Here is a 57,113-nt window from a genome sequence, read left to right as displayed (position 1 = left end):
TCTTTATTCCGGAGGGGTTTGAGGGCGACCTCGTTGCAGCCGCCCGCGCGGGGGAGTCCCTGCCCAAGCTCGATGTGACCTACGGTGCCGGCACCATGGCGGCGGCACTTTCGTCTGCCGAGGCCTCGCGCTGGATCTCGCTCGCGGGCGCTGCGGCGGCGCTTGAGCCCGCTGCTTCTAACGGCGACGTTGCCAAGGCCGCCGAGCATGCCGCTGCAAAGCGCGCGGAGGTCCAGATCGAGCAGGTCAAGGTCGACTCGACTGCTGCCGCCACGCTCGAGTCGTACTTCAACTTTGGCGCGTACGCGATTATCTCGTCGGTCATCGTGTCGGTGGGACTGGTGTTCTCGGGCATGAACGAGCCCGAGCGCGTGCGCCGCATGGATGCCAGCCCGGTCTCCGAGCGTCGGCGTTCGCTTGCCGTGTTTGCGGCCGCCGCCGTGCTCACCGTCTGCATTTGGCTCGTGTCGAGTATGATGGGCGTCGTGGGCTTTGCCGGCGCGGTTGCCGAGGTCGGCGCGGGTCGTGTGTGTCTGGCGCTGGCGGCGACGTTTGCCCTGGCGTGCACGCCGCTGGCCGTTGGCTTTGCGTTGTCGAGCCTGGGTGCGCGCGAGGAGCTGCTCAACGGTGTGGGCAACTTACTCGGCATGCTCATGACGTTTTTGGGCGGTGCCTGGATGCCGCTGTCGCTCATGGGCTCGGCCGTGCAGACCGTGGCGCACTTTGTGCCGACATATTGGGTGAACGATGCGATCAGCAAGGCACTTGCCTCGGATCTGACGTCTGCCGTGCTGAGCGACATCGCCTGCGATCTGGGCGTCACCGTGCTCTTCGCCGCCGCCATCGCCGCCGTAGGCCTGGCCCTCTCACGCGCCAAATCCCGCGCCTAGTCTGAAATAAATCCTAGGCCTCGCCCCAAAATAGTTCACCAAGGTTTACTATTACGTTCATAAAGTAGTACGAGGCTAACAATGGGGGATACCATGGCAACGCAGGAAGCCTACGTCCAGGTTAAGGATCTCAAAAAGCACTACGGCGACGGTGATGCGCGCCTGACGGTACTCGATGGCATCGACGCGTCCATCAACCGCGGCGAGATCTGCGTCATGCTGGGGCCCTCGGGCTCGGGCAAGTCGACCTTTCTCAACCTGATCGGCGGCCTGGAGGATGCCGACGGCGGTTCCATCATGGTGGACGGCTGCGACCTCACGGTGCTCAAGCCTACCGACCTTGGCGAGTATCGACGCCGTGAGCTGGGTTTTGTCTTCCAGTTCTACAACCTGGTGCCCGATCTCACCATCAAGGAGAACATCGAGGTCACGGCGCACCTGTCCAAAAACCCGCTCAATGTCGACGACCTGCTGCGTTCGCTGGGCCTCTACGAGCACCGCAACAAATTTCCGCGTCAGGTTTCGGGCGGCCAGCAGCAGCGCTGTGCCATCGGCCGTGCGCTCGTCAAAAACCCGGGCCTGCTGCTGTGCGACGAGCCCACGGGCGCGCTCGACTACAAGACGTCCAAGGAAATCTTGCAGCTCATGGAGGACGTCAACCGCACCTACGGCTGCACCATCATCATTGTCACCCACAATGCCGCCATCGCGCGCATGGCAAATCGCGTGCTGCGCCTGCGTGACGGGCGCATCGTCGAGGACGAGCTCAACGAGTCGCCCGTCGCGGCCGCCGAGCTCGATTGGTAGGCGGCGCCATGACACCTCTCGCAAAACGTCTCCCGCGCGAGCTGCGCCGCAATATCGGCAAGTACCTAGGCATCTTTCTTCTTATGTGCGGAAGCATTGCCCTCACCTCGGGCTTTTTGCTCGCGGCACATTCCATCGGCTGCCTTATCGACGACATGCGCGATGCGTACACGATTGAGGACGGCCGCGTGACCACCTCCTTCGAGGCTACCGACGATCAACTCAAGGCCGCCGAGGATGCGGCCGGCGACGTCGGCGGCGTCACGCTCTACAAGAATTTCTCCATCGACGCCATCATCAAAAAGACCGCCGGCGACGATGGCACCAAGCGCACGCTGCGCACCTATGCGCACCGCACTGAGGTCGATATCGCGTCCTACTGCGAAGGCAAACAGCCCAAGGCAGACGACGAGGTGGCCATCGACCGCGTCTTTGCCGCCAATAACAACCTGTCCGTGGGCGATAAGGTTGAGCTTGAGGGCCGCACCTACACCATCTGCGGCATCATGACCCAGCCCGATAGCCAGGCGCTGTTCCTCAACAATTCGGACTTTACGGTGAACACCATCACCTATGGCGTGGCCGAGGTCACCGACGCCGGCTTTGCCGCGCTCGAGGATGCCGGCGGCGCGCCTGCCTACACCTACTCCTTTACCTTTACCGATCGCGACCTCCCCACCGCGGATCGCATCGATGCGGAGCAGGATATGGTCGAGGCGCTGACCGATGCCGATGCGCGCGTGGACGATCTGGTCGATGCCGATTCCAATCAGGGCATTGGCTATGCGCGCGACGACGTGGACGGCGACTCCATGATGTGGATGACGCTACTCGACATCATCATCGTGATCATGGCGTTTGTCTTTGTGGTCCTTACCGACGCCACCATCGAGGAGGAGAGCGCCATCATCGGCACGCTGCTCGCCAGCGGCTATCGTCGTCGCGAGATTGTGCTGCACTACCTGGCGCTTCCCGCCATCGTAGGCGTGGTCGCGGCGCTGCTGGGCACCGCGCTCGGCATTGCGTTCTTTACCGAGCCTATGCGTAGCCTGTATTACGGTTCGTACAGCCTGCCGCCCTTCCAGGTGTACTGGAGCTGGGAGATCTTTGTGAAGTGCGCCGTGGTTCCCGCCGTCGCGCTCATCCTCATCACGCTGGTGGGTCTGCTTCGCAAAATGGGCAAGACGCCGTTGCAGTTTCTTCGTCACGAGGCGAGCGGCAAATCGGGCACCAAGCGCGGTATGCAACTGCCGGAGCGCATGGGCTTTGTCTCGCGCTTCCGCCTGCGTATCTTCCTGCGCAATCTGGGCAACTTCGCCACGCTCTTCGTGGGCATCGCGTTTGCCTCGCTGCTGCTGCTCTTTGGCCTGGCGATTCTGCCCACGATGACGCACTACGCCGACAACCTCGAGACAAGCCTGGTCGCCGAGCACCAGTACACGCTCAAGGCTCCGCTGGAGCTCGAGGGCACTGCCGAGGAGCGTGAGCAGTGGTCAGCACTCGAGCGCTTGCAGTCGGTTGACGGCGCGCTGCTTTCTGCCGCTCAGGATGCCGATGATGAGCTCGACGAAGCGGCCGATGCGGCGCAGACGGCAGCCGATGCCGCGACCGCATCTCCGTCTGCCGAGAGCCTGGCCGCGGCGCAGGACGCGCTTGCGGCGGTCCAGGACAAGAAAGATGCGCTTTACGCGCGTCTCGACGACCTTGCCGATGCCCTCGGCTGCGACCGCGACGAGGCTATCGACCTGATCGACAAGGCCTCTAAGATCGACACTGACAACGACGATATCCACCCGGTCAATACGACCGATAACGGCGCGGGCGCAATCGCACAGGCCGAGAAATACGCCGTCTACCAGCTGCAATACGACCGCGGCGACGGAAATGGCGAGGAGACGATTTCCGTCTACGGCATCTCGCCCGATTCGCGCTACTGGAAAGGGCTGGACGTCGGCGATGGGCGCGTCGTCTTTGGCGGTGGCCTGCTCGATAAGTTTGGCTGGAGCGAGGGCCAGAAGGTTAAGCTTCGCGACAAGTACGAGGGCAAGAATTATTCCCTTGAGTATGTGGGCAAGGACTGCGCCTGGGGTTCCAAGTCGGACATGAATATCTATATGAGTATCGACGACTTTAACGAGCTGTTCGACAACGACGCCTCCTACTTTAACGGCTATGTGAGCGACGAGAAACTCGACCTCGACTCGCGCTACTTTGCCGGCGACACCACGCCCGACGACATGCGCGCCGTGGGCGACCAGTTCATCGGCATGATGAGCAAAATGATCGGCATGATGGTTGGGCTTGCGGTGTTCATCTTCTTGCTGTTTATGTACCTGCTGACCAAGGCTGTGATCGACCACAGCGCCCGTTCGATTAGCTACATGAAAGTCTTTGGCTATCGCGACAGCGAGATCTCGCATCTGTACATCCGCTCGATCACGCTGTGCGTGGCGGCGTCGCTCGTGCTGAGCCTGCCGGTCATTATTGGCTCACTAACGGCCATCTTCCGCTCGATGCTGCTCGCCTACAACGGCAATATCGAGATCTACGTGCCCGCTTGGTCCATGGCGGCGTGCGCAGGAATCGGCTTTGCAACCTACCTGGTCGTGGCGCTGCTGCACACGCGCTCCATCAAGCGCGTGAGCCTCTCCGAGGCGCTGAAGGTCCAGGAATAGAGAACCGCCCGCACGCGGGGGCACGAACCGAAGGAAGGGTGCCCCCGCGTTATTTGCCCGCCAGGCCCGACGTGGGCAAACGCGCGCAACGTCAGACTTCCCCGAACAGAAGGAGACCCATGGCAAGATCGGCAGAGGAGCTCAAGCAGCTCTCCATCAAGGAGTTCACCGAGGCGGCAAAGGTCTACGAATCCGGCCATGCCGGCATTTACGAGATGTGCAAGGACGACTATCCACAAATGCTCGAGGAGCTTGAGCTCGAACCGTTCGAGGACGCGCTCGACGTGGGCTGTGGAACCGGGGCCGTCCTAGAACTGCTCCACGCCCAGTACCCCAACAAGCACTTGACTGGACTCGACCTCACACCCGGGATGATCGACGTCGCCCGGGCAAAGCAGCTCGATAACGTCAGCTTTGTCGTCGGAGACGCGGAGGCACTGCCCTTCGAGCCCCGGAGCTTCGACGTCGTGCTCTGCTCCAACAGCTTCCACCACTACCCGCATCCGGAGAGGTTCTTCGCCGAGGTGGCACGCGTCCTTCGGCCCGGCGGGCGACTGGTCCTCCGCGACTACACCTCGAACGATGTCGCGGTCTGGCTCATGAACAACATCGAGCTACCGCTGGCACGCCTCTTGGGCCATGGCGACGTGCGTATCCTCAAGCTGTCCGAGCTGCGTGCACTCGTCGAGGAATCCGGGTTCACCCCGCTCAAGCTCGAGGCACAGAAGGGATTCCGCGCGCATCTGGTCGCGCGAAAGGGCTAGCGGTCCGCGCCAGAACGTGCCGCCAAACCAAGGCGCGCCGCCACAAACGTGACGGCGCGTCCCTCTTACCAGATGCCGATGATTCGCCGGTCTGCCGGTCGGGTTGGCAAGGACTGTCCCTAACTGCCGGCAGATAAGGAACGTCCCCAAGTGCCGGGTGGCGAAAGAGTGTCCCTGGCGACTAGTCGTTTAAGAACGTCCCCAACGACTAGGTGTTTCCGCTTCTGCGCTTGACATTAACCCTACTTCAGCGGGTACCATCCTCTATGTCTGTAACGCCATATAGACAGAGGGGATAGATCTATGACCGCAACTGCACCCGCAGCACCCGCTAAGGTGTACTTCACCAACCTGCGCACGCATGCTCGCGAGAGCCAGCTCGACAAGCTCAAGCGCCTCATACGTCACGCCGGTATTGAGCAGATCGACTTTGAGAACAAGTTCGTCGCCATCAAGATTCACTTTGGCGAGCTGGGCAACCTGAGCTTTTTGCGCCCCAACTACGCCCGCGCCGTCGCGGACGTGGTGAAGGAGCTGGGCGGCAAGCCCTTCCTCACCGACTGCAACACACTCTACGTCGGTAGCCGCAAAAACGCGCTCGAGCACATCGATACCGCTTATCAGAACGGCTTTACCCCGTATGCCACGGGTTGCCAGATCATCATTGCCGACGGCCTCAAGGGTACCGACGAGGCGCTCGTCCCGGTCGAGGGTGGCGAGTACGTGCGCGAGGCCAAGATTGGTCAGGCGCTCATGGACGCCGATATCGTGATCAGCCTCACCCACTTTAAGGGCCACGAGCAGGCCGGTTTTGGCGGCGCCATGAAGAACCTGGGCATGGGAGGCGGCAGCCGTGCCGGCAAGATGGAACAGCATGCCGCTGGCAAGCCGAACGTCGCGACCGAGCACTGCGTTGGCTGCCGTGCCTGCGAAAAGATCTGCGCGCACAACGCCATCTCGTTTGACGACATCCGCGAGCGCGAGCTTGCCAACGGCAACACCCGCACGGTTCACGTCGCTGCTATCGACCACGATCGCTGCGTGGGCTGCGGACGCTGCATTGCGGCATGCAACCAGGACTGCATCAAGCCCGGCTATGACGCCGCGGCCGATGTGCTCAACTGCAAGATCGCCGAGTACACGAAGGCTGTCGTCGACGGCCGCCCGAGCTTCCATATCTCGCTTGCTATGGACATCAGCCCCAACTGCGATTGCCATCCCGAAAACGATACGCCTATCGTCAACGACATCGGCATGTTCGCGAGCTTCGACCCGGTCGCCATCGATCAGGCCTGCGCCGACGCCGTCATGGCGTCCGAGCCACTGCCCAACACCGAGCTCACCGATAGCGCGGCCAAGATGGAGCATAGCCACGAGCATCTGGAGGGCGAGCAGGCCAAGGACCCCTTCTGCATCACGCATCCCGACACCGACTGGCGCGCGTGCATTGCGCACGCCGAGAAGATCGGCCTGGGCACGAGCGAGTACGAGCTCATCGAGGTCAAGTAGCACCTGTCTATTGGACATATCAAGCGCTTTTGTAGCGCAACGTTAGCAAAAGCCGCCCGTGAGCACAGCGCCCACGGGCGGCTTTCCGGAAGTGCGGTGAAAAATCGAATACCGCCGACCACAAACCGTTTTTTGGCAACAAAACCCCTGATAAATTGTTGGTAAAACTGTGGTCTGGTTGAGCTTCCCGCGATTTTCCCCGCACTTCCGAAAACAGGGGGTCAGATAAAGCCCCAGACGTTGCTTTTTGCCTAAAAATACTCGTCGAGGAAGTTGTTGACTGTGCTCCAGTAGAGCTCGGGGTCAACTTGCGCACTCTTGGCGTGGGTGGCGCCATGGATGGTGAGCTTTTGCTTGGCCTTGCTGGCGCACGCCTCGTAGTTTTGGTCGAGCATGTCGTACGGCACAAAGGTGTCCTGGTCGCCGTGGATAAACAGCATGGGAACCGTCGCGTGTTTGAGTTGCTCCACACTGCTCGCCTTATGAAAGTCGTAGCCCGCGCGCACGTTGCACACCAAATTTGCTACATCGAGCAAGGGAAAGCTGGGCAGGCCGAATACGTCCTTGAGCTGCAGAGAAAACTCGTCCCAAACACTCGTATACCCGCAGTCCTCGATAATGCATTTCACGTTTGCGGGCAGAGATTCCCCCGCGACGTTCATGGCGGCTGCCGCACCCATCGACTCGCCAAAGACCAGGATACGCGCCTCGGGGTCAGCCTGAACGATTCGCTCGATCCATGCGACGATGTCGAGGCGCTCGGGCCAGCCCATGCCGATATAGTCGCCGCCGGAGCGCTCGTGGGCGCGGGCGGCGGGTGCGAGTACGTTCATGCCGCGGTCATGGAATCGTTTGGCGTATCGGGCCATACCAATGGGCTCATCGGTGTATCCGTGTAGGCAGACGGCGTAGTCGTGCGTGCTCTCCGACGCAGCAAAATACCAAGCGGCAAGCTCGGTTCCGTCATCTGCGGTGAGGCTGCTGCTCTCGCGATTCTCTTTAAACCACGCCCGCGCCTCGGTGTCCTCGGCATCCGGCTGCTCACCTTCTTTTTCGTTCTTGCTATCCTGCATCATCTTCATGGTGTACGGCGCTTGGGGGTTCAGGGCAAAGTCAAACAAAAAGTTGCCGGCAAACCCGAGCAGCGCAACGACAACCACCAGCGCAACGATGCCGGCTATCTTGAGCTTTCGATGGGAACGTGCGTTTTGAGCCATGCGGTATTCTCCTATAAGATGTTAATACATCAACATTCAATGCAAGCGCATTATGGATGTTCGCCGTTGATGCGTCAACAAACAAAGAATGGGTAAACAAAGGGTCACGTAAGGTGCAAATTTCGCACGTATCCAGACGCTTTGATATAGTGTTGAGAACTCTTTACTATTGGAGGATGTAACCGGCATGTCCGATTCGAGCGACAGTTCTAAGCCGCGACCCAAGACCGCGGCCGTTCCACACTACACGGTGGGCGAGGAGATCATGAACTCCGTCACCCATGGTGTCGGCTGCCTGCTGGGTATCGCGGGCCTGGTGCTCCTGATCGTATTCGCCGCCCTGCGCGGCGGAGGCCCAGCCCACATGGCCGCGGCAATTGTCTATGGCGTCAGCATTATCCTCGAATACCTAGCCTCCACGCTCTACCACGCGATTCAGCCCGCGCGCGCCAAGCGCGTGTTTCGCATCATCGACCACAGCTGCATCTACCTGCTCATTGCGGGCAGCTATACGCCGTTTTGCCTTATCACGCTCGCAAATGACGGCGGCCCCGCGCTGTTCTTTGCCGTATGGGCCATCGCCATTATCGGCATCGCCCTCGAGTGCTTTATGCGCGAGCGTCAACCGCACTGGGTAAGCGGCCTGGTCTACCTGCTGATGGGCTGGCTCGTCGTCTTTAAGCTGCCCGAGCTCGTGGCGCTGCTCAACCCCGTGGCACTTGCCCTGCTCGCCGTCGGCGGCGTGTGCTACACCGCGGGCGTGCCGTTCTATATCGCCAAAAACGTGCGCTACCTGCACAGCGTGTTCCACCTGTGGGTGCTCGCCGGCAGTATCTTCCAGTTCATGGCGGTGATCCTCTTCGTAATCTAGCGGCCACGCCCACGGCCCCGCTCGCACGGGCGACCGGCGCAATTGCCGTATCCGCCATCAACGTTTTACCCTAACGTCCCGAATCTTGGAGGTTCGAGAAACTCCCGATGGACATAACCATCTCCCTTATTACCACGCTCGTCCTTACGCTTATCAACGGCTACTTCTCCATGTCCGAGATGGCTCTCACCACGGCCAAGCGCGCCGTGTTGGAGCACGATGCCGAGGAGGGCGATAAGCGTGCCGAGCGTGCCGTCCAGCTCGCCGCCGACTCCGATCAGCTGTTGGCCACCATCCAGGTCGCCATCACGCTCGTGGGCTTCGCCTCGTCTGCCGTCGCCTCGACGAGCCTGTCCGACCCGCTTGCCACGTGGCTCATGAGCTTTGGCATCGCGCCGCTTTCCGCCATCGCGCGCGGCCTGGCGCCGGTCATCATCACCGTCGCCGTCGCCTTTGTGTCCATTGTGATCGGCGAGCTCGTGCCCAAGCGCATCGGCCTCGCTAACGCCGAGGGCGTATCCAAGCAGGTCGTGGGACCGCTCTCCGTGTTCCAAAAGATCGCCCGCCCGCTCGTGTGGCTGACTGGCGCCTGCTCTGACGGCCTGGCCCGCATCCTGCGCATCAAGAGCGCCGATGACCGCCAGAACGTCTCGGAGGAAGAGATCAAGTACATGGTCTCGGAGCAGGACGATCTGCTCGACGAGGAAAAGCGCATGATCCACGAGATCTTCGACCTGGGCGACACCGTGGCTCGCGAGGTCATGGTGCCGCGCGTGGACACCACCATGTGCGAGGACGACGAGACGGTCGCCGACGTGCTGTCCACCATGCGCCAGACCGGCTTCAGCCGCATCCCCGTCTACCACGAGGATCCCGACAACGTCGCGGGCATCGCGCACATCAAGGACCTGATCCAGCCCGCGCTCGACGGCAAGGGCGACCAGCCCATCGCCGATTATCTGCGCGACGCCACCTTTGTGCCCGACACCAAGGACATCCTGCCGTTGCTGTCCGAGATGCAGACCTCGCACGACCAGATCGTGGTCGTCGTGGACGAGTACGGCGGCACGGCCGGCATCATCACCATCGAAGATATCGTCGAGGAGATCGTCGGCGAGATCGAGGACGAGTTCGATCCCGACAACAAGTACCTCACGCGCCTTTCGCGCCGTGAGTGGCTTGTCGATGGGCGTTTTTCGTGCGATGACGCGATTGAGCTTGGTTGGCCGCTCGAGGAAAGCGATGATTATGAGACCATCGCCGGCTGGATTTTGGAGCTTTGCGACTCGGTGCCCGATATCGGAGAGGTGTTTGAGGTCGCGGGGTACAAGTTCAAGGTACAGTCGATGCGTGGCCAGCGCATCTCGCTCATTCGCGTGATCGCTCCGGCCGAAACCGATAAGAAGGATTCCGAGTCCTCGGCAGAGAAGCCGGCGTCGGGTGCGGGCTCTGCGGATCCGCACGATGGCGACGAGTAGGGCAAGGAAGAGTAGGGGAGAGTTATGGCAGGCCTGTTCAACATCCTTAAGGTCACCGTCAGCGAGGACAAGATTTGCGCGCACGTGCTGGTGAACCCCGGCATGCCGCTCATGACCTCGGAGGATATCGAGGCCACGGCGCGCGTGTACTACCTGGTGCCCGCGATTGCCAAGCATCTGTGCCTGGGCGATTCGGGTCGCGAATTCCAGGACTGCATGGGCCAGACCGAGCTTTGCCACCTGCTGGAGCACGTGACGGTCGAGCTCATGAACGAGACCGGGCTTGCCGGCAGCATCTCGTGCGGTCGCACGCGCGTGAGCGAGCATGACGAGCGTGTCTTTGAGGTTGAGCTTTCGTGTCCCGACGATGCGCTGGCCATTGGCGCGCTGTCTTCGGCCACCTTTATGATGGACTGGGCGTACCTGCATGCCGATCAGCCGGCCCCCGACGTGGAGGGCACGGTCGCAGGCCTGCGTAACCTGGTGCTGGGCATGCGTGCCGAGGCCGAGGGCAAGGACCCGCACGAGGCCGTTGCCGCTGCGAACGGCGAGGACGTGGCCGAGGATGCGCCCGAGGGCGACGCTCCTGCCGACGCCGACACTGAACCTGTTGCCGAGGCGCCTGCCGAGCCCGAGTCTGCGGAGCCCCAAGGCGTCCCGAGCTTTGACGACGAGCCGCAGATGCCAATCGATACCGAGGGTGCGGTCGCCGAGAACCACGAGGCCCCCGCGGCCGTCTTTGGCGGTGCGGCAACGGCCCCGTCCGGCTCGGCGCACGAGGGCAACCTGCCGCTCGTCGATGGCGCCGGCGAGAACCCGGCCGCCACGGTCGCCATGCCGGCTATGCCGCAGGAGTAGGCTCACTCGCTTATCACCATCATGTACCTGCGCTTTTACCGTATGCAGATGAGCGCGACGGCAAGTGTTGCGCTGCGGGTATAATGGACAGCATTCAAACGGTGGGCATCGAGGTGCCCGCAGGAGAGGAATGATCATGGGAAAGACTTTCAGCTTTGTCTCCGGTGCGCTCTTTGGTGCTGCCGCCGGCGCTATCATCGGCGTTGCTCTGGCCCCGCGCTCGGGTGCCGAGACCCGCGCCATGGCCGCCGATATCGCCAATGACGCCTGGGACAACATGCGTGACACCTACGAGCACAGTGCCGAGGAGGCTCGTGCCGCGGTCAGCGACTTTGGTCCGATGGTCGATGCCAAGACCGATGACCTGCGCGCCAAGGTCGACCTGGCCCGCGAGCGCATGGATCAGCTTCGCGAACAGCTCAACGACGCCATCTCGGGCGGCAACGTGACGCCCGCTGCCGACGTCGTAGTCGAGAACGCCGCCGAGGCCGACACCGAGGCCACGGAGCCCTCGACCGAGGCATAATGCGCGCAGGGGATTTTGTCGGCGTCAAGGTTTACCGTAAGCCTGCCGAAGACAAGCGCACCAAAAAGGATGGCACGCCGCGCAGCCCTAAAAAGCTCGGCAAGATTCACTTTCCCGTCTTTACCCCGGGCGGCACGCGCGTGGTGGGCTTTATGGTCCGCCAGTCCGATATCGCAGGCATGATCGAGCGCCCCGACCGATTTGTGGCGCTCGATGCCATCGGCGTCTATGAGGGCGCCGTCGCGGTCGACGACGTCAAGGGCACCTACGATGCCGCCGCGGCCAAGCGCCTCGATATCAACCTGGACGATTGCATCATCTGGGTTGGCATGGACGTGCGCACGGAATCGGGCGATGTCGTGGGCTACTGTTCGGACGTTGAGTTCAAGCCGCGCTCGGGTATTGTGCAAATGTTCTACGTGACCGCCGGTGCCGCTTCGAGCGTGCTGGTGGGCGACACGCAGGTGCCGCCGACGATGCTGCGCGGCTACGAGAACGGCGCGATGATTGTCTCGGACGAGGTCAAGGCGCTCGGGTATTCGGGCGGAGCGGCCGCCAAGGCAGCCGAGGCCAGTGTCGTGGTGGGCGATAAGGTCAAGAAGGGCGCCAAGGTGCTCGATGACAAGGGGTCGGTCGCCGTGGACAAGGGCAGTCGCGCATTGGGCAAGCAGCTCGGCAAGACGCGCGGTATGTTCAAGGCCTTTAAGGACGAATATCAAAAGGCGAGCGGGGGCTCGTCAAAAGCTAGCAAATAGCGACGTACCAAATGATGGGAGGCGAGCCGGAGACATGTTGCTCCGGCTCGCTGTGTTTATGGGGGAGGGCACATGCGCCAAAACGAATCTAACTTAAACGGGCGCTCGGGTGCGCGTCCGACGGCGCGCCGCGACCTGGGGCAGCTGCCCAGCGGTCAGCGTCGACGTCGCCGTAAGCCCGGCGCGATGTACCTCAACCATAGCCGTGGGTTTAGCGATCGCAGCGCGCGCATCGGCAACGGGCGCTCGCCGCGCCGACCGTCCCGCCTGCCCTATGCGCTCATCGCCGTGGGTTGTGCGCTCGTGCTGTTTATCGCTGCCGTCGTGGGCTACGTCAACCGCAGCGTGGACGTGGAGCTCAACGGGCAAAAGACCGCGGTGCGCGTGGGCTCTACGTTGCAGAATCTTATCGACGATCAAAGCCTGACCGAAACATACGACGCCGGCGACCTGCTGGCCGTCGACGACAGCGTGCTCAAGCGCCATGGCGGCGAAAAGCTGTCGGTGAAGGTCGACGGCAAGCGCGTGAAGCAAGGCAAATGGGATAGCCGCGAGCTTGCGGGTGGCGAGAAGGTGACGGTCAAGGACGGCCGCAACGCGTACGAAAAGCACGAGGTCCAGGCCACGACTATCGAGCCAAAGCTAAAGGTCGAGGGCACGGGTGCCATTGAGTATGTCAAAACCTGGGGCGTTCAGGGCCGCTCCGAGGTATGGGTCGGCGAGCAGTCGGGCAAGACGCAGGATCGCGGCGAGGTCGTGCCCGCCACCGACTGCGTAGTCGAGTGCGCAAGCGTAGCGCCCAAGGGCAACGAAAAGTACGTGGCCCTGACATTTGACGAGGGTCCGAGCGGCGCGACCAAGCAGATCTTGCAGGTGCTCAAGGAAAAGGGCGTCACAGCGACGTTCTTCCTTTCGGGCGATGCCGCGGAAGCCTCGCCCGCTACTGCCAAAGCGATTGTCGATGCCGGGTGCGAGATCGGCTCCAACAGCTACAGCGATGATTCGCTCAAGGGCGAGGATCGCGAGACGGTGCGCAAGCAGATCACGAAGGGCACTGAGGCGATTAAGTCGGCGACCGGCGTCGAGACGATGTTGCTGCGTGCCCCCTACGCCGCGTTTGACGAGCAAAACTGGATCGACTCGATGGACCTGGTGTCCGCCGTGGTTTCGTGGAATATCGATTCGGGCGACTGGCTGCTCAACGGCGCTGACGAGCAGGTATCGACTGTGCTCGACTCGGTGACGCCGGGCAATATTGTGCTGCTCACCGATAGCGATGAGTGTGCCGAGCAGACGCTCGAGGCGCTGCCGCAGATTATCGATGGCCTTGTCGCCGACGGCTACAAGATCGTGACGCTCAGCGACCTGGTCAAGACGGACACGGCATTGAGCAAAAAGCTCACCTCGCTCACCAAGGCTTCCATGCCCAAAAACGCCGTGTTCCCCCAACTCCCCGAGGACGATGACGCCACAGAGTAGTCATCGGGGACGTGCTTAAACGACTGGTCGTTTAGGGCGGTCTTAATCGCTTTGTCCCACTGTGCTCATCCGGCTCTATGCCACGGATACGTCAGCGTTTGGTATGCCTGCAATGTGCAGCGCATAAATTCGGTGCCGCAGCGCGATGCTGATGCTATAGTTACTGCGGTTAATGAGGGTCAAGAGAAAGGTTACAGGTGAAATCCAAACCTCGACCATACAGTCGATGACCCCATGCAGGTGCTTTCTGCGCGTGCACGGGGTGTGAGCGCCGAGCGGTGTGCCGCCCGCGCATGCGTATACATATCTAAAAGTCCACGGATTGCGTGCCGGCATGGTCGCGCGGTCCGCAGGAATAATGATGGGGAGCACCATTGAATTATCTGAGTGAGATGCTCAAATTGCCGGTCTTGGACGTCGACGGCGAAAAGCTCGGCGTGGTTAACGATTTTGGCATTGCAACCGGCGAAGTTTTTCCGCACGTGACGTCGCTCGCGTTCCGTGGTCCCGGCAAGACGCCGTTTATGATCAGCTGGCGCAAATGGGTCGACCGTATCGACGAGACGGGTGTACACCTTAAGACGTCGGCCACCGAAATCCGTTTTTCGTACCTGCAGCCGACCGAACTCTTGCTTGCCCGCGACGTGCTTAACAAGCAGATTGTCGACACACAGGGCATGAAGGTCGTGCGCGTAAACGACATCAAGTTTTCCATGTCGGGCGAAAATCAGCTGCGCCTGCTGGGTGCCGAGGTCGGCGCCCGCGGTCTGCTGCGCGCGATCAGCCCCGCGCTCGAGCATGTCGTCGAGGGCTTTATGAAGCACCTGGGCAAGCCGCTCAGCGAGGACATTATCGCCTGGTCTTACATGGACCTGCTCGATCGCTCGACTAAGAACATCCAACTCTCGGTGTCGCACAAGACGCTTGGCGAGCTGCATCCTGCCGACATCGCTGACATCATCGAGCAGCTCGACCCGCGCCTGCGCGCGCAGGTGTTCGCTCAGCTCGATACCGCTCAAGCCGCCGAGGCCATCTCGGAGTTCGATGACGACGAGCTCATGACCGAGATGCTCGAGGGCCTGTCCGATACCGACGCGTCGTCGATGCTGGCCATGATGGACCCGGACGACGCCGCCGACCTGATCGACGAGCTCGATTATGAGAAGGCCGAGAAGCTCCTGCGCCTGATGGGCGTCAAGGAGGAGAAGGCGATTCGTAATCTGCTGGGCTACGAGGACAACACCGCCGGCCGCATCATGACCTCGGAGTTTGTCTCGCTGCCCGCCACGGCGACGGTCGGCGACGCCATCGAGGCGATTCGCAAACTCGACGAGGACTTTGAGAGCGTCTACTACGTCTATACCGAGGATCCGAGTGGCATGCTGACGGGCGTGCTTTCGCTGCGTACGCTGATCGTGGCCGACCGCGACGCCACGCTGGGCCAGCTCGCCTATCGCGATCTGGTCTACGTGTCGCCCGACGAGGACCAGGAAGACGTGACGGACGAGATGACCAAGTACGACCTGGTTGCCATCCCTGTCTGCGACGAGAACCGTCATATCCTGGGTATCGTGACCTTCGACGACGCCATGGACGTTATCGCCGAGGAGCATCAGGAGGACCTGCAGATCGCCGGTGTCGGCTCGGGCGATAGCGCGTCGGACGACTCGACGAACGTGCTCAGCTGGTTCGTGCATCGTCAGTACTGGGTCGTCGTGTGGGGCATCGCCTCGTGCATTATGGCGACCGTGCTGGGGACGGCGCTGGGCTCCGCGCATCTGGTGGTGTTCCCCATGTGCGCCATGCCGCTCGTGCTGCTGGCTGCCTCGCGCATGGTGTCGTTCGTCAAGAACTACTTCCTCGAGTACGACGGTCACGACGACGAGCCCAAACCGTACCTGGGATTCTTCTTCCAGAGCACGGGTATGGGCCTGATCCTTTCGCTCGTGACCTACCTGTGCGCGCAGCTGGTGCGCACCGCCGCGTTCCTCGATGCCCCTATGCTTGAGGAGCAGCTCTTTACCGGCTGCTTTAACATCGCGGCCATCATCTGCCTGGTGGGCAACATGAGCGCCGTGATTTACCTGATGGTGCTGTTCTGGCGTGACGAGCACGACCTCAATACGTCGGGCACCGCCATGAACGTCATCGCCGTCATGATCTCGTGTGTGGCGTACTGTGCTGCTGCGGTGCTGCTCACCATGTCGGTCATGGGGTAGGTGGTCGCGTGCAAAATACGAAGCAAAAGCCGAGCACCAAGCAAAAGCTGACCATCGCGGCCATCTTTGGCGCCATGGGCCCCGGTCTTTTGGCGGCGCTTTCGGGCAATGACGCCGGCGGCATCGCCACGTATTCCAGCGCGGGTGCCAGCTATGGCTATAAGATGCTCTGGATGCTTCCCGTCATGACCGTGCTGCTTATCGTGACGCAGGAGACCGCGGCGCGCTGCGGATGCGTCACGGGCAAGGGCCTGGCGTCGCTCATTCGCGAGCGCTTTGGCGTGCGCAAGAGCGTGTTGGCCATGGCGGCGCTGCTGATCGCCAACACGGCGGTGACCATTTCGGAGTTCGCGGGTATCGCGAGTGGCCTTGCTCTGTTTGGCGTTCCGGCGAGCATCTCGGTGCCGCTCGTGGCGCTGCTGGTGTGGATGCTTACCATGTCGGGCAGTTTCCAGCGCATCGAGAAGATTTTGCTGCTGGTAAGCTGCGTGTTCGTAACCTACATCGTCGCCGCGTTTATGGCCGGCCCCAACTGGGGCGAGGTCGCGGTCGACTTGGTCGTCCCCAATATTCAGAACGATCCCAGCTACGTGTCGCTCGTGGTCGCAACGATCGGTACCACCATCGCACCGTGGATGATCTTCTTGGCTCAGAATAACGTGGTCGATAAGAATGCGGGCGAGGACGACATCGTGCTGCAGCGTATTGATACCGTGAGCGGCTCGATCGCTGCTGATATCATTGCGGGCTTCATTATCATCACGACCGGTACGGTGCTGTTCCCGGCGGGTATTCAGATTAGCGATGCCGCCGATGCCGCCCGCGCGTTGGAGCCCATCGCGGGCCAGTGGTCCACGGTGCTGTTTGCCTCGGGCTTGGTCGCAGCGAGTTTTTTGGCTGCCTGCGTGCTGCCGGGCGTTACGTCGAGTGCCGTCTGCGAGGCTTTTGGCTGGGAGCGCGGCGCCGACCGCAGCTGGGACGAGGCCCCGGTTTACCGCGGCATCATTACGGCCATCATCGGCATTTCTGCCGTGTTGGTGCTCATGCCTGGCGTCGATTTGTTCCAGATTATGATGACCTCGCAGGTCATCAACGGCGTGCTGCTGCCCGTAGTCTTGGTATTCCAGGTGGTTATCGCGGCGGATCGCCACATTATGGGCGCCAACCGCAACGGCCGCGTATGGAACGTGCTCACTTGGGCGACTATCGGCGTGATTACGGCGCTCACGGTCGTCATGTTTGTCCTGCAAGCGATGGGCTACAGCGCTTAACGCCCACTTTTGCTTCCGAACAGGCCGCAGCGATGGACTGCGGCCTGTTTTTTGCCCGCGACCTCTTGGGGCCGGCTCGAAAAGAGTGATTTTGGGTTGTTTGCTGCGGGCTATTTGTCGGTGCCCAGCTTGTGCGGCTTGAAGGCAAGCGCATTGACGAGTGCGTCGGTGGCAGACTTGACGGCTGCCGGCTGCGGATCGTTGACGTGATCCTCGGGATGCACGGGCAGGTCCTTCTTGACGGCATCGTGGATCAAGTTGAGGTACTCAGTCACGCCAGTGGTCGATAGGTGCGTGCCATCGCCATCGAACAGGTCGTTGCGGTTGGCACTGTATCCGTACCAATCGATAACGCGCACGTTCTTGTAGCGCGTAGCGGCGTTGGCGATGGCCTGGTTGGTAGAGCCAACCCACGGCTGCGGGCTGCGCGTGTTCACAAACACCACAATACGCTTATCTCCTGCATCGGCCATGATGGCGTCGATCTGGTCGTCGGTTACCAAGCCGTTGGTGCCCAGGGCAAAGACCACGATCTTGCCGGCAAGGTTCTGCTGGATATAGCCCTCAAATGTCGCGCGCCCCGCATCAAACTGGCGGCCCTTTTCGGCATCGATATGGCTGTGCGGGAACACGCCGTCAAAGGTGTCTACGGCACGCAGCGACACGGAGTCGCCGATCATAAGCAGATCGTAGGAGCCATCGGGGAAGCCGTCGTTGTCCTTGTCGGTGTCGTCGGCCGCCTGCTGGTCGGTGGGCGCGGTGTTCTTGGCTTCCTTGTTCAGAACTTCGGCGCCCTCGCCGCTCAGCGCAGACGTCTCGGGCACAAAGATCAGGCCGCCCAGTGCAACGACCAACACGACAGCGCAGGCTGCGCAGACAGGGATGTGCGTGCGTGCCCAGTTGGCGGGCGTGGTGGTGCCATCGCGGAATTCGGCGACGGTGCGCCCAAAGGCGCCCTTCCTAAACGGAGTCTCGATAAAGCGATAGCAGCACTCTGCCACGGCGACCACCAACAACACCTGCAAAATGTACTGCCACCACGGCGTATCGTTGATGTTGGCGACCGGGTTCATGAGGAGCAGCAGCGGATAGTGCCACAGGTAGATGCTGTAGGAGCGCTTGCCAACCCATACGAGCGGCTCGGCGGACAGCGCGCGGGCAACCATTCCCTGGGGCTGCACGCAGGCCGCGATGACCATGAGTGTGAGGATCGAGCACAGCAGCGTGCCTCCGCGATACTGGAAGGCGGTGTAGCCGTTGGTGAGCGCGACCATGGCGGCAAGGCCAACCAGACCCACGAGGCCCAACACATCGATGGATGCGGGCGAGGACCAAAAACGCACGAGGGCGCTCGGCTGTGCCGGGGCGGTCTCGGCTGCTTCGTCGGCCTTCTCGCCAGGTTTGCCCTCGGCGTTCTTGCCGTGCTTGGCGGCGCCAGTCAGGCGATTGAGCCCCAAACGATGAGCGAGACGCACCGGCGCCAGGTCGCGATCGGGGATAAAGGCCATCCAGGCACCCAGCAGCAGCGAGAACACGCGGGTGTCGGTGCCGTAGTACACGCGGCTGGGGTCGGCGGCAGGGTTGTAAAGCACCATCATGGCGAGGGCAGATACCGCGGCAAGGCCCAGAACCACGCGGCGCGTGTTGGGCTTGCTCACATGCATGGATACCATGGCAAACAGCAGCGGCGGCCAAATCAGGTAGAACTGTTCCTCGATGGCAAGCGACCAAAAGTGCGTGAGCGGTGAGGGGTCGCCCAGAGCATTGAAGTACGAGACGTTTTGAGCAATCTGCCACCAGTTGTTAAAGAACAGCAGCGACGGCAAGATGTCGGGGCGCATCTTGGTGAGCATCACGTGGTTGAAGACGGTGCACAGCGCGCAGGTCACCACCACGACGGTTACCACGGCGGGGACCAGGCGACGGATGCGGCGAATCCAGAAGCTCTTGAGGTCGATGCGGCCGGTCTTAGCGACTTCGTTGAGCAGCAAGCGCGTGATCAGATAGCCCGAAAGCACAAAGAAGATCGTGACGCCGAGCAGACCGCCCTGCGCCCACGTGAGGTTAAGGTGATAGAGCACCACCGCGACGACGGCGAGCGTACGCAGGCCGTCAAGGGCAGGGATGTAGCGGGATTTGGGGCGAGCAGGCGTCTGCTCCGCGGCGGGAGTGTTGGCGCGGCCCGCGTTGTTGGCAGAAGCACGATGGGGGCTCACGGTGCGTCGCGGTTCGTTGGCACGGCGTTCGCCCTTCACGCGTTCGTGCGGCGCCGGCTCGTTGCCCGTGCGGCGTCGACCGCGCGAGCCCGATTGCGAGAGTTGTTCCATAAAACATCATCCAATGACGAGAATAATCAGCACGCCTTCATTGTAGCTGCCTGCTCCTGTGAATGCTTGCTGCTGGCGCAAGCTCAAGCGCGCGACCACATCAAAGTGAACTAAAGTTATAGGGGGTGCGAGAGTGCACGATCGACGGCTGCGGTGGGCATAAGGCCCGCAGATGAGGAGGTTTCCATGGCAGATCGCGGCATCGTTGCGGTGTTCGGCAGCATGAACATGGACCTTTCGGTGGCGTGCGAGCGCATACCGCGTGCGGGCGAGACCGTCGGCGGCAGCGGGTTTATCACCAACGCCGGCGGCAAGGGCGCCAATCAGGCCGTAGCTGCCGCGCGTATGGGCGCTTGCACGCACATGATCGGCGCGGTCGGTCGCGACGCGTTCGGCGCGTCGCTCGTGGCGGGGCTCCAAGACGCCGGCGTGGACTGTGACTTTGTAGTGCATCGCGATGATGTGGAGACGGGAACGGCGACCATCATTCGCTGCGAGGGAGACAACCGCATCGTGCTGTCGCCGGGCGCCAACCATGCGCTTGCGGGCGAGGACGTTGCCCGCGCGCTGAGGCGTCTGGTGGCCGATGAACTCGATAGTGACGCCAGCAAGATTGCCCCGGCTGCCGGAAGCGTCTTTATCGCCCAGGGTGAATGCGACCTTGTAGCGACGGCCGAGGCGCTTGTTTGCGCTTACGAGCTCGGGTTCTATACAGTCTTTAATCCGGCGCCTGCCTGCGATGTGCCTGCGGAGGCCTGGTCCGCGGTCGACCTGGTCTGCCCCAACGAGACCGAGTGCCAGGTGCTGACGGGCATTCTGCCCACGGATGATGCGAGTTGCGTCGCCGCGCTCAATGCGCTGCTCGACAAGGGCGCCGGAGCTGCGGTCATCACGTTGGGCGGCGCCGGGTCGGTTACGCTCGGCGATGGCGGTGAGCTGCTGCGCATGCCGGCACTTTCGAGTACGGTAGTCGATACCACGGCCGCCGGCGATACGTTTATCGGCGCGTTGGCGGCGGCTCGCCTAGAGGGCTTGCCGCTCTTTGAGTGCATGGCCGCGGGTGCTCGCGCCTCGGCAGTGACGGTGTCGCGCCTGGGCGCTCAGCAATCGATTCCCACGCGCGCCGAAGTTGAACATTGGTTTAGTTAAACGATAAAGACGGAGAAGCGGAGTAGAACAATGGCAATCAAGAAGCTGATCCTTGATCTGGATATGGGTGTGGACGATGCGATGGCGCTGGCCTATGCCATCGCGAGCCCCGAGGTGGAGCTCGTGGGCATCACCACGTGCTTTGGCAACGTGCGCGTCGAGCAATCGGCGCACAACTGCCTGGCGGTGCTCGATCTGCTGGGTCGCCCCGAGGTTCCGGTGTACCTGGGTGCCGACCGTCCTCTGCAGGCGACTGAGCCCTATACGCCGCCGGCGTCCACCGCGCTCATTCACGGCAAGAACGGCATCGGCGGCGCGAGCGTGCCCGCGTCGCCCTACGAGCCGGTGGGGGCGACCTCGGCCGACGGCAACGCTGCGGTCGATTATCTGATCGATGCCGCGCGCACCTATGGTCCCGATCTGGTCTACGTAGCGACTGGCCCGCTCTCCAACCTGGCGCTCGCCCTGGAGCGCGATGCGGCGGCGATGATGTCCATCGGCCGCGTGGTCGTAATGGGCGGCGCCCTTACCGTGCCCGGTAACGTGAGCGCGGGCGCCGAGGCCAATATGGCGAGCGACCCCGAGGCAGCCGACGCAGTGCTGCGCTCGGGCCGTAAGCTCACCATGGTGGGTCTGGACGTGACGCATCGCGTGGTGCTCACACGCCGCGACATTGCCGGCTGGACGGGCTCGGGCACCATGGCGGGCTGCGCATTTGCGAGCATGGTCGAGCACTACATTGGCTCGTACGAGATGAACGCACCCTACCTGGGTGGTTGTGCGCTGCACGATCCGCTGGCCGTTGCCGTGGCGATCGACCCCACGCTCGTAGGTGCGCTCGGCTGCAACCTGCGTGTTGATCTGCTGGGCGAGTACCGCGGTCGCACCATCTGCGATGAGCGTCGCCTGTCCGATCCGGACAAGAGCGCGCTTGTGGCACTGACCGTGGATGCTCCGCGCTTCCTGTCCGAGTTCAAGACGCGTATGGCCCGTGTCCTTGGCTAAGTTGTCTTTTTGGGACGGGGCTTTTTGACTGGTATGATTGGTGCGACCAATCGAACCAGCTAAAAGAGCCCCGTCCCAATTTGACTATCGAGAGGATCTGCCATGGAGCGCATCGCCAGCTTTTCCGTTGACCATCTGCTGCTTGAGCCCGGCGTGTATGTGAGCCGCATCGACCGCGATCCGGCGACCGGTGCTGCCGTCACCACGTTTGACCTGCGCCTGACCACGCCCAACAAGGAGCCGGTCATGAACACCGCCGAGTGTCACACCATTGAGCACCTGGGCGCGACGTTCCTTCGCAATCATGCCGAGTGGTCGAGCCGCATTGTCTACTTTGGCCCCATGGGCTGCCGCACGGGCTTTTACCTCGTCGTATTTGGTGAGGTGACGAGCGAGGAGATCCTGCCGCTCGTGCGTGAGCTGTTCGAGTTTGTCGCCGACTTTGAGGGCGATGTCCCCGGTGCCGCTCCCGAGGAGTGCGGCAACTACCTGGACCAGAACCTTCCCATGGCTAACTGGCTCGCGCGCCGTTACCTCGACCGCGACCTGGCCGATATCGACGAGAAGCACCTGCACTATCAGCAGGCATAAGGGCTTTATCGCCCAAAACGCGCGCATTGGGCGTCTTCGCTTATGCGGGGGCGCCTTTTTGTTGATTGGTCGGGACGAGCGTTCAAAATCGCTCATGTTTGTTCTAGAATGTTCGTATAGTCACATTTACGAACAGGAGTGAACATGCATATCTACTCTGTCAACGATCCCGAGTTCAAATCCTATGGCAACGTTTGGGATGACGTTCCGTCCGAGCTCACGTCGCCCGTGCTCGAGGCGCTCTCAGCCACGCCCATTCCCGAGGGCAGCAAGTACGTAGCAAGCGCGCCGGAGCTCGATGGCGTCAAAGATGCCGATAAACTGGGCTTTCTCATGTTTGGCGGCCGTCCCTTCCAGCTCGGCTGGTGCAACGGCCACAACACGCAGCTCAACTGCCTGGAGTATCACCGCGCCAGCGAGTTTAACCTGGGCGCCCGCGACTTTATCCTGCTCGTGGCGCATCGCTGGGAGATCGAGGACGGCAAGCTCGACACCGCGTGCGTCAAGGCGTTCCGCGTGCCGGCCGGCACGCTTGTTGAGGTTTTCAACACCACGCTCCACTACACGCCGTGCATGGTCGACGACGGCGGCTTCCAGGTGATGGTGGCGCTGCCCGCCGGCACCAACGGTCCGCGCCCCGAGGCTGCAGCCGACATGCCTGCCGCCGGTGACGGCTACTGCTACTGGAAGGCCGACAAGTGGGTTCTCTGCCATGCTGACAGCCCCAAGGCAGCCGAAGGCGGCTACGTTGGCCTCATCGGCAAAAATCTCGACATCACCGTGGACTAGCGCATCGCCCCAAACCACCACAAAGGTGCCTGTCTCCTTTGCGGTGGTTTGGGGCGGGCGGATATCGGGAAGTGCCAGACGGGGGAGGCTGCCGGGCGCCTTGCCGTCTGCGGATTTTGGGACATGCGGCCCGCTTTTTCGACCCATCTGTCGGTACACTAAAGGGACTATGGGTACCCGCGAGCGACATATCGGCCACGCGGCCGCCCGATCCGCACCCGTGGCGGATCCCAGGGGTGGCAGGCTCTTCGCCATGCCGCGATTCCTTGTTGGCATAACACATCGGATGTACCGCCACCGCGTCTTTGCTATCGCCGGCGTCATCACTGCGCTGTTCCTCATGCTTTTGGCAGTCTTGCCGACACTGTTCGCCTTCGACCCCAAACTTTCTAACGCCGTGCCAGCCTATGGCGAGGTGTCCGAAGAGGTCGTGGATGCGCTCGTCCATTCGAGCTCTCTCCCGCTGCCTGTCGCCGCAATTATATTTTCGATCTGGGGCGTATCGGTCTATCTGCGCTGTTTGGACTATGTGTTGCGCCGCCGCCTTGTTGCCGTCGCCACCATCTGCGCCCTGTGGATGATCGAAGTCATTCTCAAGTACAAGTCGTTCACGCCGTTCTATGCCACCGTGCTGTGGTACCTGTACTACGTGCCCATGACGTTCATTCCGCTGCTCTACCAGTTGTGTGGTCTGCGCCTTGCGGGCCTGGAGCAACACCGCCTGGGTCGCCGCTACTGCGCTGCGCTGTGGATTATGGCTATCCTGCTTATCGGATTTGTGCTCACCAACGATTTTCACCAGCAGGTCTTCCACTTTGACCGTACAAGCGACACCTGGAGCAACGATTACACGTACGGCTGGGGTTATTTCGCCGTCCTCGTGTGGACGGCCTTTAACTTTGTGGCCTTTTTTATCCTGGTGAGCCGGTCCTCGTCCTTTCGCATCCAACGTTTCTCGGGCACGGCGGCGCTCGTGCTGCTGGGCGGCGCGTTCTTTGCCATCTCATATGCGTTGCGCGTGCCCTGAGCATGGAGGCTCAACTTCTCGCTCATCTATTGCGTCTTGTGTGTGGTGGCGATGGAAATCTGTCTCGATTGCGGTGTCATTCCGTCATATCACGACATCGCCGGCATCTTCGACACCTTGCCGCTCGACCTCAAAGTTCTAACGCGCGACCTGCAGGAAGTCTATGCCACGCCAGTGTCAAAGCCAATGCCGGTAGGCGTGTGCGAAGAGCTGCGAGCCCAGGAACACGGGCATGCCCATGCCTTTGCCGTGGAGTCCAATCCCGATGTGATGTACCGAGCCTTTCCACTGCTGGGTGGATCGGCCCTGCTTGCCCAAGACGTGTCGGATCTCAACGAGCTTAACCGTGAACTGACACACCGTCGCATGGAGCTGCAGCGTCAAAACGAGCTGCTCGCTGCCGACTACGACCTTAAGACGCACCTGGCAGACCAAGAGGCCGAGACCTTGCTGGTCCAAGACGTGGACCAGGCGCTTGCCCGCGCGCTCGAAGGGATGTACGACCTGCTGAGCTCGCTACCGCCGTTGACCGATGAATCGTCTTCGCACGAGCGTTACCGCATGCTGCAGCGCGCCAAGATGCTCGTCGCCTATTGCAAGCGCAAGGGGTCGCTCACGTTGGCACAGCACGGGGAGAGCGGTTTTGATCGCGACCGCATTCAGCTCATTGCCAACGAGCTCGCAAGCGACCTGCGCACCATCGATATCGATTGCGCCTCGATTATCGCCATACGGCGCCCGATGCACGCCAGTACGGTAAGCGCCCTGTACGACTGCGTGTATGACTTTGCGTTTTTTGCCTACACCACCGACCATCCGGCGCTTATGTATCACTTGGGCGATCATGACCGATGCAGTGTCGAGCTGCGTGCCGCGCTTTTTTCCAACGATGATGCAGATCTTTCGCAGACGCCCGCTGCGCAAGAGCTCGAAAGCGCTCTGCAAGGGCGCAACGTGGCATACCGCCTTGAGGGCGAGCCCGGCCAGCTGCGCATGATCGTCTTGATGCCGAGGGCGGGTGAGTGACGATGCAGATTTCGCTCATTCTTCCCCAAATCGTTGCGCTCGATGTTGTCTTTGCCCTGGCTGCGTGTCTGCAGACGATCCACGTCCCGCTCATCGCATCGCGCCGCTCGTCCTATAACCGTAAGGTGATTTGTGCCTACGAGGCGAGCCTTGTGCTTCACCTAATTATTTCGGCGCTCATCTTGTTCGCGTCGTCTGGCTCATATCTGGTGGCGCCGCTTGACGTTTGCGCCAGGGCAATGGGCGGAGCGTTGTGGCTCAATGCCGTGATCTTTGCCTACGGCATGGTGCTTATGGTGCACTATCGTCGCCCCGTCATGCTGGCCGAACTGTTGCTCGTTGCCGCCGTGACACCGCCGGTGGTGCTTGCCATGGGCTCGGCGTGGACCACGGTCCTTATCGCAGAGGGAGCGTTTTTCCTGTTCCGCTCCATTGCGGCGCTCTTGATGGATGTCCGCAACCGCCAGGAGGATATCACCGCGTTCTCGACGATCGAAACCATCAACGTGATTCCCGTGGGCATCCTGTATCTGGACCCGAGGGGCCGTCCGCTGCTCATGAACCGCTGCATGCGAAAAAACCTGGTGGAGCTTCATATGCCCACCGACCTAGGCGATATGAGCGGTACATGGAACGACCTGCGCAAACTCAGCATGCAAATGCCCGAAAGCAGCCAGAACCGCGTGCGGATTAATCTGGACCGCTTTGGTGAGGCGCGCGTTGTGGTCGAGGTTTCTCCCGCCGAGATTCGCTTGTTCGTGCACGATGACGTTATGGTTTCGGGCCGCCTCTTCGAGCGCATTATCGGTCTGGATGTAACAGAGTATGCGCATGCCCATGATCGCCTAGCGCAAGCCAACCACCTGCTTGAGCTTGCGGGCCAAGAGCTCCAAGCCCAGATCGAAGAAGTCAAAAAAGTTGCTGACAATGCGGCCTATCTGCGTATGCGCGCTCGCGTGCACGACGTGATCGGGCAGCGCCTGTCCATTCTCCATCGTTATCTGGAGGAAGGGCGCCTGGATGACGAGTCACTCGAGCAGATCGACCCGCTGCTGCGCTCAATCGCTGCCGATCTGCGCAGCGGGGGCGACACCGAACCGGCAGAGCAATTGGGCGATATCGTCCATGCCTTTGGCCTGGTGAGCGTGCAGATCGATGTGGAGGGCGAGCTGCCAAACGACGCGCGTGTCGCCGCAGCATTTTTGCAGATTATCCGCGAAGCCTCGACCAATGCCACCAAGCATGCACAGGCCCATCAGGTCCATGTGCGCCTGTGGCAGGAGGGGACGGAAGACGGCGCTGTTGCGCGAATGGCCGTTTCTAACGACGGCGCGCCTGCACCCGTATCGTATCGCGAGGGAACGGGTATCCCAGGTATGAGGCATGTCGCACAGAATCTGGGCGGCAGCCTGGAAGTCCACACCGCCCCGCCCTTTACGCTTACGGTGTCCATCCCGCTCGCCTCCAGCGCCACGGTCCAAAGGAGAAGCTCATGATTCGCGTCCTTATAGTCGAAGACCAGGCCATTCTGCGCGAGAGCCTCGCGCGCTCCGTCGGTGACCAGCCCGACATGACGGTTGTTGCCGCGATCGCCGACGCCTCGGATGCCTTGGACGTTGTGCTTAAGGAGCGCCCGGACATGATACTGATGGACGTGTGCACCGAACACGATTCAAACGGCATCGTGGCGGCGGCACGCATCAAGGAACAGCTGCCCGAGTGTCGCATCATTATCATGACAGGCATGCCCGAGATCACCTTTGTCGATCAGGCCCGCGAGGCGGGCGTCGATAGCTTTGTGTACAAGAACGTCGGTATCGACGAGCTGTTCGCCGTGATGCGCTCCACGCTGGCGGGTTACTGCACGTTTCCCAAGCCGCCCGAGAGCATCTTCTCGGGCACGGCGGCCCTCGACGATGTCGAGCTGTCGATCTTGCGCCTTGCCTGCGAGGGCAAGAGCCGTCGCGAGATCGCGGCCGAGCTGTTTATGAGTGAGGGCACCATCAAGCGTCGCATCTCGGAGATCCTGAGCAAGACCGGCTACGACAACATCATGCGCTTGGCCGTGCATGCGGTGACCGAGGGCAGCATCGTTCCCAATATGGAGCGTCCGTAGTCGGTGCGCCGCCCGTGTTCCGGCGCCGTAAAGATAGGCCGCCCGCCGTTTTGCATCAGAAAACGGCGGGCGGCCTGCTTGTGCGAGCGGTGCTGTCGGCGCAAGGCGGCGGGGCCGCGGGATCATTTCCTGCGGCCCCGCCTGGCAAGTGCGCGGATGTGTCCGCCAATCCGCGGCTGATGTTACGTGCCGTTACGCGATGGTCGCGGTGTAGGAAGCGACGTCCTCGTAGGAATCGGTCAGGTAGGCGTCGATGCCGATGGTCGTGTTGACCAGGTCGTCAAGGCTGTCAAGCTCGCCGTTCGAGAACGTGAATTCCTCGGTGGCGTTGGTGCCGGGCATCAGGTGGGCCGAGAACCAGGCTTCCTTCATGGTGCCGTTGACGTTGGTCTTGCCGGTGGGGGCGTAGAAGGTCAGGTCCTTGTCGCTCTTGTTGGTGATGTTGACGACAAAGCCGATGTCGCCCCAGTCGTCTTTGAACTTCTCGGTAATGGTGATGGTGCACAGATCGTCATCGGCGACGGTGACGGCGGGGGAGATTTCGACGCTCTGGACATCGTCGTCTTCGACGGCCTCATCGATCTCCTCTTCCTTCTCGGCGTTCTCGCGATCCTTCTTCACCGTACCGGACAGGTCCTTGTCGGACTTGGTGAAGATGAGCTTGTCGCCGTCCACCTCCAGGACGAGCTTGTCGTCCTTGAGCTTCAGGTCGTGCGACTCATCTTCGGCGGTGATCGTTACGGTGGTGGCGTCCTTGGCTTCCCATTTCAGGTCGGCGACCTCAAGGAACATATCGAGGACACCTGTGCCGTCCTCGTCGAGGATCAGGACGCAGTTGAGGCCCCACTCCTTGAGCATATCCATGTACTCATCGGTGAGCTCTTCGCCATCCAAGGTTCCACCCGAGTACTGCCAGCTGCCGACGAAGTTGGCCTTGGGGTCCTTGCCGCCGCCGCTGCAGCCCGTCAGGGCAAAGGCGAGCGCCAGGACGCATGTCAGAAATGCGAGTACGGACTTTTTGAACGTTGTCTTCATGGTGTCCTCCTTCATCGAACGAAACCCATAGAAGCAAATGCGGGGGTGGCGGATCCCCCGCCAATTACCAGATAGAGGGGCTAGGGCCTGGGTGTTCCGCAATTGCTGCAGAACTTGCCACCGTTTTCGCTACCGCAGTTGGGGCAGAACCACTTGGCCGGTGCCGGGGCGGGTGCGGGACTGCCGCACTCGGAGCAGAACTTGCCGGTGTTGGTGGCGCCGCAGCTGCAAGTCCACGTGCCGGCCGCAGGTGCGGCGGCGGGAGCCGGTGCGGGGGCGGGAGCTGGAGCCGGCTGCGGGGCGGCCTGCTGTTGTGCCTGGCCGGCGGCGAACAGCTGGCTGGCGTTCATACCGCCCATGCCGCCTGCCATGCCCATGCCCATAAAGCCCGCCATCGCGCCGTTGGGGTTGGCGGCTGCCGCGCGCATTGCGTCGCTCTGGGCGCTGGCAATGTTGGCTGCCGCCATAGTGGGATCGCGCATGACCGCGGCTTTCTGCAGGTCCTTGATCATCTGCTCGTCCTCTTGCGAGGCGGCGATGGAGTTGACGCCAAAGCTCACGATCTCGACGCCGCGCAGGTCACGCCAGTCGGCAGAGAGGACCTCGTTGAGCGCGCGGGCGAGCTCGGTGGTGTGGCCGGGGATGGCGCTGTAGCGGATGCCCATCTCCGAGATCTTGGCAAAGGCGGGCTGCAGGGCGGTGAGCAGCTCGGACTTAAGCTGGCTGTCGATCTTGTCGCGCGTATAACTATCGGTCACGTTGCCGCATACGTTGGTGTAGAACAGCAACGGGTTGGTGATGCGGTACGAATACTCGCCGTTGCAGCGCACGGAGATGTCGACGTCTAGGCCAATGTTGTTATCGACCACGCGGAAGGGCACGGGCGAAGCGGTGCCGTACTTGTTGCCGATGATCTCCTTGGTGTTGATGAAGTAGACGCGCTGGTCCTTGCCCGCGTCGCCGCCAAAGGTAAAGCGGCTGCCGATATTGGCGAAGGTCTCCTTGATGGAATCGCCCAAGTTGCCGCTAAAGACGCTCGGCTCGCTGCCGGTATCGAAGACGAACTCACCGGGCTCCAGCGCGACTTCGATGATCTTGCCGTTTTGCACCACGAGCATGCCTTGTCCGTCGTTGACGGCGATGACCGAGCCGTTGGAGATGACGTTGTCCTCGCCGCGCGTGTTGGAGCTGCGGCCACCGGTACGTTTGCTGCCCTTGCAGGCCAAGACGTCAGCAGGCATCGATTCGCAGTAGATAAATTCCTTCCACTGGTCGGCCATGACGCCGCCGGCAGCTCCCAATCCAGCTTTCAAGAGTCCCATGGTGATCTTCCTTTCTCGTCAAAGGCCGGGTGGTATTGGTTGGATTGCTTAGTCGTCCTTGTCGTCTTTCATGACAACGGTGGTCTCGGTGTGGCTGAAGGTGTCGTGCTTCTCGGTCAGGTCGAGCTCGCCACAATACTCATCGGCACAGGTTGCTTCGTTGGCCGTCTTGAGCTGGCCTACCAGTAGCACGTCTCCGATAATCACGATGATCAGCGGCGCGATGATGTTGATGAGGATGCCCTCGATATCAAAGGTGAGGTAATCCGGATCGAAGGCGTATTCCCCCATAAAGAGAATCTGGGAGAGGATAAATCCGATCATAAAGAACAGCACCGAGGCGATGGCGAGCTTGGGCTTGGAGCAGGGGAGCTCGCCGACCAAGCGGCCGGTCTGGCCGTTCATGGCAAACAGGTAGCTCTTGCCGTTCCACGAGGTGGAGAGCATCCAGACGGGGAACAGGGCGTAGTCGCTGTCTTCCCAGGTGTAGTCGAGCTGCTTGCTTTCGACCGTGGCATCGTCGTATTCGTCGACGACGGTCTCGCGCAGGGCCGAGACCGTGCTTTCTTCCATGCGGCGCTCGGCGCGCGCCTTGCAAGTCTCGCAGTCCTCGTCGTAACGGTTGGCGATGTAGCCGGGCATATATGCGACCGAGAACGGACGCAGTGCGTCGTAGTCAAACGGCTCGATGGCGTCCATGTGGCCGTCGGGCATCTTGGATGATCCGTCGACGGGCACGCGCTTAAACGAGATATTGCCCTTGCGATAGGCATCGTAGTGGTCGGTGGTCGTGACGGTGCGGTCGGATTCCTCGGTCACGGTCTCGTTGGTCGCGTCAAAGTACACTTCGCCGTCAACGCGGGCGCCGTAGAGCCAAAACGGCACGTAGACACCTTGGACCTCGTCGATGTGGTTGCCGGTGACAAAGCTCTTGGGCAGCAAGATCTTGCCCTTGTAGTGTTCCTTGAGTGCGGCCGTGACGTCGTCGCGCCCGAGCTTAAACGGAATCACCAGGTCGGGCGAGAAGTCGCCAGAGAGCTGGCCGGGCGCCACGGCGGAGTTACCGCAGTACGGGCAGGTGGTGACGGCGACGGTGCCGTCGGACACGAGCTCGGCGCCGCACGACGAACAGATGTAGCCGGCGTTTTGGGCGAGCTCCTGTACGGCATCGTCGACAGCAGGCTTGGGGGCCGCGGCTGCGGCATCGGCTTTGGAATCTGCCTTGTCCTGGCGCTCGCGATAGAGGGCCTCGACTTCTTCGACTTCAAAGCGCGAGTCACAGTAGTCGCAGACGAGCTTTTGCTCGGCGCTTGCAAAATGCAAGGGGCCACCGCAGGCAGGGCACTGATAGTTGACGCTCTCGAAGGCCATGATCGGTCCTTTCCGTGCCGGGGGCTATGCGCCGATGGCGCCGCCGCAGTATTCGCAGCGCCCACTGGCATCGGGAATGGTGGTGGCTCCGCAGAAGGGGCAGGTCACCGCGGTCTTGGGGGCCTTGGCGGCCACGACGCTGTCGCGTGTCTCCTGGCGCAGCTGCACCAGCGCATCGCGGACTTCGGTTGCCTGGCGCTTGGCCTCGCGATATTCGATGGAGCCGCGCTGATCGATGGTGGAGTCGTTCACGCGCAGGTTGATCTCGGTAAAGTACGGCGTGTTGACGTGGATGGTCAGATTAAAGTCGTAATCCAGGTCGTAGCGCGGCGGGTTGTAGCTCTCGCGCTCGCCGTCCTTGGTCTCGCGATAGATCTCGGTGCGCTGCTCGTCGATATCCATATCGCAGCCGAGTACCTGCGAGAACTCGATGATGTCGGGATTGGCGTCGCGCTAGCGGCTCTGCGAAGTGATGATCAGCAGGCCCGCGTCCTCATCGAGCATAATATTGGTGCGCCCGGCAGAAAGCGTGCGCGTGGGGTTGAACGAAGACAGGCGCTCGGCGTTGGCCTCGCGGTAGGCGAGTTGCTCACGGATATCGTCCGCGGTGCTGGAGCGATAGCCGTGAAAGTAGGGGGAGAGCTTGCCGGCGCACTCTTTGCACAGGTAGCCTTCATTGATTTTTGTCTTACCTAGAAGTCCCAGCTCGGTACCGCAAATCGCGCACTCTTTCTTCTCGAACATCTTGTCAAAGAAGCCCATGGCTGCCTCCCATCAACTGGTAGCGTGTGTCACTTTTGATGATGGGGGAGTGCGTGATCCTTCGCGATACCCAGACGGCTCAAGGAGTCTCCACAACTGGGACACATGGCCCATTTTTGACTAGTCATTGGGGACGTACTTAAACGACTAGTCGCGGGGGACACTCTTCGGCCACTCATTGGGGACGTACTTAAATGAGTGGTAGTTGGGGACACTCCTGGCCGAGCTAGAGATCGCGCGCGTCCCTTCTGGTCCATGCGGCTCAAAATCGCGGCGTGATGTGGACGGCTGGGGTCGAATTGGCAGCATTTCGAGCCTGGCTTCGATATTGAGACTGGTTCTTTATGAAAATAGATTTCCAGACAATTGAGTGGCTGGGGGTTAACCATGAGGGGCATGGGAGACACAACCGCATATTTGCGTCGGGGCATTCGGGAGATTATATGCCTGGCGCTGTTCTTCTTCACGTTTTTGGCGTGCGAGTATCTTTTTGATGTGCGCATGGCCGAGTTCGTGTCTCCGAACGAGGTCGTTATTTATGAGAGCCTTGTCATCGGCGCGAGCGTGATTGGCTTTTTTGTGCGTCCCATTCTGTACTATCGCCGTCCCCATGCTATCGACGCAACGAGTGACGTCACGGGCGTTTTGCTGGTGGCGGCATTGCTGCTGTTGATTATGGCGGTTCAGGTTGAGGTGGTAATTGCCGGCGGTTTGGTGGCGTGCTGCGCGCTGGGCTACTGCGGATCGACTGCTCATGCAAATTTTGCGAGGCGCTTTGCGCGAACGCCCTGCTTGGCGCGCGCCGCCGCACTTTCTTACGCCATGTGCGTTCTGGTGCAGGTTCTCAACCACATGGTGATGCCTGTCGGCATTCCTCAGCAGGCTGTTCTGGTCGTCTGTGCGATCGCGCAGGTGGCGTTGCTCCACGGTGCCCGACGCGCCAAGCTGCGCGACGAGTCCGATCCCAACTTTGAACCCAGTGCTGCCGGGCTTTCGGTAGATGCTCTGGAATATGGCGCCAAGTGGCATGACGATCCCGAGGCAAAGGCGGCATTCCGTCGCGCCGTAGTTCGCCTGACCGTGGCGACGGCGTATCTTTCCAGCGTATTCGCCGCTCTCAACGCGGGCTTCACGACCCTGCATGCTGTCGGAGCCGTCGATTTGGGCGATTGGCCGCGCCTGCTGCTTGTCGTGAGCTCGTTGGTCGCTGGCGCACTATTTGACCTGCACGGCCGCTCGTATATGAATATCGGCATGACATGTGCCGCCATACTGTCCACGCTTTCGTTCTTTGTGCTCATCGTCGATGGCAATGGCGGCAACGAGCTTGCTGCCACGATCATCTTTTATCTGGGCTCGGGCTTTTTCGTGGTGTTCTTTACCACAAAATATGCCGCCGTCTCGCTCTATGCGCGCTGGTCATATTTTTGGCCGTGCATGGGTCGCGTCGTCAACAACGTGTGCTCGATGTTCGTGACGGCGCCGGCAGTGGCGATTATCTCGAGTCAAAATGTGCTGGCTGCGGTCGGTGCAGCGCTCGTGATGTTTGTGGGCATTGCGATTACGCTGCTGGGGCAGTTGGGGCAACGAGCCGATGATGCCGTGATGCAGGATGGCCTGCCGCTTGCCACCGACGATCTTGGTGGGGATCTTGCGCCCACATGCCCCGACCCCGAGCCCGTGGAGGCGGCGGAGCTCACGTCCGATGAACGCCTCGATGCTTTCGTCGCCACCTTTGGGCTTACAGAGCGCGAGCGCGATATTCTTGAGGTCTTGGTCGTTTCGGACCAGAGCGTTCAGGACATCGCCACAACGCTCTTTCTTTCGCGCTCCACGCTCTATCGCCACATTTCCTCGATCAACAAAAAGGCCGGTACCGCCTCGCGCGTGGCCCCCATCAACTTCTTCTGGTCCTGGACACCCAAGGACTAGCTAATCTCCCAATAAGTTGCGGTGGAATAGTCCCTAAATTAAAGTCACGGGGCTTTAAACAGGAACTATTTCACCGCAACTGCTGGGGGGATAGACTGCGGCGGCGGCAGAGGCAGCGGCAGCGGCGTTGGCGGCTGTGGTAGTGGCAACGGCAGCTGGCAGGGTGTTTTCCGTCTACTTGCTACAGCAACTCGCCGTGGCGGGCGATGTAGCGGCGCTTGGCCAGTTGGGTGAGCGCGATGTAGGCGGCGACAATGCCGATGAGCAGCGCGAAGAAGCTCGGCGGCAGCGGCATGAGGCCCAGTGCATCGGTGATGGGGCTTGTCGGCAGCCAGGTGACGAGCGCCAGGCCCAGCACGGTGAGGACGCACAGCGCGGGCGCGGCGTGGTCGCGCGGGCTCGGCAGGCGCGGGGAGCGCAGCATGTGGACCACGAGCGTCTGCGACCACATGGACTCGACAAACCAACCGCTCTGGAAGAGCGCCGTAAAGGCCGCCATGCCTGCGACGTCGCCTATAGCGGCAAGCTCTGCCCAGCTTGCGCCCACGGCGGCGGGGCACACCACAAAGAAGAGCGCGGCGAAAGTCACGATATCAAACAGTGAGCTCACGGGACCCAACTCGAGCATAAAGCCCTTAATGGACGCGGCATCCCAGGCGCGCGGACGGGCAGTCCAGACGTCATCGACGGTGTCCCACGGCAGCGCGATGCACACGATCTCGTAGACCAGCGACAGCAGCACCAGCTGCAGAGCGCTCATGGGCAAGAACGGCAAGAACAGGCTCGCGACGGTCACGGACAGCACGTTGCCAAAGTTGGAGCTCACCGTGGTCTTGAGGTACTTGAGCAGGTTGCCGTAGGTGCGGCGGCCTTCGATGATGCCGCGCTCGAGCACGCCCAGGTCTTTCTGGAGCAAGATGATGTCGGCGGATTCCTTGGCGATGTCGACGGCCGAATCGACCGAGATGCCGCAGTCGCTCGCACGCATGGCGGCGGCGTCGTTGATGCCGTCGCCCATAAAGCCCACAGTGTGGTCGAGCAGCTCGCGCATGACGCGCACCAGGCGCGCCTTCTGCAGCGGCGAGAGCTTGGCGAAGAGGTGGGTGTTCTCGGCGCGCTCGGCAAGTTCGGCGTCATCGAGCGCATCGATCTCGGAGCCGAGCAAGACGTTGCTCGCGTCGATACCGATCTGCTCGCAGACGGTGGCGGCAACGCGGTCGTTGTCGCCGGTCAGGACCTTGACCGCCACACCCTTGGCCTCGAGCGTGGCGACGGCGCCCGTGGCACTTGCTTTGGGCGGATCGAGGAAGGCCAAAAAGCCCATCAGCACCATGTCGCACTCGTCGGCGATGCCAAACTCGCCCACGCAGCGCGGATTGGTCTTCTGCGCCACGGCAATCACGCGCAGGCCCTCGGCGTTGAGCCCGGCGACCTGCTTGCGAATCTGGGCGAGCTTATCTTCGGTGAACGGCTGAGCGATGCCATCGATCTCGACAAAGGAGCAGATCTCGAGCATTTCCTCGGCAGCGCCCTTGGTAACCATCTGGGTTTTGCCTTGGGCGTCGGCGACAACTACGCTCAGGCGACGGCGCGAGAAATCGAAGGGAACCTCGTCGACCTTGGTATAGCGGTCGCGCAGACTCTGGCCCAGCATAGAATCGGGCACGACGGTCGAGGGCGTCACATCGGCACGGTCGATTACGGCCAGGTCGATAAGGTTTTTGAGGCCGGTTTGGAAGAAGCTATTCAAAAATGCATGGCGCAGCACGCGTGCGTCTTCGTTGCCGTCGGTGCTGAGATAGCGCTCGAGCACGATGCGGTCTTCGGTGAGGGTGCCGGTCTTGTCGCAGCACAGGACGTCCATCGCGCCGAGGTTTTGGATCGCCGGCAGCTCCTTGACGATAACCTGGCGGCGGGCGAGGTCCTTGGCGCCCTGCGACAGGCTCGTGGTCACGATGACGGGAAGCATCTGCGGCGTGATGCCCACGGCCACGCTCGTGGCGAACAACAGCGCATCGATGACGTTGCCCTTGGTGGCGGCGTTGATGGCAAAGACCGCCGGCGCCATAACGAGCATGAGGCGCACGAGCAGCATGGAGACGCTCGAGACGCCGCGGTCAAACGCGCTCTTCTCGCCGCGCCCGTTGAGCATCTTGGCGATGCCGCCCAGGTAGGTGTCCGAGCCGGTGGCAACGACAAGCGCCATGGCGGTGCCGTTTTGCACGGAGGTGCCGGTAAAGACGATGTTCTTGCAGGCAGAGAGTGGTAGCGCGGAGCCGTCGGCACCCTCGACGACGGTGATGGCAGCGGTCTTCTCGACGGCCTCGCTCTCGCCGGTGAGTGCGGACTCGATCACAAACAGGTCGCGCGCGGTGATGATGCGGGCATCTGCCGGCACCATGTCGCCGGCAGAGAGGCGGATCACATCGCCGGGGACGAGCTCGTCGAAGGGGATCTCGACGCGCTCGCCGTCGCGCAGGGCACAGCAGGTGTTGGAGACCAGGTCCTTAAGGGCCTCGGCCGCATTGCCGCTGCGGGCTTCCTGGATAAACTTCATACCGCCCGATACCAGCAGCATGATGCCGATGACGATGACCGTGGAGGGGTCGCGCTGCGGCTCGGGTACGGCGAGCACGTCGATGTAGAGCGAGACCAGCGCGAGCGCGGCGAGGATGCCGGCGAAGGGATCGATGAACGCGTCGGCGATGCGGCGGGCGAGCGTTTTGGTCGTTGCCTCGATGGTGTTGGGGCCGACGGCGTCCAGACGCTCGGTTGCCTGCTTGGCGGTGAGGCCGTTTGCCGTGGCATCGAGCAGAACGAGGGCGTCCTCGGCACTATGGGTGGCGGCGAATATGGTGTTCTTAGACAGGCCGGTATGAGCGGCAGGGCGCGCCGTACGGCGGCGCTTGGAGATAGCTTCGAGTACCGTGGCGGTTTTGAGCATCAGCATAGGGTCCTCCTTGTTGAAGGGAGTTAGCGTACGTGTCGTATTTGCTTCAAAAAACCTAGATGTCGCTCACGTCAAGCTCACGAGCCACCACAAAGGGGACAGGCACCTTTGTGGTGGTTTTGACGATCGGTTGGTGGCGCTTATGCGAATACGGAATCCTCGCGGCGTGCCGAGGGCGACATGCAGGTTTTTCGACTAGGACTGCCTTCCATGGCACACCTCCTTAAGGCCGGGCGCAGCGCGCTTTGGGTATCTCGTACCCGTTTCAATCCGCCCGTATTCTTGATGAGGGGGTTTGAAATGTCAACCCCCATTGTTCGGAAAACCATTCCCCCTGACAAAGCCTTTACAGAACGCCGCGGCCTCAAAGCGCGCCCGCATCGACGCTTCGCCTGCGCTAAACTGGAAGGCACGTACGCGATTACGAGAGGAGCCCGCATGGAGGCTTACAAGCAAGAGTTCATCAAGTTCATGGTCGAGTCCGACGTTCTTAAGTTCGGCAGCTTTACGCTCAAGAGCGGCCGCCAGTCCCCGTTCTTTATGAACGCCGGCGCTTATGTGACGGGCTATCAGCTCAAGAAGCTGGGCGAGTATTACGCCCAGGCCATCCACGATAACTTTGGCGACGACTTTGACGTCCTGTTTGGGCCGGCCTACAAGGGTATTCCGCTGTCTGTCGTGACCGCCATTGCCTACCACGAGCTGTACGGCAAGGAGGTTAAGTACTGCTGCGACCGTAAGGAGGCCAAGGACCACGGTGCCGATAAGGGCAACCTGCTGGGTTATGAGCCCAAGGACGGCGACCGTGTGGTCATGGTCGAGGACGTTACCACCAGCGGCAAGTCCATCGACGAGACCTATCCCAAGGTCAAGGCTGCTGCCGATGTCGAGATCAAGGGCCTGATCGTGTCCCTCAACCGCATGGAGGTCGGCAAGGGCGGTGTGACCACCGCGCAGAAGGAGATCGAGGCCAAGTACGGTTTCCCCGTCGCGAGCATCGTCTCCATGGCCGAGGTCGTCGAGACCCTCTACAACCACGAGATCGACGGCAAGGTTGTCATCGACGACGAGCTCAAGACCGCCATCGACGCCTACTACGAGCAGTACGGAGCACGTTAGTTACGGCGTTTTACCAAACGCCGTAACTGCTCGACGCTGCGCGGGCCGCATTTGGACAATCTGACGTTCAACTTCAAGGGCGCGACCAGAAGGCCAGCGCCCTTTCGTTTCACGTCACCTTGTCTCAAATGCGACCCGCTCGCTGTCCGTTCTCTACCTGCGGCGTCGTCTTGCTCCGAATGCGGCCCGTTCGCTGCCGTTGCCAAGGCATCGGCGTTGCCGGACTAGTCATTGGGGACGTTCAAAAATGACTACTCAGGAACGAGCGTGGATAATCTCCCGTTTTTGGCCTGTGTGCGGGCTCAAAGTGGGAGATTATCCACGCTCGCTTTAATTTGCCTGGGCTGCGATGCCTATCTAATCGGCTCGGCGTCTTCCCTGAGAATCGAAAGATACTCTTCATACCCGTACTGCCGGTATCTCTGTCTTGACTCGTCGAGCGGACGGAGGATACCCAATTCTTCAAATGATTTGACGAGCGAGCTCGCGGTACTCCTGCCGATATCGAGTTGGGCAGCGATGAATGCGGTGTCGACGATGGGGTGCTCTTCAAGAATGCCCAACAGCCTTTGCCCGTTTGCAGCAGTCCTTCCGAGATTTTCGGTAATGGTTGCTGTGGAACGGTTATGGAGGTCAACAAGGTTTTTTAAAGACCCTACCGAGTCCTTCGCACTCTCGAGAAGACTGTTGCAGAAAAACTCTATCCATTCCTCGTAAGTGCCTCTCTCCCTTACGGATGTGAGTTGCCGGTAGTACTCGCTTCGGTTTTTCTTGAACTGGAACGATGGATAGAACAAGCAAGAATGAAGAACGCCATCATTGATGAGCATAAGTGTAATGAGAAGCCTGCCCAGGCGACCGTTTCCGTCTAGGAATGGATGGGCAGTTTCAAATTGGTAATGGACGAGCGCCGCCCGCACAATCGGATCCATTTCGACTTGAGGCTCATTGATAAAGCGTTCGAGGTCCTGGAGCGTGTTACTCAAATCTTCAATGTTTGGAGGGACAAACGATGCGGTTGCAATGGTGCAGCCTGAGGGGCCAATCCAGTTTTGTGAGGAGCGCAGCTCGCCTGGATTCTTCTCCGTTCCGCGCACTCCGTCCAGCAGGACCGCATGAACTTGCCTAAGAAGTCTCGTGCACAAGGGCATCTTTTTGAGCAGTTCTACGCCGCGGTCGACAGCACGGACGTAATTCACGACGTCTGCGACATCTTTATGATGGAGTTGTGTTTGCGATGGACTAAGTAGGTCGTCAAACGTGCACTGGGTTCCCTCAATTTGCGAAGAAAGGAGTGCTTCTTTGCGCACGTACATTGTCAGATACATGTCGGCGTTGGGAACAAAGTAGAGCATGCCTTCAAGCTCTCCAAGCTTTCGTGAGCATGCGGAAAGCGTGCGATAGGTTTCCTCGGTGAGGTTTAGCTGCCTCAATGATTGCAAGGGCGTTGGAAAAAACGAATAGTAAGCCAATTTCCCCGATAGATTATTGCGGAGCGTTCCCTGGCCGTTCTCCTCGATTTGCATCGCGCCCTCCATATCTTTAGTGCCGGAAACTCGTTATTAGGCTAATCATATCAATTCTAATAACGAGTTTAAGGATTAAATAGTTATTAGAATTGATGTAAACAATCTAATGATAAAAAGTCGTTATTACTTGACCATGGAGCTCGGCTTGGTACAAGGGGGTCATCCAAAATGAACGTGGATAATCTCCCGTTTTTGGCTCGGTGACGGCCTCAAAGTCAAAGTGGGAGATTATCCACGCTCGTTAGTTAAGCGTCCGAAAATCCACACTCGCCAAACCTACCAAAAAGGGACGGGTTTATTTTGGCACGTTTCGGTCGGTATCAGGAAGTGTCAGGGACGGGGCGGCGGCAGGACTCGAGAGCGAAAAGAAGTATCGGGTTTGGTGCGCCCGCTTCTGCCCGTCCCGTGCGCAGACGATACTCGGCTTATCGACCCGCGATGCAAAGGAGATGCTCGTCCCGCGAGCACTACCGGGAAGGGCTCGCGATTCGAGTCCCCACCTTAGCATTTGAACCATTTGGCACTATAATCACCATAGGCATGCGCATAACGTTGCGCTTAATCAAGAGGAGAAAACGTATGGGTCTGTTTGACATGTTTAAGAAGAAGGCTGAGCCTGCCGCTGCTGCAGCTCCCGCTTCCATCTCTGCTTCTGCCGGCGCCGACGTGCTGTGCTCGCCCGTCAAGGGCAAGGTCATCAAGATGGCCGACGTGCCCGATCCCGTCTTTGGTGGCGAGGTTCTGGGCAAGGGCTGCGCCGTGTGGCCCGAGGACGACCTGGTCTACGCTCCCTGCGACGGCAAGGTGACCGTCACCATGGGTCACGCCGTGGGTCTGCAGTCCGATAGCGGCATCGAGGTTCTGGTGCACGTTGGCGTCGATACTGTCAACATGAACGGCGATGGCTTCGAGGGCTTCGTCAAGGCCGACGACGTTGTGAAGGCCGGCCAGCCCATACTCAAGATCGACCGTGCCAAGATCGCCGCTGCTGGTTATAAGGACTGCGTCGTGGTGGCCGTGTCCAACACCGCCGAGTTTGCCGACGTCGAGCTCACCGTTGAGGCAGAGTCCGCCGTCGCCGCCGGCGACGCCATCGTTAAGGTCGTCCGCAAGTAAACTGCGGCATCCAAAGGATGTGCAAGGGTGGTCGGGTTTTCCGGCCACCTTTTTTATTGCATCGCGGGGAAGCGTTTTATTGCACGTTGGGCGGGCTTGCAAACCGTTCGGACGCTAAAACGAACCGACCGCGCCTTCGCGTTGCCGAGGGTGTTCATAAGTGGATAGTATGGGCTTACTTATTACAACGTGTGCCGCGTCCGGGAAGCGCGGTGCCGCTCATTGGGAGGAACAACATGAAAAAGAAGCTGCTGCTTGCGCCCCTCATGGCCGTCTTGGTTGCATGCGTGGTCGTACTTTCCGGCTGTGGAGGTCCTTCGGTTGAGGAGCTCATCACCGAGGATCTTACGACACAGTTTGACGAGGTCAAGAACGGTGGCGACGACTTCCTCTCTGGTCTGGAGGAGGCTTCGGGCGACGAGTTCGAGCAGCTGGGTATCGATCCCAAGGAGTACGCCAAGACCTATCTCGAGGGCTTTGACTACAAGATCGGCGACGTGACGGTCGACGAGGACAAGGGTGTCGCGACCGCCGAGGTCTCTATCACCTGCAAGTCTATGAACAAGATCGTCGAGGACTTCTCCACCCAGTATCAGGAGAAGGTCGCTGCGCTTGATACGGTTCCTTCCGATGACGAGCTGTACAAGATGGCCGGTCAGGTCATGGTCGATGTGACCAAGGCCACCGAGCCCAGGAAGACCACGGTCATCTTCAAGTACACCTGCAACGACGACGGCGAGTGGTCTGCCGACGACTCCGTCAACTCCGAGATGATGGATGCAATGTTGAGCTAGTTCGTTGCGGCGTTTTACCAAACGCCGCAACTGCTCGACGCTGCAAGCCCGCCAGAGCGGCAATCTGCCTTTCAACTTCGGCGGCATGACCAAAAGGTCAATGCCGCCTTGTTTCAAGGCACCTTGCTCGCTCTGGCGGGCTTTCGCTGTCGTTGCCAAAACAACGTCGTTCCCTTGGTTGGCTTAAAGTGGCACTTTTACCTGCGACGTTGCCATCGCTGAAGTAGTCATTGGGAAGGCGGCAGCTGGGGACGTTCCTTTTCTGCCGGCAGTTGGGGACACTCCTTGTGCCAGCGTTGCACCGAGTGCTTGGGAAACCGCGACCCGGTTTTTGGCCGAATAGTGGGTCGCATTTTCCGGATGGGGTGGGTTGCGGAAACTGCGACCCGGAATATTGCTCTGAAGTGGGATGCGGTTTCCCTGATGCGCCTCAAACGGAAAGCGCATCCCATTCCGGAGCTTCAAAACGGGATGCGCTTTCCGCGCGGAAGAATTGTCGCAGCTGCGTTAAGCAGTGTTGCTCGTTACTCGCCCAGGATCAGCGCTGCGAGCTCTGCCTGGGTGTCCACCACGTAGTCGGCGCCGGTGGCTTCCAGCTCTGCGCGGCCGCGGAAACCCCAGCTGACGCCCGCACTCTTAAGGCCGGCGTTGTGGCCGGTCAGGATATCGACATTGGAATCGCCTACGTAGAGCGTGGTCGCCGGGTCGGCGCCTAGCTCTTCCATCACATGCAGCGTGACGGGTGCTTCGGGCTTGGGCGGAAACGCATCGACACGGCCCTGCACCAGCGCAAAGCGCTTGGAACCAAAATACTTTTCGATAAGCGAAGCCGCCGAGACGTGGTCCTTGTTAGTGAGCACGGCAAGCTGAACGCCCGCGGCGCGCAAGCGGTCGAGCATCTCGATCGTGCCGGCATAGGGAGCGGTGTGGTCTTCCTTGTGCTCGCCGTAGTAAGCCCTAAACTCGGCAAGCGTCTGCTCAAACATGCGGCCGTCGCCTGCGTACTCGGCGGGCATAAAGCGCTCAACCAGCTTGAGCATGCCGTTTCCCACCTTGTAGCGGTACTCGTCAACGGCAAACGTGGGCCAGCCGTGCGCCTCGCAGGTATGGTTGCCGGCGGCCGCCAGGTCCTCGAGCGTGTTGAGAATGGTGCCGTCCAGGTCAAAGATCACATGGGAAAAAGCTGCTGCCATGGGTGCTCCTGCCGCTTGAGTTGTAAAACGCACCCCATGATACTGGGCATGCGTGCCGGGCATGTTTGGAATCTGAATATCTTTAATAGCCCTGAGCCTTTGTCGTTAGCAAATTCTCGGCAGCTGCTCTCCTACGAGCATGTCGAGGATGCGGGTCGAGCCCCAGCCGGTGCGCACGCGCACGGCGGGGCGGGCGCCCTCGGCAAGTGGCAGCACGCGACCGATGATGGCGGCGTTCTCGCCGTAGTGGGCGGCGCGCATGGCGCTCAGTGCGGCATCGGCTTGCTCGGCCGGTACGACGGCGACCATCTTGCCCTCGTTTGCCACCTGCAACACATCGTAGCCGAGCATCTCGCAGGCGGCCTGCACGTCGGGACGCACGGGCACGGCATCCTCGTCGACCTCCATGGCGACATTGCTGGCCTGGGCAAACTCGTTGAGTGTGGACGCTAGGCCACCGCGCGTGGGGTCGCGAAAGCAACGCGTGCCGGGCGCTGCGGCCAGAACGTCGGCAATCAGGTGGTTGAGCGGCGCGGCATCGCTTTCGATCGTGCTCGAAAACGCCAGGCCCTCGCGTTGGCTCATGATGGCGATGCCGTGGTCGCCCAGCGTACCCGAGACCAGGATGACATCGCCGGGGCGGCAGTTGGCGCCGCTGAGCGCCACGCCCGTGGGAACCTCGCCCACGCCGGCGGTATTGATGTAGACGCCGTCGGCCCCGCCGCGCTCGACCACCTTGGTGTCGCCCGTGATTATGGACACGCCCGCCTCATGCGCCGTTTCGGCCATCGTCTGCACAATCTGGCGGAGCCTATCCATGGGATAGCCCTCTTCGAGGATAAAGCCGCACGATAGGTAGCGCACGTTGGCGCCCGAGGTCGCGACGTCGTTGACGGTTCCGCACACGGCGAGACGGCCGATGTTGCCACCGGGGAAGAACTGCGGCGAGACTACAAAGCTGTCGGTCGACATGGCGATGCGCCCGCTCGCGGGCAGCGCGGCGACGCCGGCGTCGTTGCCTTCGAGCAGCTCGGGCGACCCAAAGGCATCCAAAAAGACCTCATCGATGATGCGCTTCATCATCTGTCCGCCGGAGCCGTGGCCCAGCAGGACGGTGCTATCGGTAACGCTATGGGACATATCGAAAACTCCAATCGTGGGTGGAATTATATGGGTGAGGCGCAGCGTCGACTGGTCCGCCGTTCGTTAGAACGGCGGAACCTATTAGCCTCGGTAGCGGAAATATGCTGCGCAGCTGCCCTCGGAGCTCACCATGCAGGGGCCGACGGGATGCTCGGGCGTACAAGCGTGGCCGAACAGGGGGCAGTCGCTCGGCGTAATGGCCCCGCGCAGCACGTCGCCGCAGCGGCACCCGCGTGGCTCGACCGTCGGCTCGATGGACACGTCAAAGCGCATGCTGGCATCAAAGTGCGAAAACTCGGGACGAATGGCGAGTCCCGAAGCCGCAATCGATCCCAGCCCGCGCCACGTGGTATCGCACGGCTCAAATACCTGCTCGACCAGCTGGCGCGCCACAGAATTGCCGTCGGCATTGACGCCGCGGCGGTAGGCGTTGTCGATCGCGGGTTGCCCCTCAACAACCATCTGGACCAGCATGCAGATACCCTGCAAGATGTCGACCGGCTCAAATCCCGTTACCACGCCTGGAGTCTTAAACTCGTCGACCAAAAAGCCAAAGGGGGCCAAGCCCGTGATGGTGGCGACGTGGCCCGGCAGGATAAAGCCGTCGATGGCGGTCTCGGGGTCGTTGGCGATGGCACGCAACGCCGGCGGCGTGGTCTTGTGGGCGCAATAGACCGAGAAGTTCAAAAGCCCGCGCGCCTCGGCCTCCAAGATGGCGGCGGCGATGGTGGGCGTCGTAGTCTCAAAGCCCACGCCCATAAAAATGACCGGGCGATCAGGGTTTTGCTCGGCAATGTCGAGCGCGTCGAGCGGGGAGTAGACGATGCGAATGTCACGCCCTGCCGCTTTTTGCGCAGCGAGCGAGGTGGATGATCCGGGCACGCGCATCATGTCGCCAAAGGTGGTGATGATGGCGCCGTCTATGTTGGCGAGCGCGATTGCGTGGTCGATGTCGCGGTTGGCGGTGACGCAGACGGGGCAGCCCGGGCCGCTCAGCAGCTTGAGCCCTGCCGGCATAATGGAGCGAAAGCCATAGCGCCCGATGCTCACGGTATGCGTGCCGCAGACTTCCATAAGGTTGATGGTGCGGTCGCCGACAAGCTCATGAATGCGCTCGATGAGCTCGCGAGCCAGCTTGGGATCGCGGAATGCCGAGAAATCGATACCGGAGCGAGCCGGCTGCTCGGGCGCCACTAGTAAGCCTCCGCCGGGTTGGTGGCCAGCTGGTCTTCTTCGACCAGCTCGGACATGGCATTAACAAGCTCGAGCGTTTCCTGTGCTTCCTGCTCGTCGACAATCTGGATGCCAAAGCCGGCGTGTACGAGAATATAGTCGCCAACCTGCGCCGTCGGCACGAGCCGCAGCGACACGGGGCGCTCGATGCCCATCATGTCGACGGTGGCCTTGAGGCCGTCGTCGCGTTTGACTACTTTACCGGGAACGGCAAGGCACATATTGTTCCCCTTGTATACGCTTTGCGCTGGATGAGCGCTCAATAATCCATCAGTTGATGGTAGCGCTCGCGGGGTTCGCGGGCAAACGCGTTACGCCTGTGAGACGGCGGCTTGCGGGCTGGCCGAACAGCCTATTGTGGCGCGACCTGTGCGAGGCGAGTGCGTGCGACTGCCGCCTGACCGTAGGCGATGCAGCCGTCGTTAACGGGCACGGTTTGGGGAATCAAGACCGTAAGGCCTGCGTCTTTAAGCTTGCGGGTGAGGAGCTGAAGCAAAAGTCGGTTCATGAACACGCCGCCCGAGAGTGCGACGGTATCGATGCCTTCGCGCGCGCAGATTTCGCGTGCGATTCGTGCCGAGGAGCGCGCGACGGCGACATGGAAATCGAGTGCGAGCCTGTCGGCGGGCGCTCCGGCTTCAATTCCTCCCAAAAGTGCCTCAAAGAGTGCTTTCTGGTCCAGAACATAGGGGCCGTCCAGCCACGATGGGTCAGATGCGGAATAGCCGGCGTTGTCGTCGGGAAAATGGGCGATTTCGCTGTCGAGCGCGCGCCAGGCGGCGGCTTCGAGCTCGATGGCGGGTTCGCCCTCGTAGGTTGCCTGGCCGCAAATGCCCAAAATCGCGGCTGCGGCATCAAACAGGCGACCCATGCTGCTAGTGCGCGGACTGTTGATGCCGCGCTCGATCATCGTTGCCGTTATGCTGCGCGTTTGCTCGTCAAGGCTGTTCAAGAGCCCCACAGCTCCCGGGTGCTCGAGCAGGCCGAGCTCACTGAGCAGGGCAAAGGCGTTGCGGCGGGCGTCGCGCACGGAGGCCGCCCCACCGGGGAGCGCCCAGGTGCGCAAATGCGCGGCGCGCTCAAAGCCGTCAAGGCCGGCAACAAGAAACTCGCCGCCCCAAATGGTCCCATCGGTGCCGGCGCCGGTGCCGTCAAAGGCGATGCCAAGGACGCGCGCGTCGGTTGTAAGCTGGCCAGCGGCGATAGCCTCAGCCATTACGCTCGCGATATGCGCATGATGGTGCTGCACCTCGACGAGCGGCAGATTGCATTTTCGCGCCTGCTCGCGCGCCCACTGGCCCGATAGATAGCTGGGGTGTAAATCGCAGGCCAAGGCGGCGGGCGCCAAATCAAAGAGATCTTCCAAGCGCGTGCGCGCGGTGTTCCAGGCATCGAAGGTCCCGCCGTTTTCAACATCGCCGATATGCTGCGACACAAAACAGGTCGCCTCGCCGTTCGTCCCTTCACGCGTGAGCGTAATCGTGGCCTTTTGTTGCGGCCCGCAGGCGAGTACGCAGGACGGAGCGCCGTCGAGCGCCGGCAACGGCAGCGGCTGGGGTGCATATCCACGAGCGCGGCGAACGGGCATAACGGCGCCGTCGACCACGCGCACCACGGAATCGTCATAGCGCGAGAGAATCGCTCGATCGTTGCCGAGCAGCGCGTCGGCAATGCCGGCGGCAACGAGGCGCTCCCAGGCAAGATCGTCATCGGTCTCGATGGGCTCTTCGCTCAGGTTGCCGCTGGTCATGACGAGCGCGTGCATACCGTGTGACGCGGCAGCTGCAAGCAGAAGATGCTGAAGCGGGGTGTAGGGGAGCATAACGCCAAGCTCGGGCAGGTCGCGCGCGACGGACGGTGCGAGTACGAGGGCGTCGGAAGAATCGCCGTCGTTCCCGCAGACAGCCCGCCGGCGCAGCAGCACGATGGGGCGGATACTGCCGGCGAGCAGATCGCGTTCAGCATCGTCGATATGGCACAGGCGCCCGGCATCGGCAAGACTGCGCACCATGACGGCAAGCGGCTTATTGCTGCGACGCTTGCGACGGCGCAGCTCGGCCACCGCCTGCTCGTTGGCAGCGTCACAGGATAGATGGAATCCGCCCAGGCCCTTGATGGCGACGATGCCACCGCTGGCCAGCAGCTCAACGCAGCGCTCGATGATAGCGTCGCTGGCCTCGCGTGTGGTGCCGACGGCCGGTGTCGCGGACGAATTCCCGCACGCATCGCCGTTCACAGCCTCGCGCCACGTAATATGCGGCCCGCAATCAAAGCAGGCATCGGGTTGCGCGTGAAAACGCCGGTCGAGTGGGTCGGCATACTCCGCGGCACACCTGGGACACATGGGAAAACAATCCATCGACGTGGCCGCTCGGTCATAAGGCAACGATCGGATGATGGTAAAGCGTGGCCCGCAGTTAGTGCAGTTGATAAAGGGGTAGTGATAGCGTCGGTCGGCGGGATCGAACAATTCGCGCAAGCAATCGTTGCAGGTGGCGATATCGGGCGAGACAAGCGTCGTGTGCGCGGTCTGGTCCTGCGATGCTACGATGCGAAAGCCCTGTTCGTTGGCGGCATCCCAACCGTTGGCTGCCAAGTCCACAACCTCGACATGCTCTACGCGGGCTGCCGCAGGCGCATGCTCAGAAAGCGCGGCAACAAAAGCATCGAGTGCATCGGCCGGAGCGTGCACCTCGATATGCACGCCGTCGCCCGCATTGAGCACCCATCCGCAAATGCCATGCGCCATGGCCTCGCGATACACAAACGGTCGCATGCCAACGCCCTGTACAATGCCCGTCACATGAATATGCACATGCCGCATGCGACACCCCTCATCAAAACCGACCAAAAAAGGACAGGTTTATTTTGGTAGGTAAAACGCTAAACCTGCCAAAACAAACCTGTCCCTTTTTGGCAGGTGCGCTGCGGGAAATTCCGCTACAGCCCCAGGCTCTGCTTGGTGGCGGCGCACGTGAGCTCGCCGTGCTTAACGCCGCGCAGGCCCAGCAGACGGTCGGCTAGTTCGTAGACGCGCTCGCCGCGACCCTTGAGCGCCAGAATCTCCAAGCAGTTGTGGTGATCCAAATGCACGTGCATCGTCGATACGATCTCGTCGGTGTAGTCGTGCTGCACCTCGTCCAGGCGGCGCGTCAGATCGCCGGTGTGATGGTCGTAGATCATGGTGAGCGACCCGATAACATGCTCATCGGGCGTGCGCATCTGCTCCTTGGCGATCGAGGCGCGAATCAGGTCGCGCACGGCCTCGGAGCGGTTGGCCACATCGCCGCGGCGCGCGATCTGCTCGTCAAAACGGCGCAGCAGGTCGTCGGGTGCGGTAACCGAAAAACGGACCAGCTCGGAGCCGGAGCCACTACAGCGGCAGCCCGCGTCACCGTCCGCCCCGTGCGGATGCTCGTGCTCGTACCCGCAGCAGTGCTCGTGTTCGGCCACCTTACACCAGCTTCACGGAGCCGACGGAGTTGTGGTCGGCCTCGATGGCCTCTTCGTAGCCCTCGAGTGCGTCGTGGGCCTCGTGCAGCGCAGCCATGGCGGCCTCGAGCTTGGCGCCGATGCGCTCCATGTCAAAATTCTCGGTCGCATGCAGCAGCTGATGGCTCCACTCGTGAGCGAGCTCGATGGTGTCGTCGACCTGCTTGACGCTCATGGCAAGCTGGCTCATGTTCATTCCAACATCATGCATGGGAAATCTCCTTTTGTATGGGGCAGTTCAGTGGTTCAGATTTTACTACGCCCGCTCTGCGCGCGGCTGCATAAGAAAACGGGTACGAGTCTGTGCGACCCGCACCCGTTCACTGGGGGCTGTTTGTGACTACCATACTATCCGTGGTTGCACTCGGTACATCCAGAAGTCCGGCGAGCGGTGCAAAAGCGCTCATGGACGGCAGACAGACGGCAACATGTAACAAGCGTATTACAGATGCTTCTCCAGCAGCGCCTGCAGCCTCGCCTTGGGCAGGGCGCCAACCGAGCGGTCAATCTCCTCGCCGTTCTTAAACACAATCAGCGTGGGGATGCTCATGACGCCATACTTCATGGCCAGGTCCTGGTTGTCATCGACGTTGCATTTGGCAACGGCAAGCTTGCCCGCCAGCTCATCGGCAACCTCGTCAACGATGGGCGAGAGGGATCGACAGGGCCCGCACCACGGTGCCCAAAAATCGACCAGCACGGGCAGGCTGTCGTTAACGATGGAATCGAAGTTCTCGGGGGTAATCTGATTAATGTCAGCCATGGTGACCTCCATAATGCGACGCGGTTCGGCCGCGTAAAACTCAGTACGACCGTGCTTATACCCAGCCGCCCGCAAAGCAACCACTCGCGGGCGGCTCTTTTATATAATGGTGGGCACGCAAACGATTGGAGAGCGCATGCCCACGTCACAAAGCCAGAAAAAAGAAGCCATCGCCCAGGCGACCGAGCAGGAGCTCGCATCGCTCGCGGGTCGTGGCGTGCGTATCGCGGGCAACGCGTGCTCGCCGATCGTGCTGGTCAAAGGCGATCTGGACGAGGCCGAGCGTTCGGGTGGCGAGCTTGCCGCCGGCCCGGATGGCGCGGCGTTGCGCAAGGCGCTTGGGGCCATCGGCTACGCGCCCGAGGATTTTTGCGTGCTGGCAAGCGTCGCTGGCGTGGGTGACGGAGCGGCCGCGGTGGGCGAGACTCTACCGTGCGAGCTGTTCCGCGAGGCGCTTGAGGCCTTGGACCCCGAGGCGGTGCTACTGCTCGACAACAACGCGGCCGATGTCATGCGCGAGACCTACGCCGACATGCTCGTGGCAATCGATGACTTCGACACCGCCATGCTCAAGCCCGGCTTGGTCGCCCATGTGCAGGGCCGCCGCGTACTCGCGCTCGATGGCTTTGAGGCGGCACTCACCGACAAGGCCGCTAAGCAGCGCATGTGGGCCTACATCAAGCAGCTGACTCCGGCGGCCGCTCCGCTGTAGCGGATTGGCACCGGTGAGCGATTGCCTGGCGGGCAAGACACGCCGCGAGATCGGCGCCGCACTTCTACATCACAGCGCGCAGCTCAAACCGATCGCCGTTAATGCGGAACTGACAGTTGCCGTTCATGCGCTCCACGGCGAGTTTGATGCTTCTGGTGCCAAAGCCGTGGCCCGCATGCCGGGTCACGGGCATGCCGTCGACCATGCGCGGCGCGCGGTCAAACGTATTGGAAACTAACAGCAGCAGCTGGCTGTCCTCTAATCGCAGGTCAAGGTCGACGAATCGCTTTCCTTGGGGTGCGGCGCTTGCGGCGGTGATAGCGTTTTCCAAGGCATTTGAGAGCACGCTAAACAGGTCGGCGTCGCCTACGTGGATGGTTTCGGGTACGGCGGCGCGCAGGTTGGCGGTAATGCCGTTTCTATTGATATCCGAGTTAAATGACGAAAGCGCGATGTTTACGGTCTCGTTGGCGCAGAAGCGGCGTACGGCGGTGCGATCGCCGGCTTCGCAGAGTTCATCGATGCGTTTGAGCGCCTCGTCGGTGTGGCCCTCCTCAATTAAAGCGGCCAGGCCGCGTAGGAAGTGGCGCATGTCGTGGCGCAGAATCGACAGCTCGCGCCCAGATTGACGCCAAGCCTCGAGCTCTTTGATGGCGGCGCTGTCGCGGGTCTCGAGCATCCAACGCTCTCGCTCGGCGGTTTCCTTTTCTTCGTATTCGCGCAGGTAAACGGCAAGAAACATAAGATAGAAGGCACAGAGCGCAAATGCCAAAAACTCAACCGTCACCACCGAGCCCGAGTGGAACAGCGTGGTGTAGACGTTGGTGGCATAGTCAAAGACGTAATAGACGAGCGGCAGGATTAAAAGGATGCCCAGCTCGGTGGTGCTTTTAATCGCCAAGCGCGGACCGATGTCGCCGGCCCAATGCAACAGGACGGCAAAGACGGCGAGTGTGGTCGCGATACGCGCCAGATAGTACGCGATCTGAGAATCGGTTGCGGCAAATGCGGCGATGCCCATCCAATTGCTGAACTGGCAGCTCAGATAGGCACTCGTAATGCCGAGCACGGCAAGCAGCGGGCTCAGGCGGTAGCGCGCGCACAAATAGATGATGAGCGGCAGATGCACGACGAGCGGATATACCTGGCGGGCGAAAAGCTCTCCGCCGACGGCATTGGCGATCGAAAAGGCAGCGCCGGTTACGGCACCGACCAACACCAGTTCAAGCGCATGACGCCGGTTGATCTCGACACCGCACAGCGCCGCCGAGGCAAAGACGCCAAAGAGCAGCGTCGTGGCGTGGTGGATTGCCCAAAGGACCATTTCGACCGAGGAGACCATCAGCGCCTCCCGCCCTCAAAGCGCGCCGCAAAGTAGGCGTCTTGGAATCCCTGCTTGCAGCTGCGCGAAAGCGGGATGCACGCGCCCGAGCGCATGACGATGTCCGTGCGGTCAAAGTGATCGATATTGCGCAGGTTGACCTGGTAGCTGCGGTGGCATTTAAAGAAGACCGCGTTTTGCTCCAAGCGGTCCTCGACGCTGCGGAACGACTCGAGTGCCTCGATATCGCGTCCGTCGCGCAGGTGGAAGACCACGTGCTTGTTGCGCGCCTCGGCATATTCGATGTCGGACAGGCGCAGGGCGTGGTAGCCAAAGGAAGTTTTGATCACGAGCTCGTCGGTTGCCGCCGGGCGCATGCTCGAAAGCTCGTCGAGTAATCTCGCCAGGCGTTCGTAAGTCACGGGCTTGAGCAGATAGTCGAAGGCGCGGACCTCGTAGGATTCCAGCGCGAACTCGGGCGACGAGGTGAGGAACACCAGGCGCACGGCGGTGTCGGCCTGGCGCAGTTCGCGTGCGGTGTCCATGCCGTTGACGAGCGGCATGATCATGTCGAGCAGAATGATGTCGGCGCGCGATGCGGCATGGCGGGCCAGCAGGTCCTCGCCGCGCGTGACGAGCGCAACATCGACCGCCGTGCCCGTCTCGGTCGACCAACGGTCGATCATCCGGTGCAGTCTATCTAGAAAAGCGACATCATCGTCGCAGGCAATAATCTTGAGCATTCGGCCCCCTTAAGTAGTTCGATTTTGCCACATCGGGCACGCGCCGCTTGCGGGGGTGCGGACCGTTTGCGCCCCACGGCGTGCAGCTCGCGCCAAGCGGTGTTGCGGTGGCGAAAGATGCCTCCTGCGCCATCGAGAGCTCAGCTATCCTCAGCTTGCCAGTTCGAAAATGGACCTGCCACATGATTGAATCTTTATTTCAACTTTACACCTAGGTTTACAGCTGTCTTGTCAGCTGTAAACCTAGGTGTCATACTAAAGCCCCAAGATTCGCCAAAAGAGAGGGGCCTTGATGGCACAGAGCGCGAACATGGATGCGTCGGAGCTTGCACGCGATATCGCGGCCGGCCTGGCATCGGCAACGACGGCAACGGAGCGTGCGGCACTGGTGCCCGCAGAGCTCGTCGAGGCCATTCAGCAACTAAAAACCCAACGTGACGCGGTGATCCTGGCGCACTATTACGTGGCGCCCGAGGTCCAAGCCGTTGCCGATTACGTCGGCGATAGCTTCTACCTGGCAAAGCTCGCCAAAAGCCTGCCGCAGCAGACCATCGTGTTGTGCGGCGTGGAGTTTATGGGCGAGAGCGCCAAGCTGCTCAATCCCACTAAGACCGTGCTGCTGCCCGAGCCGGGCGCGGACTGTCCCATGGCGCACATGGTCAAGCGCGAGACGGTCGACGCGGCGCGCGCCGAGTACGGCGACGACCTGGCCGTGGTGTGCTACGTCAACTCCACGGTCGAGATCAAGAGCTGGAGCGACGTGTGCGTCACCAGTTCCAACGCCGTTAAGATCGTGTCCGAGCTGCCGCAGCAGCATATTCTGTTCATTCCCGACCAAAACCTGGGACGCTTCGTAGCCGAGCAGGTGCCGCAAAAGCACGTCATCCTCAACAACGGCTACTGCCCGCGCCATCACATCATCACCGTCGAGCAGATCGTCGACGCGACGGAGGCCCACCCCGACGCGCTCGTGCTGGCGCACCCCGAGTGCAAGGCCGACGTCCTGGCCGAGGCCGACTACATCGGCTCCACCGCCGGCATCATCAAGTATGCCGAGGAGTCCGGCGCGAGCGAATTCATCATCGTGACGGTCCGCGGCGTGCTCTACGAGCTCGAGCGCCGCTGCCAGGGCACCGGCAAGAAGTTCTACTTCCCCGCGGTGCAGCCCACCTGCGTCAACATGGATCTCATCACGCTCGAGAAGCTCGTGCGCTGCCTGGAGACGGGCGAGGGCGAGGTGCAGATCGGCGTGTCGGACGAGGCTGCCGACCAGGCCAAGCTCACGCTCGACCGTATGCTCGAGTACGCAGCACGCTAGAACAATGTTGCATGAGGGACGGTCCCTTATGTCACATTCAAGGGAGAGGATTCCTGTGGAAACCAAGCAATACCCCGATATGGAGTGCGACGTCGTCATTGCCGGCTGCGGCGTGGCGGGTCTGTACGCGGCCCTCAATCTGCCGACGAGCACGCGCGTGATCATGCTCTCCAAGGGCGCGGTCGATGAGTGCGATTCGATGCTCGCGCAGGGCGGCATTTGCGTGCTGCCCGAAGGCTCGGACTACGATGCCTTCTTTGAGGACACCATACACGCCGGCCACTACGAGAACCGCCGCGAGAGCGTCGACATCATGATTCGCTCGAGCCGCTCGGTCATCAACGACCTGCTAGCGATGGGCGTGGATTTTGAGCGCAAGGCCGACGGCAGCCTCAATTTTACCCGCGAGGGCGCGCACAGCCGTCCGCGCATTGCCTTCCATGCCGACATTACGGGCAAGGAGATCACGACCAAGCTGCTCCAGGCCGTTCGCAAGCTGGACAACGTGCAGATTTTGGAGCACGCGGCCATGACCGACATCCTGACCGCCGAGCGCGATGGCGCCACGGTGTGCACCGGCGTCGTCGCCGTAGCCGTGGACGAGGACAACTCGGTTCGCCCCGCCGACGAGCTGGCAAATGCCGTTGAGGGCGTGCATGCCGGTAAGCCGTTTAAGATCCATGCCCGCCACACGCTGTGGGCGACGGGTGGCATTGGCGGCGTGTACGACCACTCGACCAACTACCCGCAGCTCACGGGCGACGCCTGCTACATCGCTCAGGAGCATGGCATTAAGATGGAGCACCTGGACTACGTGCAGATTCACCCCACGGGACTGTTCTCGCCGCAGCCGGGCCGCACCTTCCTGATCAGCGAGAGCTGCCGCGGCGAGGGCGCGATTTTGCTCAACGCCGCTGGTGAGCGCTTTACCGACGAGCTTCAGCCGCGCGATGTGGTCGCCGCCGCTATTCGCGAGCAGATGAAGCAGGACGGTACCGAGCACGAGTGGCTGAGTTTTGCCCCCGTCGAGCGCGATGTGGTGACCGGGCACTTTGCCAACATTCGCGCGCGCTGCCTGGAGGACAGCCGCGACATCTTGGACGAGCCCATCCCCGTTACGCCCACGCAGCACTACTTTATGGGCGGCGTGTGGGTCGACAAGGACGGCCGCACCTCGATGCCCGAGCTCTACGCCGCCGGCGAGACGGCCTGCAACGGCGTTCACGGCAAGAATCGCCTGGCTTCAAACAGCCTGCTCGAGGCGCTGGTCTGGGGTCGTCGCGCCGCGTGGTATATGCGTACCGGCGAGTCACTGGCCGTGGAGCAGGCAGGCGATCCCGCGCTCGATGGCCGTCATCGCGCCCTGGGCGCCGACACCCTGGCAATCGATGATTTGGCCCGTGCCGCCGGCACGCAGGCCGTGGAGGAATAGACCATGAATCCCATTACCATGAAGCTCGTCGTCGATGATCTGATTTTGCAGGCCCTGCGCGAGGACATTACCTTTGAGGACGTGAGCACGGCGAGCGTGTGCCCCACGGCGCGCCCCGCCACGGTGGAGCTTATCGCCAAAGCCGATGGCATCATCGCCGGCCTAGACGTGTTCTCCCGCACCTTTGAGCTGCTGGATCCGCAGAGCTCCGTGTTGTTCGATGTCTCGGATGGCGACGAGGTGCACGCCGGCGACCATGTGGGTCAGGTGCGCGGCGACGCGCGCGTGTTGCTTTCGGGCGAGCGCGTGGCGCTCAACTACCTGCAGCGCATGAGCGGCATCGCTACTTACACGCATCGGATGGCGGCTGCGCTCGAGGGTACCAAGACCGTGCTTGTCGACACGCGCAAGACCACGCCGGGCATGCGCGTCTTCGAGAAGGCCGCGGTCGAGATCGGCGGCGGCAGCAACCACCGTTACAACCTGTCGACGGCTGTCATGCTCAAGGACAACCACATCGACGCCGCCGGTGGTGTGACGCGTGCGATCGAGATGGCGCGCGCCCATGCATCGTTTACCACGACGGTCGAGATCGAGTGCGAGAACCTGGACATGGTGCGCGAGGCCGTGGAGGCCGGTGCCGATATCATCATGTTCGACAACATGACCCACGACGACATGGCTGACGCGATTGAGCTTATCGCCGGCCGCGCCAAGACCGAGTGCTCGGGCAACGTGGATGCCAGCAATATCCGCGCGCTTGCCGACCTGGGCGTTGACTTTATTAGCTCGGGTGCCCTGACGCACTCCGCGCCGATTCTCGACCTCTCGCTTAAGCACCTGCGTCTGCTGGACGGTAAATAATGAACGCCCGCGAGCGTCGCCGTGCCATCATGGCCGTGCTCGAGCGAGCCAAGGGACCCGTATCGGGCAGCGCGCTTGCCCACGAGGTGGGTGTGAGCCGCCAGGTCGTGGTGCAGGACATCGCCCTGCTGCGCGCCGATGGGCACGATATCGTGGCGACCAATCGCGGCTACGTGCTGCAGGAGGCCGCGAGTAGCCCCGCCGTGCCCACGCGTCTTGTTAAGGTGCGCCACAGTGTGGAGCAGGCGGGCGACGAGCTCACGAGTATCGTCGACGCGGGTGGCGCCGTGCTCAACGTGATCGTCAACCATCGTGTGTACGGCAAGATCACGGCCGACCTGGACATCCGCAACCGTCGCGATGTTGAGCGCTATCTGCGCGATATCGAGAGCGGCAAGAGTTTCCCGCTACTAACGGTGACGAGCGGCTATCACTTCCATCGCATCGCGGCGGAGGACGAGCAAACCCTCGACGAGATCGAGGCTATGCTCAAGGAGAAAGGCTACCTTGCAGACCTGATGCCCTACGAAGACGATCTCTCTTAGCCGACGCTGCAAACGCCCCATTTGGACAATCTGGCCTTCAATCGTCGGTCGCGTACCAGAGTACGCTTCCCTCCTCTTTCAGGCCACCTTGCCTCAAATGGGGCGTTTTCGCTGGCGCGAGTTCAACCAACGGCGGTGCCAAATTAGTTATCCGCACAAAAAAAGGAGGCCTCCGCGGCGATGCGGAAGCCTCCTTTTTTGTGCACGGTGTACTTTTGAGTGTGCAAGTGGGGGAGTTGTTACTCCTCGACGATCTCGGTGATCGCGCCAGCGGGGCAAGCGTCCTGGCAAGCGCCACAGGCGACGCAGGAGTCCTCGTCAGCGACGGTAGCGACGTCCTGGAGCTCCAGAACGCCAGCGGGGCAGGAGTCGACGCAAACGCCACAAGCGATGCACTCGTCGGCATCAATTACGGGATGAGCCATGGTAGTTTCCTCTCTGTTGACCGACGCTACAGGCGATGCGCGCCGGTTTGATTCGGGCAAAAACATACCACGGGAGCGACCGTTTGCAATACCCTCTGGCTGGCATCTTCATACCGTTCGCCGAGTATGCCAAGGTTTACTAAAAAACGCGCAGGTGGGGCCGTTGAGCTGCATAAATGTTAGCTAAAGGTGACTTGAAATATAGGGCGATTGAGCGTGCTTGCGGAAACCGCATCCCATTATTTTGTCGAAAAACAGGTTGCAGTTTCCGGTTAGGCCCGCTAGCGGAAAATGCGAGCCGGTATCAGCTCTCAAAACGGGATACGGTTTCCGGTTGAGCCTTCAGACGGAAACTGCGACCCGGAATCCACGATCAAACCGGGATGAGCTTTCCGCAAGACGGCCCCCAGGCACCCCCGGACGCAAACCTCAGCCATCTCTACATAGATCTCGATAGATCTGCCCAGAACTCAAACAGCGCGTCTACCTGCATATTTGCGAACCTAAACTCTTGGCAATAAGAAATCTTATATGAATTGACTTAGATTTTGTATATTCCGGCCCATAAGGGGATACACTACATCCTGAAAGACAAGCCGAAGCGCCGCGCGACAGACCGTCGAGGCGGCGCGAACGCAAAAGAGAGAGGG

The 57,113-nt window shown here is 61.2% G+C and carries 50 protein-coding genes (1 of these 50 only partly in view); 30 read left to right on the top strand and 20 right to left on the bottom strand.

What is annotated here, in order from left to right:
• From GPK42_RS07070 to GPK42_RS07050, 5 genes are all read left to right on the top strand, one after another.
• Positions 1 to 890 carry the 3' portion of an ABC transporter permease gene (locus tag GPK42_RS07070; protein WP_215694500.1) on the top strand. The gene continues 316 nt to the left of window position 1, outside the view, so 890 of the gene's 1,206 nt are visible here — the last part of the coding sequence; the start codon falls outside the window, past its left edge; it ends in the stop codon at positions 888 to 890.
• A gap of 93 nt (positions 891 to 983) precedes the next feature.
• Positions 984 to 1,697, top strand: coding sequence for an ABC transporter ATP-binding protein (locus tag GPK42_RS07065; RefSeq protein ID WP_252200187.1), 714 nt, complete (start codon positions 984 to 986; stop codon positions 1,695 to 1,697).
• An 8-nt stretch (positions 1,698 to 1,705) separates the two neighbouring features.
• On the top strand, positions 1,706 to 4,372 hold the full coding sequence (locus GPK42_RS07060; RefSeq protein ID WP_215694496.1) for an ABC transporter permease: 2,667 nt from the start codon (positions 1,706 to 1,708) through the stop codon (positions 4,370 to 4,372).
• A 119-nt stretch (positions 4,373 to 4,491) separates the two neighbouring features.
• Positions 4,492 to 5,136, top strand: a complete 645-nt coding sequence (locus GPK42_RS07055) for a class I SAM-dependent methyltransferase (RefSeq protein ID WP_215694494.1) — start codon at positions 4,492 to 4,494, stop codon at positions 5,134 to 5,136.
• A 303-nt stretch (positions 5,137 to 5,439) separates the two neighbouring features.
• Positions 5,440 to 6,645 carry a DUF362 domain-containing protein gene (locus GPK42_RS07050; protein ID WP_215694492.1) on the top strand — a complete coding sequence of 402 codons (1,206 nt, stop codon included), beginning with the start codon at positions 5,440 to 5,442 and terminating at the stop codon, positions 6,643 to 6,645.
• Between the two features lie 251 nt (positions 6,646 to 6,896).
• Here GPK42_RS07050 and GPK42_RS07045 read toward each other — a convergent pair whose 3' ends face one another.
• Entirely contained in the window at positions 6,897 to 7,862 is a 966-nt protein-coding gene (locus GPK42_RS07045) for an alpha/beta hydrolase (protein WP_215694490.1), read from the bottom strand.
• 187 nt (positions 7,863 to 8,049) lie between these two features.
• Here GPK42_RS07045 and trhA point away from each other — a divergent pair, with 187 nt between their 5' ends.
• From trhA to GPK42_RS07005, 8 genes are all read left to right on the top strand, one after another.
• Positions 8,050 to 8,733: a PAQR family membrane homeostasis protein TrhA gene (gene trhA / locus GPK42_RS07040; RefSeq protein ID WP_195445615.1), complete on the top strand. Its 684-nt coding sequence runs from the start codon at positions 8,050 to 8,052 to the stop codon at positions 8,731 to 8,733.
• Between the two features lie 107 nt (positions 8,734 to 8,840).
• A complete protein-coding gene (locus GPK42_RS07035) occupies positions 8,841 to 10,211 on the top strand; it encodes a hemolysin family protein (protein ID WP_215694488.1) in 1,371 nt (456 codons plus the stop codon).
• A 24-nt stretch (positions 10,212 to 10,235) separates the two neighbouring features.
• Positions 10,236 to 11,069, top strand: a complete 834-nt coding sequence (locus tag GPK42_RS07030; protein ID WP_252200185.1) for a cyanophycin synthetase family protein — start codon at positions 10,236 to 10,238, stop codon at positions 11,067 to 11,069.
• Positions 11,070 to 11,205: 136 nt separating this feature from the next.
• Positions 11,206 to 11,595, top strand: a complete 390-nt coding sequence (locus tag GPK42_RS07025; protein WP_215694486.1) for a YtxH domain-containing protein — start codon at positions 11,206 to 11,208, stop codon at positions 11,593 to 11,595.
• Entirely contained in the window at positions 11,595 to 12,350 is a 756-nt protein-coding gene (locus GPK42_RS07020) for a PRC-barrel domain containing protein (RefSeq protein ID WP_117640511.1), read from the top strand. The genes GPK42_RS07025 and GPK42_RS07020 overlap by 1 nt, the downstream gene beginning before the upstream one ends.
• Positions 12,351 to 12,422: 72 nt before the next feature.
• A complete protein-coding gene (locus GPK42_RS07015) occupies positions 12,423 to 13,829 on the top strand; it encodes a polysaccharide deacetylase family protein (protein ID WP_252200184.1) in 1,407 nt (468 codons plus the stop codon).
• A 374-nt stretch (positions 13,830 to 14,203) separates the two neighbouring features.
• Positions 14,204 to 16,048, top strand: coding sequence for a magnesium transporter (locus GPK42_RS07010; protein WP_215694484.1), 1,845 nt, complete (start codon positions 14,204 to 14,206; stop codon positions 16,046 to 16,048).
• 74 nt (positions 16,049 to 16,122) lie between these two features.
• Positions 16,123 to 17,319: an Nramp family divalent metal transporter gene (locus GPK42_RS07005; protein WP_215694532.1), complete on the top strand. Its 1,197-nt coding sequence runs from the start codon at positions 16,123 to 16,125 to the stop codon at positions 17,317 to 17,319.
• Between the two features lie 110 nt (positions 17,320 to 17,429).
• On the opposite strand, the gene GPK42_RS07000 is transcribed toward GPK42_RS07005, so the two are convergent.
• Complete coding sequence (locus GPK42_RS07000) at positions 17,430 to 19,646, bottom strand: acyltransferase family protein (RefSeq protein WP_215694482.1); 2,217 nt, start codon at positions 19,644 to 19,646, stop codon at positions 17,430 to 17,432.
• A gap of 186 nt (positions 19,647 to 19,832) precedes the next feature.
• Here GPK42_RS07000 and GPK42_RS06995 point away from each other — a divergent pair, with 186 nt between their 5' ends.
• The 8 genes from GPK42_RS06995 (at position 19,833) to GPK42_RS06960 (ending at position 27,349) form a co-directional block, all read left to right on the top strand.
• Positions 19,833 to 20,795 carry a ribokinase gene (locus GPK42_RS06995; protein WP_215694480.1) on the top strand — a complete coding sequence of 321 codons (963 nt, stop codon included), beginning with the start codon at positions 19,833 to 19,835 and terminating at the stop codon, positions 20,793 to 20,795.
• Between the two features lie 30 nt (positions 20,796 to 20,825).
• Entirely contained in the window at positions 20,826 to 21,800 is a 975-nt protein-coding gene (locus tag GPK42_RS06990; protein WP_138374336.1) for a nucleoside hydrolase, read from the top strand.
• A gap of 102 nt (positions 21,801 to 21,902) precedes the next feature.
• The gene (locus GPK42_RS06985) at positions 21,903 to 22,391 is read left to right on the top strand and encodes an S-ribosylhomocysteine lyase (protein ID WP_117798872.1); all 489 of its coding nucleotides are present in this window, start codon (positions 21,903 to 21,905) and stop codon (positions 22,389 to 22,391) included.
• Between the two features lie 144 nt (positions 22,392 to 22,535).
• Complete coding sequence (locus GPK42_RS06980; RefSeq protein ID WP_215694478.1) at positions 22,536 to 23,180, top strand: DUF4867 family protein; 645 nt, start codon at positions 22,536 to 22,538, stop codon at positions 23,178 to 23,180.
• 253 nt (positions 23,181 to 23,433) lie between these two features.
• Positions 23,434 to 24,207, top strand: a complete 774-nt coding sequence (locus GPK42_RS06975) for a histidine kinase N-terminal 7TM domain-containing protein (protein WP_215694476.1) — start codon at positions 23,434 to 23,436, stop codon at positions 24,205 to 24,207.
• 51 nt (positions 24,208 to 24,258) lie between these two features.
• On the top strand, positions 24,259 to 25,233 hold the full coding sequence (locus GPK42_RS06970; RefSeq protein WP_215694474.1) for a hypothetical protein: 975 nt from the start codon (positions 24,259 to 24,261) through the stop codon (positions 25,231 to 25,233).
• Between the two features lie 2 nt (positions 25,234 to 25,235).
• Positions 25,236 to 26,729, top strand: a complete 1,494-nt coding sequence (locus GPK42_RS06965) for a sensor histidine kinase (RefSeq protein WP_338404345.1) — start codon at positions 25,236 to 25,238, stop codon at positions 26,727 to 26,729.
• On the top strand, positions 26,726 to 27,349 hold the full coding sequence (locus tag GPK42_RS06960) for a response regulator transcription factor (RefSeq protein WP_215694470.1): 624 nt from the start codon (positions 26,726 to 26,728) through the stop codon (positions 27,347 to 27,349). The genes GPK42_RS06965 and GPK42_RS06960 overlap by 4 nt, the downstream gene beginning before the upstream one ends.
• A 192-nt stretch (positions 27,350 to 27,541) precedes the next feature.
• Here GPK42_RS06960 and GPK42_RS06955 read toward each other — a convergent pair whose 3' ends face one another.
• The 5 genes from GPK42_RS06955 to GPK42_RS10065 form a co-directional block, all read right to left on the bottom strand.
• A complete protein-coding gene (locus GPK42_RS06955) occupies positions 27,542 to 28,384 on the bottom strand; it encodes a hypothetical protein (protein ID WP_215694467.1) in 843 nt (280 codons plus the stop codon).
• Between the two features lie 80 nt (positions 28,385 to 28,464).
• The gene (locus tag GPK42_RS06950) at positions 28,465 to 29,706 is read right to left on the bottom strand and encodes an SPFH domain-containing protein (RefSeq protein WP_089573532.1); all 1,242 of its coding nucleotides are present in this window, start codon (positions 29,704 to 29,706) and stop codon (positions 28,465 to 28,467) included.
• Positions 29,707 to 29,754: 48 nt separating this feature from the next.
• The gene (locus GPK42_RS06945; protein ID WP_215694466.1) at positions 29,755 to 31,077 is read right to left on the bottom strand and encodes a hypothetical protein; all 1,323 of its coding nucleotides are present in this window, start codon (positions 31,075 to 31,077) and stop codon (positions 29,755 to 29,757) included.
• Positions 31,078 to 31,101: 24 nt separating this feature from the next.
• Complete coding sequence (locus GPK42_RS10070; RefSeq protein ID WP_252200182.1) at positions 31,102 to 31,479, bottom strand: hypothetical protein; 378 nt, start codon at positions 31,477 to 31,479, stop codon at positions 31,102 to 31,104.
• Between the two features lie 51 nt (positions 31,480 to 31,530).
• The gene (locus GPK42_RS10065; protein ID WP_252200181.1) at positions 31,531 to 31,839 is read right to left on the bottom strand and encodes a DUF4428 domain-containing protein; all 309 of its coding nucleotides are present in this window, start codon (positions 31,837 to 31,839) and stop codon (positions 31,531 to 31,533) included.
• Between the two features lie 387 nt (positions 31,840 to 32,226).
• On the opposite strand from GPK42_RS10065, the gene GPK42_RS06935 reads away from it, so the two are divergent.
• Complete coding sequence (locus GPK42_RS06935; RefSeq protein WP_215694464.1) at positions 32,227 to 33,771, top strand: helix-turn-helix transcriptional regulator; 1,545 nt, start codon at positions 32,227 to 32,229, stop codon at positions 33,769 to 33,771.
• Between the two features lie 181 nt (positions 33,772 to 33,952).
• Here the strand turns inward: GPK42_RS06935 and mgtA are convergent, their stop codons facing one another.
• A complete protein-coding gene (gene mgtA / locus GPK42_RS06930) occupies positions 33,953 to 36,721 on the bottom strand; it encodes a magnesium-translocating P-type ATPase (RefSeq protein ID WP_215694462.1) in 2,769 nt (922 codons plus the stop codon).
• Between the two features lie 438 nt (positions 36,722 to 37,159).
• Here mgtA and pyrE point away from each other — a divergent pair, with 438 nt between their 5' ends.
• The gene (gene pyrE / locus GPK42_RS06925) at positions 37,160 to 37,840 is read left to right on the top strand and encodes an orotate phosphoribosyltransferase (RefSeq protein ID WP_215694460.1); all 681 of its coding nucleotides are present in this window, start codon (positions 37,160 to 37,162) and stop codon (positions 37,838 to 37,840) included.
• 353 nt (positions 37,841 to 38,193) lie between these two features.
• Here the strand turns inward: pyrE and GPK42_RS06920 are convergent, their stop codons facing one another.
• Entirely contained in the window at positions 38,194 to 39,366 is a 1,173-nt protein-coding gene (locus GPK42_RS06920; protein WP_035136612.1) for a Fic family protein, read from the bottom strand.
• Positions 39,367 to 39,948: 582 nt separating this feature from the next.
• On the opposite strand from GPK42_RS06920, the gene GPK42_RS06915 reads away from it, so the two are divergent.
• Entirely contained in the window at positions 39,949 to 40,485 is a 537-nt protein-coding gene (locus tag GPK42_RS06915) for a PTS sugar transporter subunit IIA (protein ID WP_035136613.1), read from the top strand.
• Positions 40,486 to 40,721: 236 nt separating this feature from the next.
• Positions 40,722 to 41,279 (top strand): hypothetical protein, encoded by a 558-nt coding sequence (locus tag GPK42_RS06910; RefSeq protein WP_035136614.1) that lies wholly within the window; start codon positions 40,722 to 40,724, stop codon positions 41,277 to 41,279.
• A gap of 524 nt (positions 41,280 to 41,803) precedes the next feature.
• Here the strand turns inward: GPK42_RS06910 and GPK42_RS06905 are convergent.
• The 8 genes from GPK42_RS06905 to trxA all read right to left on the bottom strand — a co-directional run bounded on the left by GPK42_RS06905 (position 41,804) and on the right by trxA (position 49,103).
• Positions 41,804 to 42,472, bottom strand: coding sequence for an HAD family hydrolase (locus GPK42_RS06905; protein ID WP_215694457.1), 669 nt, complete (start codon positions 42,470 to 42,472; stop codon positions 41,804 to 41,806).
• A gap of 105 nt (positions 42,473 to 42,577) precedes the next feature.
• Entirely contained in the window at positions 42,578 to 43,612 is a 1,035-nt protein-coding gene (gene hypE, locus GPK42_RS06900; RefSeq protein WP_215694455.1) for a hydrogenase expression/formation protein HypE, read from the bottom strand.
• Between the two features lie 84 nt (positions 43,613 to 43,696).
• Complete coding sequence (gene hypD, locus GPK42_RS06895) at positions 43,697 to 44,809, bottom strand: hydrogenase formation protein HypD (protein ID WP_338404344.1); 1,113 nt, start codon at positions 44,807 to 44,809, stop codon at positions 43,697 to 43,699.
• Positions 44,809 to 45,069, bottom strand: coding sequence for a HypC/HybG/HupF family hydrogenase formation chaperone (locus tag GPK42_RS06890; protein ID WP_195239843.1), 261 nt, complete (start codon positions 45,067 to 45,069; stop codon positions 44,809 to 44,811). The genes hypD and GPK42_RS06890 overlap by 1 nt, the downstream gene beginning before the upstream one ends.
• A 131-nt stretch (positions 45,070 to 45,200) precedes the next feature.
• Positions 45,201 to 47,672, bottom strand: a complete 2,472-nt coding sequence (gene hypF, locus GPK42_RS06885; protein ID WP_215694452.1) for a carbamoyltransferase HypF — start codon at positions 47,670 to 47,672, stop codon at positions 45,201 to 45,203.
• A gap of 116 nt (positions 47,673 to 47,788) precedes the next feature.
• A complete protein-coding gene (gene nikR / locus GPK42_RS06880) occupies positions 47,789 to 48,301 on the bottom strand; it encodes a nickel-responsive transcriptional regulator NikR (RefSeq protein ID WP_215694451.1) in 513 nt (170 codons plus the stop codon).
• A 1-nt stretch (position 48,302) separates the two neighbouring features.
• A complete protein-coding gene (locus GPK42_RS06875; RefSeq protein WP_006235225.1) occupies positions 48,303 to 48,551 on the bottom strand; it encodes a hypothetical protein in 249 nt (82 codons plus the stop codon).
• Between the two features lie 231 nt (positions 48,552 to 48,782).
• Positions 48,783 to 49,103: a thioredoxin gene (trxA, locus tag GPK42_RS06870; protein ID WP_022093990.1), complete on the bottom strand. Its 321-nt coding sequence runs from the start codon at positions 49,101 to 49,103 to the stop codon at positions 48,783 to 48,785.
• A 136-nt stretch (positions 49,104 to 49,239) separates the two neighbouring features.
• Here trxA and GPK42_RS06865 point away from each other — a divergent pair, with 136 nt between their 5' ends.
• Positions 49,240 to 49,815: a hypothetical protein gene (locus GPK42_RS06865; RefSeq protein ID WP_252200179.1), complete on the top strand. Its 576-nt coding sequence runs from the start codon at positions 49,240 to 49,242 to the stop codon at positions 49,813 to 49,815.
• A gap of 64 nt (positions 49,816 to 49,879) precedes the next feature.
• Here GPK42_RS06865 and GPK42_RS06860 read toward each other — a convergent pair whose 3' ends face one another.
• Together GPK42_RS06860 and GPK42_RS06855 are read right to left on the bottom strand one after the other, a co-directional pair.
• Positions 49,880 to 51,157 carry a sensor histidine kinase gene (locus tag GPK42_RS06860; protein WP_215694447.1) on the bottom strand — a complete coding sequence of 426 codons (1,278 nt, stop codon included), beginning with the start codon at positions 51,155 to 51,157 and terminating at the stop codon, positions 49,880 to 49,882.
• Positions 51,157 to 51,879 carry a LytR/AlgR family response regulator transcription factor gene (locus GPK42_RS06855; protein ID WP_215694445.1) on the bottom strand — a complete coding sequence of 241 codons (723 nt, stop codon included), beginning with the start codon at positions 51,877 to 51,879 and terminating at the stop codon, positions 51,157 to 51,159. The genes GPK42_RS06860 and GPK42_RS06855 overlap by 1 nt, the downstream gene beginning before the upstream one ends.
• A gap of 292 nt (positions 51,880 to 52,171) precedes the next feature.
• Between GPK42_RS06855 and nadA the strand changes: the two genes are divergently transcribed.
• From nadA to GPK42_RS06835, 4 genes are read left to right on the top strand one after another with little or no spacing between them, the layout of a single operon-like run.
• A complete protein-coding gene (nadA, locus tag GPK42_RS06850; protein WP_215694443.1) occupies positions 52,172 to 53,197 on the top strand; it encodes a quinolinate synthase NadA in 1,026 nt (341 codons plus the stop codon).
• Positions 53,198 to 53,225: 28 nt separating this feature from the next.
• Positions 53,226 to 54,629: an FAD-binding protein gene (locus GPK42_RS06845; protein ID WP_215694441.1), complete on the top strand. Its 1,404-nt coding sequence runs from the start codon at positions 53,226 to 53,228 to the stop codon at positions 54,627 to 54,629.
• Between the two features lie 3 nt (positions 54,630 to 54,632).
• Complete coding sequence (gene nadC / locus GPK42_RS06840; RefSeq protein WP_215694439.1) at positions 54,633 to 55,493, top strand: carboxylating nicotinate-nucleotide diphosphorylase; 861 nt, start codon at positions 54,633 to 54,635, stop codon at positions 55,491 to 55,493.
• Positions 55,493 to 56,038 carry a transcription repressor NadR gene (locus tag GPK42_RS06835; protein ID WP_195622180.1) on the top strand — a complete coding sequence of 182 codons (546 nt, stop codon included), beginning with the start codon at positions 55,493 to 55,495 and terminating at the stop codon, positions 56,036 to 56,038. Before nadC ends, GPK42_RS06835 begins: the two co-directional genes overlap by 1 nt.
• A gap of 239 nt (positions 56,039 to 56,277) precedes the next feature.
• Here the strand turns inward: GPK42_RS06835 and GPK42_RS06830 are convergent, their stop codons facing one another.
• Positions 56,278 to 56,529: an indolepyruvate ferredoxin oxidoreductase subunit alpha gene (locus GPK42_RS06830; RefSeq protein WP_158564522.1), complete on the bottom strand. Its 252-nt coding sequence runs from the start codon at positions 56,527 to 56,529 to the stop codon at positions 56,278 to 56,280.
• Positions 56,530 to 57,113 lie beyond the last annotated feature (584 nt).

Origin of the sequence: Collinsella aerofaciens, from assembly GCF_018785265.1 — a bacterium.
Taxonomy (GTDB): Bacteria; Actinomycetota; Coriobacteriia; order Coriobacteriales; family Coriobacteriaceae; genus Collinsella; species Collinsella aerofaciens_AI.
The sequence above is the reverse complement of the archived record's forward strand: the minus strand, read 5'-3'. Positions and strand labels throughout refer to the sequence as shown.

What these genes read in the sequence shown, in the direction of transcription:
- GPK42_RS06960 (WP_215694470.1), top strand. Translation starts at nt 26,726, where the DNA reads ATGATTCGCGTCCTTATAGTCGAAGACCAGGCCATTCTGCGCGAGAGC.
- GPK42_RS07045 (WP_215694490.1), bottom strand. Translation starts at nt 7,862, where the DNA reads ATGGCTCAAAACGCACGTTCCCATCGAAAGCTCAAGATAGCCGGCATC.
- GPK42_RS07030 (WP_252200185.1), top strand. Translation starts at nt 10,236, where the DNA reads ATGGCAGGCCTGTTCAACATCCTTAAGGTCACCGTCAGCGAGGACAAG.
- GPK42_RS10070 (WP_252200182.1), bottom strand. Translation starts at nt 31,479, where the DNA reads ATGGATATCGACGAGCAGCGCACCGAGATCTATCGCGAGACCAAGGAC.
- GPK42_RS06905 (WP_215694457.1), bottom strand. Translation starts at nt 42,472, where the DNA reads ATGGCAGCAGCTTTTTCCCATGTGATCTTTGACCTGGACGGCACCATT.
- trhA (WP_195445615.1), top strand. Translation starts at nt 8,050, where the DNA reads ATGTCCGATTCGAGCGACAGTTCTAAGCCGCGACCCAAGACCGCGGCC.
- GPK42_RS06830 (WP_158564522.1), bottom strand. Translation starts at nt 56,529, where the DNA reads ATGTTTTTGCCCGAATCAAACCGGCGCGCATCGCCTGTAGCGTCGGTC.
- GPK42_RS07005 (WP_215694532.1), top strand. Translation starts at nt 16,123, where the DNA reads ATGGGCCCCGGTCTTTTGGCGGCGCTTTCGGGCAATGACGCCGGCGGC.
- GPK42_RS07060 (WP_215694496.1), top strand. Translation starts at nt 1,706, where the DNA reads ATGACACCTCTCGCAAAACGTCTCCCGCGCGAGCTGCGCCGCAATATC.
- GPK42_RS07055 (WP_215694494.1), top strand. Translation starts at nt 4,492, where the DNA reads ATGGCAAGATCGGCAGAGGAGCTCAAGCAGCTCTCCATCAAGGAGTTC.
- GPK42_RS07020 (WP_117640511.1), top strand. Translation starts at nt 11,595, where the DNA reads ATGCGCGCAGGGGATTTTGTCGGCGTCAAGGTTTACCGTAAGCCTGCC.
- GPK42_RS07050 (WP_215694492.1), top strand. Translation starts at nt 5,440, where the DNA reads ATGACCGCAACTGCACCCGCAGCACCCGCTAAGGTGTACTTCACCAAC.
- GPK42_RS06970 (WP_215694474.1), top strand. Translation starts at nt 24,259, where the DNA reads ATGGAAATCTGTCTCGATTGCGGTGTCATTCCGTCATATCACGACATC.
- hypF (WP_215694452.1), bottom strand. Translation starts at nt 47,672, where the DNA reads ATGCGGCATGTGCATATTCATGTGACGGGCATTGTACAGGGCGTTGGC.
- pyrE (WP_215694460.1), top strand. Translation starts at nt 37,160, where the DNA reads ATGGAGGCTTACAAGCAAGAGTTCATCAAGTTCATGGTCGAGTCCGAC.
- trxA (WP_022093990.1), bottom strand. Translation starts at nt 49,103, where the DNA reads ATGGCTGACATTAATCAGATTACCCCCGAGAACTTCGATTCCATCGTT.
- GPK42_RS06835 (WP_195622180.1), top strand. Translation starts at nt 55,493, where the DNA reads ATGAACGCCCGCGAGCGTCGCCGTGCCATCATGGCCGTGCTCGAGCGA.
- mgtA (WP_215694462.1), bottom strand. Translation starts at nt 36,721, where the DNA reads ATGCTGATGCTCAAAACCGCCACGGTACTCGAAGCTATCTCCAAGCGC.
- hypE (WP_215694455.1), bottom strand. Translation starts at nt 43,612, where the DNA reads ATGTCCCATAGCGTTACCGATAGCACCGTCCTGCTGGGCCACGGCTCC.
- GPK42_RS06980 (WP_215694478.1), top strand. Translation starts at nt 22,536, where the DNA reads ATGCATATCTACTCTGTCAACGATCCCGAGTTCAAATCCTATGGCAAC.
- GPK42_RS06920 (WP_035136612.1), bottom strand. Translation starts at nt 39,366, where the DNA reads ATGCAAATCGAGGAGAACGGCCAGGGAACGCTCCGCAATAATCTATCG.
- GPK42_RS07000 (WP_215694482.1), bottom strand. Translation starts at nt 19,646, where the DNA reads ATGGAACAACTCTCGCAATCGGGCTCGCGCGGTCGACGCCGCACGGGC.
- GPK42_RS10065 (WP_252200181.1), bottom strand. Translation starts at nt 31,839, where the DNA reads ATGGGCTTCTTTGACAAGATGTTCGAGAAGAAAGAGTGCGCGATTTGC.
- GPK42_RS06865 (WP_252200179.1), top strand. Translation starts at nt 49,240, where the DNA reads ATGCCCACGTCACAAAGCCAGAAAAAAGAAGCCATCGCCCAGGCGACC.
- GPK42_RS06935 (WP_215694464.1), top strand. Translation starts at nt 32,227, where the DNA reads ATGAGGGGCATGGGAGACACAACCGCATATTTGCGTCGGGGCATTCGG.
- GPK42_RS06965 (WP_338404345.1), top strand. Translation starts at nt 25,236, where the DNA reads ATGCAGATTTCGCTCATTCTTCCCCAAATCGTTGCGCTCGATGTTGTC.
- GPK42_RS06875 (WP_006235225.1), bottom strand. Translation starts at nt 48,551, where the DNA reads ATGCATGATGTTGGAATGAACATGAGCCAGCTTGCCATGAGCGTCAAG.
- GPK42_RS06945 (WP_215694466.1), bottom strand. Translation starts at nt 31,077, where the DNA reads ATGGCCTTCGAGAGCGTCAACTATCAGTGCCCTGCCTGCGGTGGCCCC.
- GPK42_RS07025 (WP_215694486.1), top strand. Translation starts at nt 11,206, where the DNA reads ATGGGAAAGACTTTCAGCTTTGTCTCCGGTGCGCTCTTTGGTGCTGCC.
- GPK42_RS06995 (WP_215694480.1), top strand. Translation starts at nt 19,833, where the DNA reads ATGGCAGATCGCGGCATCGTTGCGGTGTTCGGCAGCATGAACATGGAC.
- GPK42_RS07065 (WP_252200187.1), top strand. Translation starts at nt 984, where the DNA reads ATGGCAACGCAGGAAGCCTACGTCCAGGTTAAGGATCTCAAAAAGCAC.
- GPK42_RS06975 (WP_215694476.1), top strand. Translation starts at nt 23,434, where the DNA reads ATGCCGCGATTCCTTGTTGGCATAACACATCGGATGTACCGCCACCGC.
- GPK42_RS06890 (WP_195239843.1), bottom strand. Translation starts at nt 45,069, where the DNA reads ATGTGCCTTGCCGTTCCCGGTAAAGTAGTCAAACGCGACGACGGCCTC.
- GPK42_RS06985 (WP_117798872.1), top strand. Translation starts at nt 21,903, where the DNA reads ATGGAGCGCATCGCCAGCTTTTCCGTTGACCATCTGCTGCTTGAGCCC.
- nadA (WP_215694443.1), top strand. Translation starts at nt 52,172, where the DNA reads ATGGCACAGAGCGCGAACATGGATGCGTCGGAGCTTGCACGCGATATC.
- GPK42_RS06910 (WP_035136614.1), top strand. Translation starts at nt 40,722, where the DNA reads ATGAAAAAGAAGCTGCTGCTTGCGCCCCTCATGGCCGTCTTGGTTGCA.
- GPK42_RS06990 (WP_138374336.1), top strand. Translation starts at nt 20,826, where the DNA reads ATGGCAATCAAGAAGCTGATCCTTGATCTGGATATGGGTGTGGACGAT.
- GPK42_RS06855 (WP_215694445.1), bottom strand. Translation starts at nt 51,879, where the DNA reads ATGCTCAAGATTATTGCCTGCGACGATGATGTCGCTTTTCTAGATAGA.
- GPK42_RS06860 (WP_215694447.1), bottom strand. Translation starts at nt 51,157, where the DNA reads ATGGTCTCCTCGGTCGAAATGGTCCTTTGGGCAATCCACCACGCCACG.
- GPK42_RS07035 (WP_215694488.1), top strand. Translation starts at nt 8,841, where the DNA reads ATGGACATAACCATCTCCCTTATTACCACGCTCGTCCTTACGCTTATC.
- GPK42_RS07015 (WP_252200184.1), top strand. Translation starts at nt 12,423, where the DNA reads ATGCGCCAAAACGAATCTAACTTAAACGGGCGCTCGGGTGCGCGTCCG.
- nadC (WP_215694439.1), top strand. Translation starts at nt 54,633, where the DNA reads ATGAATCCCATTACCATGAAGCTCGTCGTCGATGATCTGATTTTGCAG.
- GPK42_RS06955 (WP_215694467.1), bottom strand. Translation starts at nt 28,384, where the DNA reads ATGAAGACAACGTTCAAAAAGTCCGTACTCGCATTTCTGACATGCGTC.
- GPK42_RS06915 (WP_035136613.1), top strand. Translation starts at nt 39,949, where the DNA reads ATGGGTCTGTTTGACATGTTTAAGAAGAAGGCTGAGCCTGCCGCTGCT.
- GPK42_RS06845 (WP_215694441.1), top strand. Translation starts at nt 53,226, where the DNA reads ATGTCACATTCAAGGGAGAGGATTCCTGTGGAAACCAAGCAATACCCC.
- GPK42_RS06950 (WP_089573532.1), bottom strand. Translation starts at nt 29,706, where the DNA reads ATGGGACTCTTGAAAGCTGGATTGGGAGCTGCCGGCGGCGTCATGGCC.